We start from the raw sequence: 54,449 nt of genomic DNA on the forward strand, positions 1-54,449 counted from the left end.
CTCCAATTGTAGTTACCCTATGCGAGGGAAATCATTTTCGTTTTATAGAGGAAAGGTAGTAATTTTTGGTGGAAATCGTATCTCTTCTCTGAAGATTTTTGCCATTAGTGTGACTTTTCCTTGATTTTGTGATGGTCGGGTATGTTATTTAAGTGTTTTTGCGCTATGGAGATTTGCCCTTGAATCTTTTTCTCATATCTATTTGTCTACTATATCTGTTAATTTCCTATATATTTAATGGATATCAGACTCTTCCGCTGCAGATGCTTTGTCTTCCTTGGATTGGGGCTTGGGTACGAAGCCCAGAATAGCTACCAGACAACTCATCAATGGACTGATGATGTTGAAGAAGCAGAAGGGGAGATACACCAGTGTCGGGATGCCGAGAACCGTACTCTGCGTCATACCGCAGGCTGTCCATGGAACCAGTACGCTCGTTACGGTAGCACTATCCTCTGTACTTCGGCTCAAGAGTTCCGGACGGTAGCCTCGTTCTGCATATTCATCCTTGTAGATAGATGCATTCATGATGATGCTCAGAAACTGGTCGCCCATAACGAGATTGAGCAATACGCCCGATGTCACGGTACTGCAGACAAGTGATATGGTGCTGTGGATGCTTTTCAGAAGCACGTGGGTGATAGCGTGAAGCATGCCGCTGGCTACCATACATGAACCGAAACACATGGCACAGAGAATGAGCCAGATGGTGTTGAGCATGCCTGCCATGCCGCGGGTTGCCACAAGTTCATTGATGTTCTCCATGCCGCAATCTACCTGAGTGTGGGTATAGCAGGTAGTCATGATTCCCTCAAAGAGGCTCTTGGCAGTGATGTTGTCTTCGCCAGCAATCTTTACCAGTACTTCCGGCTGGAGGATGAGGGCACAGATGCATGCAGAAAGAGCTGAAAGAAGAAGCGTGATGAGAGAGGGGGTCTTGCGGTAGATGAGCCATCCTGTAAAAGCCGGAACGAGCATCGTAAGTAGGGAGATATTGAAACCATGACTCAGACCGGTAAGATACTGGCTGATATCCACAGGTTTGGAATCATAGCAGAGTCCGATGATGAGATAGAGCACCAGCGAGAGCAGGATGCTTGGTATGGTGGTGTAGAGCATATAGCGGATATGCGAGAAGAGATCGGCACCGGCTATGCTTGAAGCCAGGACGGTGGTATCGCTCATAGGTGAGAGCTTATCACCGAAATAGGCTCCCGAGATGATGGCTCCAGCGGTGTAGGGGGCTGGTATTCCCAAGGCATCACCGATTCCCATCAGAGCAATACCGATGGTGGCAATGGTGGTCCATGAGGTTCCCGTCATCACGGAAATGATGCTGGAGATGATGCAGGCGCAGGGTAGGAAAAAGGTCGGTGACATGATCTGTACACCATAATATATTAATGTGGGAACCACGCCACTGATCATCCAGGTCGCTGACATCATTCCGATGAGCAGCAGGATCAGAATAGATACTCCGGCATCGCCCACGGTCTTTTTGATCATCTCCTCAAAGATATTCCATTTCATATTGTAGATTCCCATGCCGAGTGCAACGCATACTGCTGTGGCTATCATGAGGGCCACCTGAGAGGCACCAGCCAGGGCATCATCAGGGAAGAGTTTGACAACCATGACGATGAGGGTGATAAGTACTGCCAGCGGTATGACAGAAATGAAGGGATGTGGTTCCACTGGCTGCTGAGGTGGGCAGGATACCTGCTCTTCAGCAGCTTGAGTTTTTTGTTTATTTTCTTTTTGTTCCATTTGTTAATACTCTCTTATACATTTCACAAAGACACAATTCGTCATCTGACAATGCCTGGATGATTTCACCGAATGTCGGATTTTGTTAAGTTTCATATATATATTGTACTTATTGTGCAAAAATAATAAATATTTTCAGATTTCGCAAGATAAGGTACAATATAGCATTCTTATTTATAATATATTATACTTTTATTGAACTTTTCTTTGAGTTTTGTCATATTTTCATTAACTTTGCCAGCAAAACTATCATTAAGAGTTACCCTTTAAAATAAATGTATTATGCAGATATTATTGGCAAATGCCAAAATCATGTTTGATAAGGCAGATAGGGCAGCTGTTTCAAAGCCACTTTTCCAGTCTGTGGCTGAAATGTTGGCTGCAGAAATGGCTAAGCTGGACGTAGAGGAATTGGCTAGGCAACTGGATTGCAGCCACAAGATAGCTTTGGAAAACTGGAAACGCTATCGTAATTTTATGGCTGCAGAGAAGATGCCTGCCATACTTTCCTACAATGGACAGGCGTATAAGCATCTATGCGCTAACACTTTGGGAGAAGAATCCCTGGAGTATGCCCAGAAACATCTCTGGATTACCTGCTTTCTCTATGGATTGCTTCGGCCGATGGATGGCATCGTGCCTTATCGTATGGAGCATTGCGTGAAGCTTGAAGCTACAAACGACAAGCCAATCAATCAATTTTGGAAAGATAAACTTACCGATGTTCTTATCAGCAGTGTGAAAGCTGACGATGGCATACTTATCCATCTCTCTACAGCAGAATATGAACATCTGTTTGATTGGAAGAGAATTTGCAGGGAAGTGAAAGTCATCCAGCCCCTCTTTTATGTTCGCCAGAAGGATGGTAGGCTGAAAATGCAGGCTGTGTGGGCTAAATCCTGCCGTGGAGCTATGGTAAGATACATTTTAAGCAACCAACTTGCTACTCCAGAAGAATTGGCAGCCTTCAGTTACGAAGGTTTTGAATACGCACCAGAATTAGGAGAAGTGGCTTTTCCGCATTTCGTTCGTTTGCATTGTCTAGAAGACAAGGGAGCGGACTAGGCTATGCTTTAGTCCGTTCCCTTGTTTAATTTAGTTTAAATCCTGAACAATTCTTGTTTATCTCTAGATAAAATTGTATCTTTGCCGTGGAGAAAGTTATGTTCAGCACTGCTGAACTTATATTCAATACTGCTAAACTTAAGTTCAACACTGCTGAATATAGATTCAACATTGCTGAACATAGATTTCTTCTAATGATAAAGACTATTATCCTTAAGAATATAGATGAATGCATTTAAGGATGCAAACTATCTCTTCCAGGATTACGGTCTCTCTTTATAAATGATGTTGTAGAACTTAATAAGGAAAGGAATCGATATGGTAAAGTACAAGTTACAGGAGATGTCGGATGTTCATCATACCGGCAAGCGTAAGGTTTATCCCAAGATGGTAGTCAACCGCACTCTATCTCGCAAGGAATTCATCGAAAGAATGCATGGTTATCATCGTGGCATTTCGGCAAGCACCACGGAGGCAGTGCTGATGGACGTGGAAGATATGCTGGTTGAGATGCTCTCCATGGGCTATAATGTAAATCTGGAAGGTCTCGGCACCTTCTCTCTGTCCTTGGGTTTCGAGGATGACAAGCCTACGGAGATGCAGGGCGATGACGACAAGATGACCTATCGCAAGGTGGGCGTAAGAGATGTGAACTTCAAGGCGTCTCCCGATTTCATCAAGTCTGTGAAGCTGGAAACCGACCGGGATCTGGAGCGAGATATGGGTGGTGTAAAACTGATATTGAAAAAGAAATATACCCGAGAGGAGCGCATCGCCCGAGCCCTGGATGTCATCGATGAGAATGGCTTCATCGGTCTTACTGACTATGCCTACATCAACAACTTGAGCCGCACTGCCGCCTCCTTGGAATTAAAGGAGATAGCCCATGACGAGACTGCTCCCATCCGCTCTGTGGGTCGGCACAGTCACAAGGTTTGGGTGAGGAGAAAAAAATAAGATAAAGCGTGATTTCTCATCATTTTCTTTGGCATTTCCAATTCTTTTCGTTAATTTTGTAGCGTTAATTTAAAAGAAAGGAATAAGATGGAAACGATTAATATTCAGTTTCAAGTACCTTCTACAGGTCAATATACGCTTGACGAATTTGTCGCTAAGCTCAAAGACTATGCTGAAAAATTAGCAAGTTCTATCTCCAAATCAGGAAATAGTTACCAGGAAACTTATATGAGCCAGGCAGAGCAGGAAGCCTACGTGGCAGAAAGCCTCAACCGTGCTCTTGATGAAATGGAAGCTCATAAGAAGAATGGAACTAAGCCGATGAGTTTTGATGATTTTATGGCTAAACTTGATGAGGAGGATTAGTTATGGAAGTTGAAATACGTGTTGAGAATGAGTTCTTAATACAGTTTAAGCGTCTTTCTAAAAAATATCGTTCTTTAAAAAGCGATATTAAAGATTTGAAAGCCTCTCTTGTAATTGATCCATTTCAAGGTAGCAGTCTTGGCAAAGGTGTCAGAAAGGTGAGAATGGCAATAGCTAGTAAGGGTAAAGGTAAGAGTGGTGGTGCAAGGGTCATCACTTATAATCTTTACCAGGAAGGAGATTCCATTATCATTGATTTGTTGACAATCTATGATAAAGGAGAAATCTCCAATATCTCTGATGAGTTTATCAGTTTTTTGCTTGATAAACGTAAAAATGGATAATACGCAGAATTTGTAGATTGTGTGATTGTAGAATTTCATGGTATTTCATAACGAGGATTGCCTTTCAGTATTTCTGATGCTGAAAGGCTTTTTTGTGTCTTAAAGCGAAGAAAGTCGTTCTTTTCTTTGGCATTTCCAATTCTTTTCGTTAATTTTGTAGCGTCATTTCCGAGATGGCTGGCAAAGGGATGCTGGCTGATAAGTTTGGGGATTGGCTTTATCTTTTAGAATTAGACGTTTACTACGTTTCGCTTCTGATTAATTGAAACTTCGGAACTTTCAAAATAGGAGATCGGAAAAGAGATGGCAGTGGACGCCTACATAATGTGTATATATACACGGCACGAGTGCGCCCTTTCGTATAGAAAGGGTGTACCTTGTGCTACATACATATATACTTTATTGGTGTAGGTGTGTCCTCTTGCTTCTTATTATACTGCTTGTCTCCTAAGGTTCCGAAGACCGCAATTAACAAGTAGTTGCAAGGAGTAATGACCCCTGCGCCAATTCTTTTAGATAGATTTGTGCCTACTTAGATAGAAACTACTAACTTGTTGGTACAAAGACTAATGTTATCGGATTATATTTATCTGCTTTGGGGGTGAGCAAAGGGATGTAACGTTGTTATTCTTATGAACAAATACGAACTCGCAAAGAAGATAAATGAATTGGAGGGTCTTACGAATGATGAGAAATCGGAGTTAATCAAACTACTTCGTTCGCAAAAGAAGTATGGTTTGGTTTGGGAAGACAAGCCTGAAGATGCTGAGCAAAGAATGGTCAACGAGCAGCCTGTGCTTGTTGAAGTGCCTGAACGTGCCATCCTCAGCGATGACGCTGAGGCGCCAAACCATATTCTTATTGAAGGCGATAACCTCGAAACCCTTACTGCTCTTAGCTATACTCATGCAGGGAAGATTGATGTCATTTATATCGATCCTCCTTACAATACAGGTAATAAGGATTTTATTTATAACGATTCTTTTGTTGATAAGGAAGACGGCTACCGCCATTCCAAATGGTTGACGTTCATGAATAAGCGCTTAAAAATAGCCAAGAATTTGCTTTCAGATAAAGGCGTGATATTTATCTCTATCGACGATAATGAGCAAGCACCTTTAAAGATGCTTTGTGATGAAGTCTTTGGAAATATAAACTTATGTGGTCAATTAATATGGAGGAAGAAAAGTGGTGGAGGTCAAACTGATATTTATTTTGTAACGGAACATGAGTATATATTGGTTTATCAGAAAAGTGCAGCTTTTAAATGGATAGACCCTGTAGAGATACAATCTTCGGACGAATTCAAAAATGAAGATGAACGTGGAAAATATAATTTGGTTAAGTTAGAAAAATGGGGAAGCTCTGCCCATAAAGAAGATAGACCAAGTATGTATTTTCCAATAAAGGATGAGCAAGGAAATGATTATTTTCCAATAGCTCCTGATGGAAAGCCAGGACGTTGGCGTATAGGATTACAAAGAATGGAAAATGTTATAAATAATAACTTAATAGAATGGAGAAAAGGCAAACCATATGAGAAAGTATACTTTGATATAAATGCTCAAAAAGTTAAGGTAAAGAAGAGTCGAAGTATATTGTATGATGTAGCAGAAAATGCTGATGGAAGCTACTTGTTAACTTCTCTGTTTGGTAAAAAAGATATATTTACTAATCCGAAGCCTGTTGAATTGATAACTAATGTAATAAGCCATCATGGGAATAAAAGGGGAATTATTTTAGACTTCTTTGCCGGTTCCGGTACTACTCTTCATGCCACAATGCAACTGAATGCCGAAGATGGCGGGCATCGCCAATGTATCTTGGTTACCAATAACGAGAATGGAATTTGTGAGAATGTGACTTATGAGCGAAACCGTCGAGTAATCCAGGGCTATACAACTCCTAAGGGAGAAAAGGTTCCAGGCTTAACCCGCAACAACCTTCGTTATTACAAGACGCAGTTTGTGCCTCGTGATAAGAGTCCGAAGAATCTGCGTAATTTGATGGCACTCTCTACAGATATGCTTTGCATCCACAACGATACATATATCGAGAAGCCATTTGCTGGCAAGAACATCAACAACAAGATTGCTCGCTATTTCGAGAGCAATGATGGAACTAAGCGAATGCTGGTGATTTATCGTGCTGAGGCTATTCAAGCCCTGGTAGAGTTGATGAAGCAGGAATTCAAGAATGCCGAAAGTAATGAGAACGGCAAACTCATGGTCTATGTCTTCTCGCCAAACGGCTATGCTTATGATGATGAGTTTGAGGATGTGGCAGATTACGTTTCGCTTTGTGCCATGCCTGATGCCGTACAGAATGCTTATCGCAGAGTTTTGCCAAAGAAGCGTCAAGCGCAACTCCTGGATGATATTGCTGAAGAAACGGACTCAGAAGCACGGACAATAGAAGAATCGGATTTATTTCAAAATCAAACATATACAATGGCAGCAAGTGAAATCAAAGATGACAGGGAAGGAGGCAACGAATGAAACAGATACAATATCAGCAGAAAGCAGTCAAGGAATTGGTAGATAAAACCATTGACCTGCTTACCTATTCAGGTATGCGCCATACACTCGTATTCAAGGCTCCAACAGGTGCCGGCAAGACGGTGATGGCATCAGAAATGTTGCTCCGACTGAATGCCGAGTTGAGAGACCGTACGGATGTACCTTATAAAGAGTTGGCATATATTTGGATTGCTCCCAACAAGCTTCATGAACAGAGCTACTTTAAGATGAAATCCTTCTTTACGGAAGGACAGGAGTTGCATCCGGTTATCTATGACGACCTCGACCATTCTGCCGAAGGCTACATCCATCCGGGAGAAATTCTTTTCGTTAACTGGGAGAGTATCAATAAGGATAATGCCGTGATGATACGTGATACGGAGCAGAGTGCTTCACTCTATGATCTTACTCGTAGAACCCAGGAAGAACAGAATATTCCTATTGTCGTTATCATCGACGAAGAGCACATGTTCGCCAGCAAACTCGCCAACAAGACAGAGAAGGTGTTGAAGAACATCAATCCAAAAGTTGAGCTTCGTATCTCGGCAACCCCTGAGACAAAAGGCGATTTGGATGTGAAGATACCTAGAGAGGCTGTTGTTGGAGAAGGTATGATTAAACAGGGTGTGGTATTGAATCCTGCCTTGAACTTCACGGATCCAAATGGCTCTTTGAACCAGCATCTGGTGAGCCTTGCCCTGAAGAAACGGGAAGAGTTGGCTGAGGCTTATCGCAAGATAGGTGTTCATATCAATCCTCTGCTGCTTATTCAGTTGCCTAATGATAAAGATAAGATGGATAAGGATGATGAAAGCATCAAGGAAGAGGTGATGCAATATCTGGACACTATCAAGAATATTAATGTTGACAATGGCAAGTTGGCGATATGGCTCAGCAATGAAAAGGAGAATCTGGATGGTATAGAGAAACCGGATAATCTGACCGAAGTGTTGCTCTTCAAGCAGGCCATCGCTCTGGGATGGGACTGTCCTCGTGCCGCTGTGCTTCTCATCTTCCGAAAGATAGAGAGTTTTACTTTCACCGCTCAGACCGTGGGACGCATCCTTCGTATGCCAGAACAGCATTTCTATGAGGATGACCGATTGAATTGGGGCTATGTATATACCAACCTCAGCAAAGACATCATCAAGATTGTGCAAGATGACATGGACTATATGTCGAATATTCATGCTGTTCGTCGAGAGAATCTATGCAATGTGGTGCTGCGTTCTGAATATTGTGAGCGTCCAGCTATCGCACGTAAGCGACTGGGACCTGATTTCAAGAAGGTACTTGCAAAAGTCTTTGAAGATATTCTTCTGGTTAAGAACCGCCAGTTATCTCTTTTCACGATAGATGACTTGGAGGGCAATGTGGATGATGAAGATTCTGAGGATGTTGAGGCTACGGAGAGCATTTATGCCAAAAACAGAAAGGCATGCGAGGATAAGATTACCTTTAAGGTAAGAAGCATTGGAATCGATTTGATAGAGGATGTCAGTATCACGGGCGAGACTGGTGAGACTCGTGTGGTTAAGAAGGCAAGATATGTTCGTACGATGCTGGAATTGAACAATTCATTCAATGCTTTCTGTGCCAAGTGTATTGGTTCAAAGTTTGAGAAGGTGAGCGTTGCAACATTGGCTTTTGCTTTGAAGGAGCTGATGGAAGACCTGTTTGAACTTTTCGAGACGGATGCCGTGAAGGTGATTCTTTATCATGGTAACAAGGAAGTGTTTGCTGATCTGATAGACCGTGCATTGAATCGTTATCAGAAGATTCTTGAGGAACGACAGAATCAACAGAATGCAAAGTATTATAAAACTTATGACTGGGAGGTTCCTGTGGAACGACTCTATAAGGAAGAAAGTCATCACATCAAGGATGAGGTGCGAGATCACGCTCTTCTGCCATTCGTAGAATTAAAGAATGCCTCTAAGCCTGAAGAGCGTTTCGAGGCTTTCCTGGAAGCTAACAAGGAGTATATTGACTGGTGGTATAAGAATGGTGATGCCGGCAGGCAGCATTATGCCATCAGTTACGAGAACAAGGAGGGGCACAAAGCCCTCTTCTATGTAGATTTCGTGATTCGCATGAAGAGTGGTCAGGTTCTGCTCTTCGATACCAAGAGTGCTGGTAGTGATGTGGATGCTGTAGAAAAGCATAATGCCCTCATCGACTATATGGCGAGCGAAGAGAACAAGGACAAGCATCTGAAGGGTGGCATCATCATCGAGAGAAATAACAACTGGAAGTATTGTCCGCTGAAGATAGAGAACACTACTGACATCGTGGAGTGGGATAGTTTCTATCCGAAAGAATATAAATAAGTCATAAACGCTATATATATAATAAGGTGTAATAACGATGGCAAAGGGATTAGATGGAAAATTCTTGCACTATGGCATCCGAAAGGAAGACCTCGACCTGATCAGGACGTTATGCGAGAAGCATGAGATAGACTTCGACTGGATGAGCGAGGATATCCTCCGCAAATATCATGCAGCCAAGGTAGATAAAATAGAAATGAATGACGAGGATACTGAGAAGATTATCGCCGAGGCGATTTCTCTAATCAAGTAAGTAAGAATGAAGATTAGATTATGATTATCAAGAGAATCAAAATCAAAAACTATAAGACTTATCTGAGTCTTGACTTGGATTTGTCGGTGAGACCCGATCAGCCCATCATCCTGATAGGTGGTATGAACGGTGGTGGTAAGACCACGCTGTTCGAGGCTATCTGTGGGGCTCTTTATGGACTGAAGATTCAGAACAAGGCGCATTTTCAGGAACTCCTGAACAATGGTGCCTTGGGAAAGGTGGAGCCTACTATCGTGCTCGAACTCTCTTTCGAAGGTATGGTGCTCGGACGCAAGCAGCAGTATCTGCTGCGTCGCACTTACAAGCTTAATCCTGCCAACAAGCCTGTGGAGAATGTGCTGCTCAATATGGATGGCACGCCTTTCTCCTATGGTACGGCTACGCCTCCGCAGCAGCGTGCCATCAACGAGCAGCAGGTGAATAAGATTATCAAGGCAAACCTGCCGCAGGAGCTCAGTAAGTATTTCCTCTTTGATGCCATGCAGTCGAGCGAGCTCTTGAAGGAGAATGTCTTTGCCCAAATCATCAAGGATAATATCCAGAATGTGATGGGATTCAACAAGTATCTGCAATTGAAGAATGCTGCCGAGCATCAGCAGCAGGAGTGGGCGGCAAGGAGACTGGAGGCGCAGAAAGAGGCAGAAGAATATAATGGTCTTTGCGAGCAGCGCAACCAGTTGGTGGCTTTGCAGGAGGAGAATACCAAGCACCAGGATGATAAGTACAAATATCTGGTTTCCATTCAGGCTGAATATGATGCCGCCAAGGAAGGTGCCAAGGATTCTGCCGAGACTGCACGAAAGATTCAGGATCTGGAGGCCAGCGTGAAGGATACGCAGGAGTTGTCAAAGCGATATAATGCCCAATTGAAGCAGGTGGTGGAGACCTTGGAAATCAACGTGTTCTTTCCGAAACTTGCACAGGGAATCACAAACGAGGTGAATGACATTATCCGACAGAAAGAAGCCTTGAAGCAGGAACGTGAAGGGGTGCTCTCCCTGGAGCAGATGCGTGAGGTAACTACCAAGATTCTTGGTTATCTGAAATCAAAGTGCCTCTGTCCGGATTCCGTGGAGGATGACGATGTGGTGGCTTACCTGAAGAGTCAGCAGGAAGCTTTGCAGCGCAAGGATGACTATGCTTTCCTGGATGAAAGCGAGTTTGATGCGCTCAAGAATCTGCTGGGTGCCAATGCTGTGAATGAGTTTATCGCCCTTAATGACAGTCGTTATGATTTGGAAAAGCGGTTGGAGAACTATGATAATCAGCAGAGTCAGATTGCTCTGCTCCGTCGTAGCATGGTAAGCGGTAATACCGAAATCATCAAGGCATACGAGGAGGCTAGCCGTGAACTCGAAATCTTGAAGAAGGAGGCGGATGACAGAAAGGTGAACATAGAGAAACTGGAGCGGAAGATTCACCAGTTTGATGTGCAGATACAGCAGGAACCTGATGTGAAATATGACATGCTGGTGAAACTGAAGCCTTTCTTTGAGGATGTTGCCGACACTCTGCTTAAGCGCAAAAAGGAGAAGATTGAGGAGGATATGAAGGAGCAACTCAACAAACTCCTCATTTCCTACAAGGGATGCATCGCCAAGGTAGAGCTGTCAGACAGTATGGAGAATTTCACCATCCGTCTCTATCACAAGGCAGGAAATGAAATCTCGCTCAACCAACTGAATGCGGCATCCAAGCAAATCTTTATCCAGGTGTTGCTGAAGGTGCTTCGAAATCTGGGCGACTATAATCCACCTGTGATGATAGATACCGTGATGGGTGTATTGGATGAGGAGAGCCGTGATGTGCTGATGGAAGAATACTTCCCGGGACTTGCCGAGCAAACCATCCTGCTCTGCACCACTTCGGAAATCAGAAAGGATAAGGATTACATGAAGCTGGAACCATTCCTCTCTCGTTCTTATACACTGGTAAGAGATGTGGAAAGTCAGAGCACCCACGTGGAGGAAGGATATTTTGGAGTAATGTGTAATGAATAATGTTTCATATTGACGGAGCAATATAAATATGGAAGTAGCATTAGAGAATATACGACAGGCAGAAGGTATGGTAGAAGCCATCATGCCTTTGAAGGAGAAACTGGAGAAGCGTTTGAACCTTTCGCGGCAAGTGGAAGGGGAGAGGGATGCCATGCTAACCCTGAATAAGGTGATGCGAATCTGCCTGATAGCCAGTTTGAGCTTAACGGAGAAGAGAAGTGTGGATGGTTTGGGAGATATCGTATTGTCGAAATCTTCTCAGCGTATCATGCCTAGTTTCTTTACCAAGGATAATAAGAAGTCGCTTTTTTCGGCTTTGTTGAAGTTGATATATAGAGATTGTGAGGTGGATTGGCAGAATGCCAGTATCGTGGGTCGCATCGTGGCGAAGGAAATCTATCGGGGTATCGCTTATCTTTCGGAAGATGAGAATCTGAATGCTTTCCTCTTTGCTGCCAGCGACAGGCGACATGGCGGAAGTGGCATTCCTGCCCTGGAGTTGCTGATAGGCGAGTATGCTGAGGATATGGAAGCGAAACTGAATATTAACGGACGTTCGGTATCGAATGCACAGATTCTGGTGGCTGGTACCACGGGTTCGGGTAAGACCAATCTGCTGGCTGTGTTGATTCAGCAGTTTCGTAATCTCTCCACGGAAACGCCTTATCCCGTCAATTTCCTCTTGTTCGATTACAAGGGTGAGTTCTCTGACCCCTCGAATGCCAACTGGCTTGTCCACTTCGATGTAGATAGGAGTTGCATTCTCGACCCTGTGGTTGCGCCATTGCCTTTCACGCCGTTCAAGGATTTTACGGGCAGGACCATCAACGAAATCAATCTCTATTCCACGGAGATGGCTGGTGCACTCTGCGCTGTAGATCGTGCAACGGTGAGCGCATCCATGAGTAATCGACTGAGTGAAGCCATTGTTGAGGCTTATAAGCAGACGGCAGGCAAGCCTATCACTTTTGAGCTGATGCTGATGAAATATCAGCAGAGAATGCAGAATCCGGATAAGGATGACAGCATCACTTCGGTTTTGAAGCAGTTGATTCGCAATCATCTCTTTACTTCTGAAGATAAGGTGAATTTGGTAGATGAGTGTTTTATCGTGAAGATGGATGCTTTCCCGAAAGATGGTCCGATAGCCAGGGCTATCGTGTATTTCATCATTTCGAAGCTCAATAATATCTATGAGCAGTTGCCGAAACAGGCGGTGAATGAGGATTATGTACAGATTCGCCACTTCACGATTATCGATGAGGCTCACTATATGCTGGATTTTGACAATCAGCCGCTTCGCAATCTGATAGCTGTGGGTAGAAACAAGGGCTTGAGCATCATATTTGCCACTCAAAACATGGATAGTTACAAGAGTAAGTTCTTCGATTTCTATGCCAATGCGCAATATCCGCTCATCATGAAGCAGCAGACGATTTCTGACAGTATCATCAAGGATCTCTTTGGGGTGTCGGGTAAAGACTTCCAGGAAATCAAGTCGGTGATAGCTGGTTTGCAGAAAGGCGAGTTGATTCTCAAGGATCATACGCTGGCTGCCCTTGGTTTGGGCGGTAAACCGTATAAAAAAATAAAGGTGACGCATCTCATTTGATGCGCCACCTTTTTAAATGATATGCCTTGTTGCCCCCTGATTTACACCAAACTTTGATGGCGTTGCCCCTGATCTACAACAAACTTTAACGCTGTTGCCGCTGATTTGCGACAAAAAAGTAGTATCTTTGCCCCTGATTTGAAACAAATGCGTATGTTTAGACGAAATATCATCAGTAAACTGGAGGCTTGGAAGCAAGACAAAAAGCATAAGCCTCTTATCCTGAGAGGAGCTCGACAGGTTGGCAAGACAACTGTGGTCAATGAGTTTGGCTCTCAGTTTGATAATTATCTATATTTCAATCTGGAAAGAAATGAGAATGCCAAGTTGTTTGAAATGGAGATTCCTTTAGACGACCTGGTAAATATGCTGTATGCCAGTGTCGGTAAGGTTAAGAAAGAAGGAACTACACTTGTTTTCATCGACGAGATACAGAATTCTCCTAAAACCATAGCACTTCTCAGGTATTTCTATGAACAGAGACCTGATTTGTATGTTATTGCAGCTGGCAGCCTGTTGGAAAATCTGGTGGATGTTAAAGTCAGTTTCCCTGTGGGAAGAGTACAATATCTGGCTTTGCGACCTTGTTCGTTTTCGGAATTTCTGGGAGCTATTGGTAAGAATAATCTGCTTGCCGTACTCTCGCAGAAGGCAGAATATACGGTTGCATTCCATGAACAGTTGATGCATCTTTTCAATCAATATACCATTGTGGGAGGTATGCCTGAAGCTGTGCAGCAGTATGCTGAAACCCAAGATGTCATTGGTATCGAAGATGTTTATGAAACTCTGGTGCAAGCCTATAAGGATGATTCTGAGAAATACGTCAGAGGTAATAAGTTAACAGACGTAGTGAGATTCATCCTCTCCTATGGTTGGGCTTTTTCGGGTGAGACCATTACGTTGGGTAACTTTGCCAATTCTGGCTATAAGTCAAGAGAGGTGGGCGAGGCATTTAGATTGCTGGAGAAGGCTATGCTCCTGGAGCTGGTTTACCCTGTATCTTCTACCCAGTTGCCGATTATTCCTGAGACCAAACGAATGCCAAAACTCATCTGGTTTGATACGGGATTAGTGAACTATCAGGCGGGAATCAGAAAGGAAATCATTGGTTCTACCGATATGGTGGATAGCTGGCGTGGGCATATTGCGGAACAAATTACGGCTCAGGAGTTATTGGCTTTGGAAGATAGAGTAGGACAGCATCGCTCTTTTTGGGCAAAGCCGAACAATGGAGCTGAGGTTGATTTCATTTTTGCTCATAACTCCAAGCTTTATCCGATAGAGGTAAAGAGTGGAACCAATGCTCATCTCCGTTCTCTTCAGGTGTTTATGGATAGTTCTGATGTAAACATTGCCATCCGTATCTGGTCAAAGCCTTATTCTATTGATAAGGTCAAGACCATTCATGGCAAGGAGTTTTCGTTGATTAATCTTCCGTTCTATCTGATAGGTAATTTGCGGAGCATATTGGATGCTGTTGTAGAAGAATAAAAAAGAATATAATGCATCATGCAAAATATATAATTAAGGTGGACAATGCTTTTTAGGAATAGCAATGTCCACCTTATTATATATATCGTTCTAAAAAGCTTTATTCTGCCAGTCGGATGCTCATCGGGCTTACGGTGATGAGGCGCTTCTTGTAGAGGTCGCCAATAGCACGCTTGTAAACCTTCTTGCTTACGTGGAAACGCTCGTAGATGTCGTCGGCCTCGCTCTTGTCGCCAAGGTTGCACTCGCCATCGTTGTCCAGAAGATACTGGTAGAGGGTCTCGGCGAAATCTGCAGTCTGCTGGATGCCGGTCTTCTGCAGGGTTACGTCTATCTTTCCGTCAGGACGAACTCTTCCGATGTAGCCCTTCATCTTGTCACCCGTGTGGATGTACTGGAAGATCTGGTCCTGATAGAGGAGCCCCGGATACTGGTTGTCGATGATAACCTTGAAGCCTAGGTCGGTCTTCTGCCAGATGAGAAGATCCACCTCATCACCATGCTTGTAGTGAGGATGGTTTTCGTTGAGATAACGCTCAATCTTGGCAGAGGCAACGATGCGATAGCTCTCCTCATCGATGTGGATATGTACGATGTAGGAGTTGCCGAGCACCATGCGCTTCTTCTGTTCGCGGAATGGGCAGAAGATGTCCTTCATCAGGCCCCAGCCCAGGAAGGCTCCGTATTCGTTGACCCATTTCACTTCGAGATAGGCGAAGTCGGCCACCTTAGCCAATGGGGTTTCTGTAGTAGCGATGAGACGCTCTTCCTGGTCGAGATAGAGGAAGACATCCAGCTCGTCGCCGATGCCGACATTCTCAGGAACGTAGCGGGAAGGAAGGAGGATTTCTCCCTCATCACCACCATCGAGATACAGACCGAAATCTACTTTCTTTACGATGCGGAGGCGATTGTAATCGCCGAGTTTTGTCTTTTTGCTCATATAATATTATCTTCAGTTTTTTCTTCTGTTGTTGGGGTTTCTGCAACTTCTGCAGTTTCTTCCTGGCTATCAGCAGCTCCTGCTTCCACCGTCTTCTCTATCATTCCATCCTTGAGATGGATGGTGCGGTCGGTGATGGAAGCAAGACCCTCATCGTGGGTGACGATGACGAAAGTCTGGCCGAACTTGTCTCTCAGGTCGAAGAAGAGCTGGTGAAGCTCTGCCTTGTTCTTGGTGTCAAGACTTCCTGATGGTTCATCTGCAAGGATGACGGCTGGATTGTTGACCAAGGCTCTTGCCACGGCAACACGCTGCTTTTCACCACCCGATAATTCGGCAGGCTTGTGGTTGGCTCTGTCGCTCAATCCCATGAATTCCAACAATTCCTCGGCACGTTCCTTGGCTTCCTTGCGGCTCTTGCCAGCGATGAAGGCAGGAATCATGATGTTCTCCAGAGCGGTGAACTCCGGTAGAAGCTGATGGAACTGGAAGACGAAACCGAGATGCTGGTTGCGGAAATCGCTCAGTTTCTTGGTGCTGAGGCTGCGCACATCAATGCTGTCCACCTCAATGCTGCCACTATCAGGCTTGTCGAGGGTACCGATAATCTGGAGAAGGGTAGTCTTTCCGGCACCACTAGGACCGACGATACTGACTACTTCGCCCTTGTCAATATGCAGGTCGATGCCTTTGAGTACCTGCAGGGAGCCGAAGCTCTTTGTTATACCTTTTATATCAATCATTTTCTTACTCAAAATTATTTTGCAGGCAAAATTAAGCAAAATAATTGGAAAAGCCTAATTTTAAGAGATAAAAAGAAATAAGGAAGGATATAAAAAAACAAAACGAGCCTTATTCTTGCAAATAAAGCTCGTTTCAGTACTCAATTTTGTATTACTTTCTATAAAATGTATGTGCTATTTCAACCCATCGGCATCGCCGGTGGTCTTCAATCCGTTGCTCTTTTCGCGAGGGGTGATGTTCACCTTCTTTGCCACGGTATTCTCGATGAGGCTGGCATCGAATGCCATCTTCTTGTCGGTGCAGTTGATGTTCTCGAAGGTGAAATCTACCAGACGGTATTTCTCGCTTGTTCCTACATCGAAGAAGTTGTCACAATCCATCTGGATATTCTTCATCGTGATGTTGTTGCACTGGCTCAACGGCATGTCCTTGCGGTCGCCTGGCTTGAAGAACTGGGTCCATGGACGGATGACGAGGAAACTGCCGGTCTTGCCCTGGATATTATCCACCGTTACATACTCGTAATGCTGAGGAGTATCAGGACGCATTTTCAACCAAAGCACGCGCTGCGCATTGCCTACCTTGATGTTGCGCAATACGATGTTTCGGTCTTTTATGCTCTCGCTGCCGAGGGTTAAGCAGCCGTGCACTCTTCCGTAGTTACAGTTCTGGATGAGCACATTATATACAGGACCGTTCTCCGGTGTCTGGTCTGCCCAGGTTCCCTTTCCGCCCTTGATGGCGATGGCATCATCGTTTACGCTCATGTAGCAGCCTTCCACCAGTACATCGTGACAGACATCAATGTCGATGGCATCGCTGCTTGGTGCCCGCATGCCACTGGTAGGGGCGAAGATGGTGCAGCCCAGGAAGCGGACATGGTCGCAGCGATAGATGTGGTTGGTCCAGAACGGACTGTTCTGAATATGCACATCCTGCAAGGTTACGTTGCTGGAGTTGCTGATATAAACGAGGCGAGGGCGCTGTGCATCCTTGTTGGTACACTGGCGGTTCCAGGTGCGACGAATCCAGAACTCCTCCCAGTAGTGATAACCATTGCCATCGATGGTACCTGGACCAGCGATGGTGAAGCCGTTGCATTTGTCGGCATTGATGAATGCCGAGAAGTATTTGCAGGTCTCGCCTTCGATGCGGGTTTCTACTACAGGGAAGTTGGCGATGCGGTCGCTTCCTTTCAGTTTTCCGCCTTCTGAAACATACAGATGGGTCTTTGGACGGAAGAAGAGGGCACCGCTCTGATAGGTTCCGGCAGGAACGACGATGACGCCGCCGCCATCCTTGGCTGCACGGTCGATGACCGCCTGGATAGCCTTGGTCTGAATCAGGGTACTATCCGTCTTTACGCCATAGTCGGTGAGGACGTATTTCTTGCCCAGGGTATCCACGTTCACCTTCTGGGCGTTGCTGAACCAGGCATCCATCTTTGTGCCGTCAGGCCAAAGCTCGGTTTGTGCCTTCTTTGCTTTCTTCTGTTTCTTTGCGGCGTTGGCGCTTAGTGGCGAAAACGCCACCAGGCAAGCCATCAGCCAGATATATTTCTTCATGATTTGTTCTTTTTTAAAGATTAAGACTTGGGGGACCAGCGATGGAATCGCTGGGAACGGGGGCGCAAAGGGGGAAGGGGAGCTTTTTAGCTTTTGGGCTTTTACCTTTTTACCCTTTTACCCTTTTACCTTTAAAAAGCCTTTTTACTTTTTTCCCTTTACAAGCTTGTAATACTCTGCGGCGCCTAGCAGGAGGCAACCGGTGCCGTAATCCTCAAAGTCTGGAACTGAGGTGAAGGTGACAGGCTGGCCAGCTGATGGCTCCTTTCCTGTGCCCTGGTTGTAGCCGATGAAACCATCCTCGTGAACCGATGCGGCAAGTGCCTTCCATGCCTTGTCCATCGCCTTCTGATAGGTGGCTCTAGGAAGAATGCCCTGCTGAACACCCCATGTCATACCATAGAGGAAGAGACCTGTACCCGTCATCTCAGGACCACCATAGTTGGCTGGACAAACGAGGCTTACGTTCCAGTAACCATCTTCGCGCTGGCATTTCAGGATAGCCTGACTCATAGAGATGAAATCCTTCTTCAGATACTGATAGTATTTGTCTGTCTTTGGCAGAGTCTCCATCACGCGGACCAGGGCTGCATACACCCAACCATTGCCACGGCTCCAGTAGCAGTTGCTGCCATCCTTCTCCTTGTAAGGTGGCACGTAGTCCTTGTCTCTCCACCAGAGACCCTCTTTTTTGTTAAAGAGACCATTAGCCAGGGTATCACGGCTCCATTTATAGGAATTCATCGCATAATCAAGATATTTGCGCTCACCGGTAATCTTGGCATACTTGGCGTAGACAGGCATCGCCATCTGGATAGCGTCAATCCAGGTCCAGTAGTTTACCCGGTTGGTGGCCATCTGATGGTCGAGGTTCTCCTTCACCTTGCTCAAATCCTTCTTGCCGCCGGTCTGAACGTAGCGGTCTATGTAGGTCTGCTGGCAGCACTGGTTGTCGGCATCGGTATCGTTCACGCTGCCACGGGCTGTCCACTTGTGGTAATCTGCCCATTTGTCGGTGTAGTCGAGATAGCGCTGCTGAGGGTCAATCTCGTAAAGCGCCATCAATCCTTCGTAATACACGGCACGGGTCCAGAGGTTGCTGGTGCGGACTTTCTTCACGAATGTGTCGAGGGTAGGGTCACTGTACTTCGTCATGAAGTAGTTGTTGGTGCGATGGGCTACCTCCAGAATTTCATTTTGCAATGCGTTCTGGGCAGAAATTGAAGTCAAACCCAGGAGCATGAAGAGCGATGAAAAGATCAGTTTTTTCATTTGTCTTGTTATTAAATGTTTATTGTTTGTTTTAGTCAAGAACTAGAGAAACAAAATCTTGGATTCTCTAATTCTTGACTTATGATTATTTACTTGATTTCCACGAGTTTTACGGTGCTGTTCAGTCCGCTTGGCACAGGAGTCCATTTCTCGTAGGTGGTCTTCTTGTAGTTGATGTCCACCACGTTGATTTCCTTCATCTTGCGCCACTTTACGCCCTGGCGGTCCATTTCTGCGATGCGGTTGGCAGGCAGATTGGTAACCTCGATGCGGATGGTGTTCTTGCCCTTGTTGAGCGCATCCTTGCAGTTGAGGATATATGGTACAGCCCAGGCGCAACCTACATATTTATTATTGATATAGACGCGGGCACTTTCGCGAACATCACCCAGGTCGATAGCCCACTGCTTGTTGGCATCATCCTTTGATAGCTTGATGGTAGTTTCATAGACACCTGTTCCCATCATCACCTTCGCCTTGTCGCTGAGGCCTTCCCAAGACTTCAAGCCCTTCAGGTTGAAGTTTTCTCCTACCTTAGGCGCATCCTCGGTGAATGACAGCTTCCAGGTATTGGCAGTCAGGTCGATGGTCTTGCTATCCGCAGCCGCAAACTTCTCCTTTTCGCTCACCTTCACCTTGGAACCGAGTTTCCATTCGCTTACAGGCTTATTTGATGTGATGAGGATGCGGCTCTCGCCACTCTTCAGGTTCAGCTGGATGCCCTTGTCGCCGATGGTTGCCTCATGATATTCGCCCGTCATTGGGTTGTACCAGATGCCATGCTTCTCGTTCACGGCCAGAGCCACGCTGGAAGCGATGTCCTTGCTGGTGAGGTTGGCGATGAAGTAATGATGGCCGATGCTGTTGGCACGGCGAATCATCTTCAAGCCCAGGTTCTTTCTCATCAGTTCCGGTTTTGCCGCCTGTTCCATTGCCTTGATATTATCGCCCTTGATAATCTTGGCTCCCTGTGATTTCAATTCTGATATGTGCTCAATCACGTCGCTTGGCATGATGTTGTTGCCAGGAATGATGATGCCCTTGTATCGGGTTCCGGCAGCTGTTTCAATCATACCATTCTTAAAGGTACACGTGCGGAGATACTTGTCGCTGATGTAGTCGCAGTCGAATCCTGCCTTGTCGATGTCGAGAATCACCTTGATAAACTCCGGTGCCTTCTTCGCCATACTGTGGATGTCGAATTGCATCAGCCAGTTCTTGGTATCCTTGCGCCACATATCTCTTACCGGCAGATAAACCAGGAAGTCATTGTCTGGCTGTCCCCACTGCAGATAGGTCTGGCAGTTGGTGATGTACTTCATCAGTTCCGGAGCGTCGCGCCAGATACTGTTGGTAGGACTCATATCCACCGAAGCATAGAACTTCCAGCCTGGCCATGGATCGTTCTTAGGCGAATAGGCGGTGCCATGGAAGAACATGTGGTTTACGCCGGCGCAGAACATCAGGTCCATATCCGGTTTCATCTGGCTCAGGGATGTGCGGAAGTGCTCGGTGAGCCAGGTGAAGGTTTCGCTGGATGTATATTTCTTTCCGGTGATGTGCGCTGCTGATGGGGCATATTTCAGCATACTCAGGTCGCTGAAGTTAGGACGGGTCTTGCCCGGATCCTTGCGCAGTCCCTTGATGCCGAAGTCGGTCAGTCCAAAGCCTTCAATTTCCGGAATGTCAACGGCTGCATAGCAGTCGATGAGGTTGGCAGGTGAACCGTGTGCCTGGTTGCGGGTGATGGCACCACGCTTGTTTGCCCATTTGGTCCACTGTTCGGTGAAGTTATGGAGCAGCATGTCGCCCAGGGTTTCACGGTAGTCGCTTACCACCACGGCATCGCCATCCAGGAACTCTGGGAACTTATCCTGCAGTTTGTATCCGTGATATTTCTCGAATTCCGTCAGGAGGGTAGGCGTCCAGTTGGCGCCATATACCTCGTAGCTGTCGTTGAAGAAGGTATGAGGATATGGAGTCTTCGATGCCACGAAGGCGCTGTCGATGTGCTGCAGATAATTGGCCACGGCAGTAGAGTCGAAGTGGTCGATAACGTATCCCTCTCCTCCAGGTGCGGCACGCTTCACCTTCTGTCGGGTACGGCTTTCGTAGAGAGCGATGACGCGTTTCTTGTTCTTTGCTCCTTCTACCGGGAACGCCTTGATGACCTTCAGTTTGGCGAAGGCACGTTCTTTTTGTGGCACGTTGAATTCTATCTCCATCAGTTTCTGCTTTACATCCACGATGGTATCTACGAACACCGCCTTGCATGCCGCCTCGCTGATAGGTACCCAAGGACCACCGAAAGGCCATCCTGTGCCTGTAGCCATATCGGTCTCGATGCCCACTTGCTTGTTTTCCTTTTCCACAAACTTGAGCATGTCCATCCATTTAGGCGAGAGATAAGGAATATCGTTCTTGTCGTTGCCCTGCACACCATAGAGCGGTGTTATTTCCACTGCACCGATACCTGCCTTGGCGTATTCGTCAAGGTTCCATTTCAGGTTTTCCTGATCCACGGCAGATCCCATCCACCACCATCTTACGCCCGGTTTGGCTTCCTGCGTAGGGGTAGGAAGCAACTGAGCCTGGCTGTTGAGTGAAGACAACAATGCCAAAGCAAAGGATAATCCTATGAATTTATGATTTCTTTTATTGTTCATCATATTGGGTTTTATTAAGTTGATCTTAATTGTTTATTCTTCGTTTGCAAAGATAGCGAAAAATACCCAATAATAGCCGTATTATGATTCTTAAAAATGTAAAATAGTACAAATATGCTAGGTGTTTTGCCAAAAAGTCAAGGAAGTGCACACAAAAGAAGAGCTCGCAAAATGCAAGGTATTAAAAAAAGTGAGGTGGTCATCGGCTGATGATCACCTTACCTTTTGATGGTTCTATCTGAATCAGATATTTTTCGTCTTTATATTTGATGGGAAGGTTCTTGCCAGCCTGCGTCGCCTTGATGGGTTGGAAATCCAAAATCAGGGTAAGCGGTACTTGGAAGATGTTCTTGTTGAGTTTCATCTTCGGGGTAACCATTACCTGGTTCTTCTTGGCTTTTATCTTCAGGGTGGTATTGTCACGCTCCTGCTGGTATGCTGCCACATCATGAAAGGTAGCAATCCAGAGTTTCCCATTACGCGCTTGATTCAGGGCGTAATCGAACATCTTCCAGAGACGGGTCTCATCGCCGAAGCTGTCGTATCCCATGCGGATGCCGTGGGTCATAGTTACTGCCCATTCACCTTTATCAATCACTCCTTGCAGGTATTTCTCAAACCATTCCTGGGTGCGCTTGCTGCCAAGACTAACCTGATAGGTGCGCGTACCCACACGATCTTTGCTGCAATATGCCACCGCCCCGTCGCTCTTCCTGTTGCCTGGATAGAAATAGGTGCGAGGGAAGATGCCGGTGTGCTGATAGATGAGTGTATCGTTGTGCTGCACCTCGTATCGCAATTCATCCTGGGTCAGTTTTGATACGTTTTTGTGGTCGTATCCATGACTCGTCATCTCCTGTCCATTCAGCGCCATTTCTTTTGCCTGTTCCCAGGTGAAGGTCTGCTTTTCGGGGGTCTTGGGCTGTTGGTTCATGCGTGAACCGATGAGGCAAAAGGTGCCCTTGATACCCAATTCTTTCATCTTCGGGAAAAGGATGGAGTATTGCTCTTTTAGACCATCATCGAAGGTAAAGGAGATGGCAGCCTGCCTGTTGTCGGCATACTTGGCGATGGAAATACTTTGAGCATGAATGCTCGAAGGCACCATGCTCAAAAGTGAAAATATAATGTAACCTATTGATCTCATGCCTTTACTTCAGAAGCTTTTTCTTCTCAATAAGCTGGAACATCTTGTTGCCCAATTCCTGAGCTCCCTCGGCATCAAAGTGCAGAACATCGCTGCACAGGCTGGCATTTGGCACATCTACCACATAGATATTCTTGTCTTCCTGGGCAAGTCGATGCTGCGCATCTTCCACACCTTGGCTCCACTGCTTGCTCTTATGTGAGATTCCACCTATTATAATAGGTAGGTTGGCGTACTTCTTATTGCCTGTTTTCTCTACAAGATAGGTGCGGATATAGGTGAGCATCTGCTTCAGGTTGTGATAGTAGTTCTTTGCCTGATGGCGGTCGCTTTCTCCCTGGTGCCAGAGCATGAATTTGATGTCGTATCCCTCTGGCAGATGGCTCAGCTGGTTGTCGATGCAGGCACCGATATTCTCGGTGAAAGCCTTGAGCAGGCTCTTTCCGCCCTTGTCGGAAGCCACGTTTTTGGCAAGGTATTCTGGTGAAGCATTCCAGTATTGCTTACTGGTGCTGGTGCAGAGGGTGTCGATGGCTGTGCCGCCCAGACTCTCCTTGATGACGTAGAAATTCTTCTTCAGTTTCTTCTCTACGTTCCAATATACGATGGCGTCGTAAGCCCAGCGTCCCGGTTTGTTCTTATTGTAGATTCGAGGCCAGAAAGTCTCAAATTTTCCTTCACCAGACAGACTGCTGGAGCCAAAACTCCACTGGCAGTATTTGTACTTCTGCTGTTGTATTTCGGCAGGAAGTTCTGTATTCATCACTCTACCATCGGTGTTCGACTGTCCAGCTGTGAGTATCACCACGGCTGGCTGTTTCTTGGCAGCTACCGGCATCAGGCAGAATGCTGCAAATAGGAGACAGATATATTTCTTCATATTCTTTAATTGATTGATATCGTAAGCAAAAGTATTTTTGCTACTTGGTTCTTTATTGTTTTATTTTGTTTGCAAAATTACGGAATAAAAAAGAAAAAGACGTAGTTTAATTGTGCAAAACTACGCCTTTTTGTACCATTTTTATCTTGAAAGCTAAATTTTTCGTCTTCAGAAAAGCAATATTCTATCTAGAGATGTTCTTCAGAAAATCAATCTCTACGATTCTCAATACTGGTTTGCCTTTCTTGATTCCTATGAAATCGAGGGTGCTTGCCTTGCCGCCCGCCAGCTCCTTGGTGTCGCTGAGCTGGGTCTTGCTCTTGGCATCGCCCATCATCCTGATGGTGATATCCTTCGCCTTCACTGGCTTGTCAATCTTGATGTGAACATAGCCGAGGCAGGCGTAGGTGTAACCTTCCCAAACCTTCTTCTTGCCGGCAAAGATGGCGAGCGGATACATCTTGTCTCTCCAGCCCGTAAGTTTCACGGTGATTTCGTCTACCTTCTCTTTCTTGGTAAACTGATAGGTAATCCAGGCATTCTCAGGCTTGCCATCGCTCTTCCATTCTGTGGTCTCATCGTCATCGAAAGTTTTCTGGGCATCTTCCTGGTTTACGCCAGCCACGGCACCGGTGATATCAATGGTCTCCTTGATATCGGTATAGGATGGGGTAGATGGCGTTTCGCCACGAGAAAGGTCGCCCTTCAAGCTGAACTGAGGCAGGTAGTGCTCGATATCGACCTTCTCGGTCTTCAAGTCGATGCTTGCCACGCCCTTGATGCCATCAGCACCAGCACAGATTGTGATGTTTCCTGGGTTCACGGTACTGCGGATCAAGACTCTGTTCACACCGCATTCTACTGGCAAATCAATCTTTCCGATGTAATTATCGAAGGTATTGTCGCTATCTGTTGAATCGAGAATATCAGCTGCCTTGCGGGCTGCCTTCTGCTCTGCAGTTTCGTTCTTATCTACCACGAGGCTCTGCTTCTTGGCTGCAAGTGCCTTTTTGGTTTCCTCGTTGGGAGTAGCCAATCCGCCAATCCATCCCATTTCGCCCTGATAATTGAAGTGGATGGTGCGGTTATCGAGCGGACAGCGTCTGCCCTGCTTATCTACCACCTCTACCTGGATGAGCGCCATGTCGGCACCATCAGCCTTGAAACCTTCCGGATTCTGGATGCTGGTGAGCTTGATGTGATGAGGCTTGCCCGCAGTTTCGATGGCATAACGGCTTGTTTCTTTCTTGGTCTTAGCATCTTTTGATTTCTTATCAGACTTATCGTATGTATAAGCAACAGCTTCAATCTTTCCAGCCTCGAAAGGTACATTTTTCCAGGTGAAAAGCCACTGGTTGCTGCGTTCGCCCATGCCCAGACTCTTGCCGTTGACAAAGAGTTCTACCTCATCACCGGTACTAACCACATATTCTGTCTGCTTGATGGTGCCTGGCTTGTAGTTCCAATGTCCCACGATATAGGTGGCATCCTTTTCAGGAGATACCCAGCCGTTCCACATCACCTGATGAGCGAAGAAGGCATCCTTCGGAATGCGCATCGCATCGGTTACACCGCTCGAACGGTAGTTGGCCTCACCACGATGATGGGTGTTGGTATCTGAGAAGATGATCTTGGTACCGCCATCGCTTACTCGTTTTCCGGTGCCCGGCCGCTCCTGCCAGTATTCAAACCATCGCTCTACCATGCTTGCTGCAAAGGTATCCATGTTGTGGTTGTATTCGAAGGCAGGTTTGCCGCGATACAAGGGACCGTCGCCTTCCTTGTGGTAAGGATAGCTCTGTTCATCCCAGTATTTGCGCAAACCCTCGTCGCGATGATACTCCATCGACCACATCGGATGCTTCTTGCTCTTGTTGATGTAAAGCATTTCGCCGCCGTATTCAGCCTCGTTGATGTTGAGCATCTCTCGGCTGCCGCTAGCTCTGCCGCCGTGAGGGTCGAATTCGTCGCGGATGGCTTTCATCTGCAACATGTGTTCGCGGCTCACACCCTTATTACCGCTTTCGTAGAAGATGATGCTAGGGTTGTTACGGTTGTAGATGATGGCTTCCTTCATCAGTTCCAGGCGCTGTTCCCATCTTCTGCCTTCCACGTCTCTTTCGGCATCACCGGCTGGCATTGCCTGAATCAAGCCCACTCGGTCGCAGCTCTCGATGTCCTGTTTCCAAGGGCAGACGTGCATCCAGCGAACCAGGTTGCCGCCCGATTCTACCATCAGTCTGTTACTGTAGTCGCTCAACCAGGCAGGAACGCTCATACCCACGCCAGGCCACTCGTTGGAGGTGCGCTGCGCATAGCCGTGCATCATGATGGCACGGTCGTTGAGATAGAACTTGCCTTCGCCAAACTGGGTTTTGCGGAAACCGGTCTTGGTCACAACGTCATCTATCTTACTGCCGTCATCCGCCTTCAATAGGGTCTTCACGGTGTAGAGATAGCCATATCCCCAACTCCAGAAGTGAGCGTTGTTCAGGAGTCCGCTCACCTTCACGGTCTTGGTTTCGCCTGGCTTCAATGTGTATCTCTCGCCATCAAAATGGCCCACTTCCTTGCCGTCTGCATCCAGAATCTTGGCGAAGAAGCGGAAAGAGCGAGGCTTGGAATCCTCATTTCTTACCTGCGATTCAGCGTTCACCGTTACCTTCTTTCCCGCAATATCATAGTTGTTGCCATAGATATAGATACCCGTGGTCTTGAGATTGTTGTAGAGTGGAAGGGTCTGATAGAGCTTGTCGGTGATGTGGAGGAACACATTCTTCGGAATACCGCCATAGTTGGCATTGAAGTTCTTGTCGTTCCACTGGAAACGCTGACCACTGGTACGCTCACGATAGCTCCAAGAGTTATCCACACGTACGGCGATGACGTTCTCACCTTTTATAATATAAGGTGTCAGGTCGAATCCGCTTGCCATCACACCATTCTCGGTATATCCCACTTTCTTACCATTGAGCCAGATGTCGGCACCGAAACGCACGCCTTCGAACTCGATGAAATACTTGCGGTCGCCCGTTTCCTGGATATAGAAGTGCTTGCGATACCACATGATGGTGTCGCTGAGTTGTTCGATGGAAACCTTGAACGCTTCTTTCTCGTTGAAGGCACGAGGCAGCGTAATCTGTTTCCAACCGGCATCCTTGTAGTTTGCCTGTTCTGCTCCCTGGAAGTCGCCCACCTTGAGCAACCATCCCCCATTAAAATTGAGCTTTGTCCTTTCTACTGCATACATCTGGCAGAGCGAGATGAAAGCGAGTAGAAGCAGAAATAGTCTTTTTCTCATTCTGATTTTGTTTTGATTGTTTTGTTGCGTTATTATTCTGATTTTGTTGCAAAGTTACGAAAAGAATGTATATTTCTTATGGATTTTTGTACGATTTCATGTTCTTTTGTTCGAGTTTCTACTATTTCCGTTTTATAAAATTGAAAGTGTCTACTGAAATCAGAAAAACAGAAAATGTTATGCCAAATGTCATAGCTTAAATATCAAAAGAATAGGTTGGGTATGGGGCGAAATGAGTATTTTTGCAGCAGAAATTTTAAACAAGCTAATAACAAGAATAATATGAATAGTGTTTTAGAAGGTCGTCCTGCCTTGAAAAAGGAGGTCGAGAAGATTGCAGAAGTTGCCGGATACCTCTGGCAGAATGGTTGGGCTGAGCGTAATGGTGGTAATATCACCGTAAACGTAACAGACTTGGTTGATGACGAGATCAAGGCTTTGCCAGCTATCAGCGAAGTGAAGCAGATTGGTACAGCTTTGCCTGCATTGAAGGGCTGCTACTTCTTCTGCAAGGGTACAGGCAAGCGTATGCGCGACTTGGCTCGCTGGCCTATGGAGAACGGTTCTATCATCCGTATCCTCGACGATTGCGCCAGCTATGTCATCATCGCCGATAATCCTGTGATGCCAACCTCAGAGTTGCCTAGTCACCTGAGCGTTCATGCCCGTCTCATCGAGAAGGGTTCCAACTATAAGGCTACCGTTCATACTCACCCTATCGAGCTTATCGCTATGAGCCACAACAAGAAGTTCATGGGCAAGGACGTTTTGAGCAACCTGCTCTGGAGCATGATTCCAGAGACCAAGGCTTTCTGTCCGCTCGGTCTGGGCATTGTTCCTTATCAGTTGCCTGGCAGCTTGAAGCTGGCTGAGGAGACTTTGAAGGAGCTGGAGAATTACGATGTAGTGATGTGGGAGAAGCACGGTGTCTTTGCCAAGGGCCTGGACGTGATGGATGCCTTCGACCAGATTGACGTGCTCTCTAAGAGTGCTAAGATCTATATCGATTCAAAATGCATGGGATTCGAGCCTGATGGCATGAGCCAGGAAGAGATGGCTGAGATGACCAAGGCTTTTAATTTGCCAAGATAAAATATAGGTTAGTTCATCAGATACATAAAGAATGTCAGATATTGATTCAATATCTGATATTCTATGAATAGTAGATATAGTGTTGTTGGTAATATTTTGATATAAATAGGTTTACTGAATATACATTTTATAGGTAATAGGTTTATTAGGTTTTAGTGTTATTAGGTAAAAGTTTTTGGGTTTAGTGAAACAAAGCCCCCGAACATCGTGAGATGCTCGGGGGCTTTTTCTGTTTCTAAGTTAACTAAATTCTTTATATCAATCCATGTGGAAAAGTTCTTCCAGCGGAATGCTGACGGGCGAATTATCAGGATTCACCTCCATGATGTCTGCCATCATATCCCACCATTTCTGGGTGATAGGATCCACGTTGGTGGTGTCCTGGCTGTTGGTATCGCTATCGCATTTCTGAACGGCAAAGAGCAGGTTGGTGTCCTTGTCCCAGAAGATGCTGTAGTCGCTCACACCCTGGTCCTTGATCATCTGTTTCAACTCAGGCCAAATCGCAGCATGGCGCTTGGCATATTCCTTTTCGCATCCCTTCTTGAGATACATCTTAAATGCAAATCTTTTCATTTTACTTTGAACTTTTTTTCCTTTGAACTTTGAGCTTTGAACTTTGAGCTTTGAACTTTATGATATGCCTTATTTTTGAAGATAAGTTTTGTACAGATAAAGTAATCATAAAGTTCCAAGTTCCAAGTTCAATGTTAAACTAGCTGTGGCAGGAAGCTTGAGATAATCAAGACTATGATGCCAACGATTAATACGCCGATGGTCTTTTTAGAGCAGCCTTTCCATTCCTTCAGGATGATGCCCCATACATTCGAGAACACCACGTTGAGTGCCATCAGGATGCAGAAAGACAGGGTCATGAGGGTAGGGGATTCGGTGAGGAAACCCTTTCCTAAGGACAAGCCGAAGAACTGACTGTACCACAAGGCTCCCGCCAGGGCACAATATAGGATGTTGTTGCTCCAAACCTCCTCGTTCTTATAGTCGCTCCAAGTATGATTCTTGGTGTTCTGATAGAAACAGTAGATGGCGTTGGTGATGAAACCACCCACGGTTACGAGGAAGGTGGCAGGCAGGGTCTTGAACATATCCGGAGTGAAGGTGCCGAAGTGGATATCCTCTCCGAAGGCAAGACCCACATTGAAGCATCCGCTCATGAAACCAGCCAGCAGGGCGATAGCGAGACCCTTAGGGAAGTTGAAGTCCTTCACAGCCGCCTTCTTCTCTTCTTCAGAGAGAGAGGAAGCCTTCATGCTTCCAGCTACACCGATGATGGCGATACCGAGAAGGGTGACTACCACACCGAGGATGACGCTGAAGGTGAGCGATGAGAGGGCATCCAGCTCGGGGAAGAAGATGTTGAGCAGCACCGGACCCATGATGGTTCCGAGACCTGCACAGGTTCCCAGGGCGATGCTCTGACCCAAAGCTACTCCCAGATAGCGCATGGAAAGGCCGAAGGTCAGTCCGCCTACGCCCCAGAGTACACCGAAGAGCATGGTCATCGCTACATTGAAGCCATAACCGTCGAATAATTCAAAGAAAGAATGTCCGCTAGGAACAGCGAGCATAGCGCCTAAAAAAGGCAAAATAAGCCATGCGAACACACCCTGAACTACCCAGTATGATTCCCAACTCCAATCTTTGATCTTGTTGATAGGGACGTAACAGCTGGACTGGCAGAATGCGCCGATGGCTATGATTAAAAGTCCTATTAATATTTCCATAATTGTATAATTAGAGTGAAGAGTGAAGAACGAAGAGTGAAGAATTCATGTGCTTTTTAGCCATAAGACTATTGAATTCTTCGTTCTTCACTCTTCGTTCTTCACTTACTTGCGGCTAGCAAGTACCTCTGCTTCATACTTCTCGATGTCAGCGATATACTCTTCGCCAACAGGGATGTTGTTCTTCAGGTTGAAGTAATCATATACAGCACCGAATGGCAATGTCTTCTCTTCCTCGAGGAGAGCCAGGCGCTGGAAGAGCTTGCCCTCGTCCTCGTACTTGCGGAGGGTATCCAATGGCTCAAGGAATGCCTGCAACAATGACTTCTGGGCTGCACGGACACCGATGATGTAAGCACCGATACGGTTGATGGAACCGTCGAAGTAGTCGAGACCGATGTGAGCACGGTCGAGTGCGTTGGCACGAACCAGCTCTGAGAAGAGGTTGCGTGTATTGTCGTCGAAGAGAGTTACGTGGTCTGAATCCCAGTGCATTGGACGGGATACGTGGAGCATCAGCTCAGGAACGAAGAGCAGGAGTGCAGAAACTGCATCTGATACGTTCTCTGTTGGCTCGTAGTGACCTGTATCGAGGGTGTACATCACGTTGTTCTTAGCGCAGTAGCCAGCGTAGAAGTCGTGAGAACCTACGGTGTAAGCCTCCAAGCCGATACCGAAGAGCTTAGCCTCGAGGCAAGACTTCATGTCTGGCAATTCCTCTGCCAGGATCTCATCGAGAGAGTTCTTCAGGATCTCGCGATAGCGGCCCTTCTCTACGGTGATATCCTTGGAACCATCGTGTACCCAGATGTTCATGATACATGGGTCGTTCTGGAACTTACCCATGGCGTCTGCGATACGGCGGCAACGCTTGGTGTGCTCAATCCAGAACTCGCGGATAGCTGGGTCAGGATTTGACAATGTGAGGCTTCCACTCAATGGGTGAGAGAAAGAAGTTGAGTTGAAGTCGAGCTTCATGTTCTGTTCCTTAGCCCACTGCATCCAGCCTGTAAACTGGTCAACGGTAACTTCGTTGCGGTCGATCTGCTTGCCGCCGAACTCACCGTAAATCTCGTGGAGATTGAGACGGAAAGTACCAGCGAGGAGAGAGTTCACCTTCTCGATGTCCTGACGGAGCTCGTCGATGTTGCGAGCCTTGCCTGGATAGTTACCTGTACTCTGGATACCGCCAGAAGCAGCCTCGCCACGTTCGAAGCCAACCACGTCGTCAGCCTGCCAGCAATGCAGAGAGATTGGAGTCTTCTCCAAAGTCTCAATAGCCTTGTCAGTATTTACACCTAGAGCAGCATAGCGCTCCTTTGCAATCTCGTAATTCTTTAAAATCAAATCTGCTTTCATTGTTTTTATGTATTTTGTTTGTTGTTTTTTTTTTGCTTATGACTGGGGGGACCAGCGATGGAATCGCTGGGAACGGAGGCGACCAAGGGGGGAAGGTTCTTTTTTCCTTTTTGCCCTTTTACCCTTTTACCTTTTTACCCTTTTATCTTTAAAAACTTCTCGTATGCCTCATCCCATGCTTCCTTGTTCTTTGGCTCGAATTTCTTGAGCTCAAGCGAGTTGGCGATGATCTGACGCATTTCCCAGATGTCCTTGACCAAGCCTGATGCCTTCGCCTGGAGCATGATGTTGCCGATGGCTGTGCCTTCCTGAGGACCCGCCAATACGGTGACACCGCAGCTGTCGGCAGTGAACTGGTTGAGATATTGGTTGAGCGAACCGCCACCGATGATGTGGAGCACGTTGAGGTCGAAGTCGGCAAAATCCTTCAGCCAGGTGAAAATCTGACGATAACGGAGCGCAAGACTCTCGAAGATGCAACGGCAGAATTCGCCATAGTTCTGAGGAACGTGCTGTCCTGTCTTTTCGCAATACTGCCTGATAGCCTCTACCATGCTCGATGGGTTGGCAAAGCAGGCATCGTCCGGGTTGATGATGCTCTGGAAGGCAGGCTGCTTCATCGCTTCCGCAATCAGCTCTGCATGTCCCAGACTCTTCATATCCTTCTGGCTGGCAGCTGCTTCGTCCTTCCATTCCTTGCGGCAGCGCTCGTAAATCCACATACCGCAGATGTTCTTCAGGAATCGGGTAGTGCCCTCGATGCCGCCTTCGTTGGTGAAGTTGAGTTCATAACTTTTCTCGTTGATGATGGCATTCTTGGTCTCGATACCCATCAGACTCCAGGTACCGGAGCTCAGATAGGCAAACTCCTCGTTCTTGGCAGGAACGGCAGCAACGGCACTGGCTGTATCGTGACCCGCTACGGCGATGACAGGAACGGCATTCAAGCCCGTCATCTTCTGCACCTCTTCGGTCAGCGTACCGATGATGGAAGCAGGGTTGGTCATCTTGCCAAACTGCTCTCTCTTCAGTCCGAGACTCTCCACGAGATCGTTGTCCAGGTCGCCCGTCATCGGGTTGAGAATCTGGGAAGTAGATGCCACGGTATATTCGCAGATAGCGTTGCCAGTGAGCATATAGCTCAGCGCATCAGGGATAAAGAGAATCTTGTCTGCATTCTCCAAAGCCACGTTTCCCGCCTTTCTCATGGCGTATATCTGGAAGAGCGAGTTGAAGTTCATGAATTGGATTCCGGTCTTCTCGTATACCTTTTCCTTGCTGATTTTCTCGTCGAAGTATTTCTCCATCATGCCGAAGGTATGAGGGTCGCGGTAGGCGAGAGGATTGCGGAGGATATCCCCGTTTTTGTCCACATATACGAAGTCACATCCCCAGGTATCGATACCGATGCTTTCGATATGGATGCCGCGCTGCGCCACGAGTTTCAATCCGGCGATAATCTCATAGAAGAGGGCGAAGATGTCCCAATAGAAGTGATTGCCGGTCTCGATGAGTCGGTTGTCGAAGCGGGTGAGTTCTTCCAGTTCGAACTTGCCCTCAGCCAGACTTCCCAGGATGGTTCTGCCACTGGTAGCACCCAGGTCTACGGCAAAGAAGTATTTCTTCTGTTCCATTTTTATAGCGTGTATTTTAAGTTATTGTTATTTGTTTACGGTTGCAAAGATAGGATGAAAACGCAAGAAGGAACAATAGAAAATGATATTAGAGCCTAGTTTTTTGGCGTCTGGTCAAGAATCTAAAAGAAATATCAAAAATTAAAGTTTTTGGGTGGAGCAGTTTTTGGCACGGATTACACGGATAACACGGATTCTTTTTATGCAATTATAATCGCTTTGCCTACATTAGCGCCATAAATCCGTGTAATCCGTGCCTTATCTATACCCTAGGCAAGAAGCTTATGACACACCCTCATCTGTTTGTGGGAATTTTTTTTATCGGGTGGTGTTTCTGAAATCGGATGGCTTCATGCCGGTCTGATTCTTGAATTTAGCCGAGAAATAATCAGGGGATTCGAAATTGAGGCGGTAGGCTATTTCCTTGATGCTCTCATTGGTGGTAGACAGCAGTTCCTTGGCTCTCTGTAGTTTTAAAGTTTGCTGATAGAGTGCAGGAGCGAAGCCGGTATATTCCTTGAAGAGCTTGCGGAATGAAGAATAGCTGACGCCCAGTTCCTGTGCTAAATCCTGGATGGTGAGCGTATCCTCCAGGCTCTCACGGATGCGCAGACGAGCCCTGTTGATGATATCCACATGCTTGGAATCCTTGCCCAGGATGATGTTTCTCTCCAAGGAATACATCTTTCCGATGAGGTGGTTCACGATGCCCGCCAGTGTCTGCTGTACGAATGCAGCCTCCTCCTGTGCCGTCTTGTACGCCTCCTCATACAGGGCGATGATTTCGTTGCTGTAGCCCACGTGATAGATCGGCTTTTCCGGCGATAGGAATCCCGCTTTCACACGGTCGTTGATATTCTTTCCCTTGAATCCGATCCAGTAGCTCTTCCATCCCTTTGTGCTCGATGGATGATAGCTGTGCCATTCACCGGGAAAGAGCAGGAAGATGTCTCCAGCCTTGATTTTGGTTTCCGGAAGATGGGCAGAGCTGAACACACCTTCTCCTTCCGGCTGATAGAGGAGCTGGTATTCATCGAGGGTTCTTCCCTTCTTAATATCGAAATAATATCCATCGGCATGTCCCTTGGTAGGATATTCTTCCCCTGGTACGATTTCCTCTCGTCCCACGGTGCTGATGGTGAGACCCCATTCGGCGTCTCTTTCTGTTGCTAATAGATATTTGCTGGTTTGCATATTGCTTATTTTGTTTCTGTATAATCGCTTAGAGGCGTTTTTATGTCCAAATCCGCCTTTTCGCTAATTTTTCGGCAAAAATACACAAAAAAATCCACTATACCTTATTATATATGTAAAAAAGTATTTAAAATTATACTGAAATGTATAAAAATGTATGGTTTTGGATGATAATAATGATAGTTGAACGATTTTATTCTATGAAAAACAAGGTTTTTTAATAGCTTTGCAGCAGAAATCCTTTTCAAGAGGATTGCGACTAACAAAGCGAAATTGTCAAACCAAAATAGAAAGTAAAATCTTAACGTCATAATAAACAAAATGAATAACAAGCTATTTATGAAAAGTTCAGCATTGCCTGCAACTTTGTTTTGCACGGCATTGATGCTTGCCCCTCTTTGCGGAGGTGCAGGTTCTGCTAAAGCGACTACGGCTATAGCTCAACAGACAGGTATCCTCAAGGGTACTGTTGTTGATGCCAATGGTGAAGCCGTTATTGGAGCTAGTGTTATCATCGAGGGACAGAAAGTTACCCAGGGTACGGTTACAGACTTTGATGGTAACTTCTCTCTCAACGTGAAGCCAGGAGCCAAGTTAAAGATCAGTTACATTGGATTCGTATCACAGACCGTGGTTGCCAAAAACGGCATGCAGGTGGTCTTGAAGGAAGAGGCTACTTCCCTCAAGGCTGTAGAAGTAGTAGCCTATGGTGTACAGAAGAAGGTAACTGTTACCGGTGCCCTCTCCAGCGTGAAGAGTGAAGACCTGGTCCGTACCCCTGTAGGTAATGTCAACAATGTGCTCGGTGGTCAGCTTTCGGGTGTAACCACCGTACAGTATTCCGGTGAACCGGGTTCTGATGCTGCGAGCGTATTTGTTCGTGGTAAGGCTTCTTTCAATGGTGCCGACCCTTTGGTTCAAGTGGATGGTGTAGAGCGAAGCATGAGCGATGTGGATCCTGAGGAAATCGAGAGCATCACTGTTTTGAAGGATGCTTCTGCCACAGCCGTATTCGGTGTGCGTGGTGCCAACGGTGTTATCCTGATTACTACCAAGCGTGGTCAGGAGGGTAAGACCAAGATCAGCGGTTCTACTTCATGGGGTATCCTGACTCCTACCAAGATGGTAGAACAGGCAAACAGCTACGAGTATGCTACCTTCCATAATATGATGCGCCAGAATTCGCATGGTAAGAATGGTGATCCGTTGAGTCCTCAGTTCTCTGATGCCGTTATCCAGAAGTTCAAGGATGGAAGTGATCCTATCCGTTTCCCTAGCACCTTGTGGGCTGAATACATCATGAAGGATGCTACTATGCAGAGTAAGCACAACCTGAACATCAGCGGTGGTACCAAGACGGCACGCTACTTCATCAATGTAGGTTACTATACCCAGGGTGGTCTGTTCAAGGAGTTTGGGCAGAATTACGACTTCGGTTATCAGTATAACAGTTTCAACTACCGTGCCAACCTCGACCTGGATGTCACCAAGACAACCACCATCTCCTTCAATCTGGCAGGTAAGGTAGATAATGCCAACAAGCCATATTCCGGTCAGGGATCATCTGGTCTGATCAATGAGGCTTATCAGGCTACTCCATTCTCCAGTCCGGGTATCATCAACGGAAGATACATCTCTACCGAGTCCCAGTATGAGGATTGCGGTACCGACCAGCTTCCTTTCGTGGGGGGTAGCGGTATCACCTATTTCGGCAATAATGATGTGAATGGCGGTTTCATGAAATCTACCAACAACAAGCTGCAGTTCGACCTCCAGTTGAAGCAGAAGCTCGATATGATTACCAAGGGTCTTTCTTTCAAGATGAAGGCTTCATACAATGGTGCCTACGCCATCAATAAGAATGCTTACGCCAAGAAGGCTACCTATACCCCTGTACTCCAGGACGACGGTACCTATAAATATAAAAAATATGGTAACGAAGAGCAGTTGAAGTATGAAGAGAAGACCGGTCGCAGCCGTTACTGGTATTTTGAGGCAGGTCTCAACTACAACCGTTCGTTCGGATTGAACAATGTGGGTGCCATCCTGCTCTACAATCAGGACAGCAGCTATTATCCAAGCACTTATACCAATGTGCCTCACCGCCAGGTAGGTCTGGTAGGTCGTGTTACCTACGACTGGAACAACCGCTACATGGCAGAGTTCAATGTGGGTTACAATGGTTCCGAGAACTTTGCTCCGGGCAAGCGTTACGGTACTTTCCCGGCTATGTCTGTGGGTTGGGTAGTGAGCGATGAACCATTCTTCAAGCCGCTTACCAAGGTAGTAAGCTTCCTGAAGCTCCGTGCCAGCTACGGTCTGGTAGGTAATGCCAATCTGAACGGCAACCGCTTTATGTACACCGCCGATCCTTTTGCTATCAACAATAATGGTGTTTCTACCCGTGATGGATACGGATACATCTTCGGTGTCAACAATACCACCGTATGGAAGGGAGCCTACGAGATGGCGCGCCACAATGCCGACATCACCTGGGAGCACGCCTATAAGCAGGACTATGGTTTCGACATCAACTTCCTGAAGGATAAGCTCCGTGGTAACTTCGATTACTACTACGAGCACCGTACTGACATCATGATGATTGACAACAATGTACCTACCATCATCGGTTTCAAGATGCCTTACACCAACGATGGTGAGGTGAACAGCTGGGGATGGGAAGCATCCCTGAAGTGGCAGGACAAGATAGGCAAGAACTTCAGATATTGGGCAGGTGTCAACCTCTCTTACAACCAGAATGAGCTGATCAACAATGGTGAGGCTCTGCAGCCAGAGGCTTATCAGATGGCAAAGAACCATCGTCTGGGTGCCCGCAGCATGTATCAGTTCTGGCGTTATTACGACGAGCAGACACCGGCACTCTATGAGAAGACTTTCGGCGAGAAATTCCCTACCCAGCTGGTAGAGAACATCCAGCCTGGTGATGCTGTGTATGTGGATTTGAACCACGATGGAAAGATAGACCCGAACGATAAGACCCGCGACCTGGGCTATACCGATGATCCTGAGTATATGGTTGGTCTGAACCTCGGATTCAGCTACAAGGGATGGTCTATCAATACCCAGTGGACGGGTGCCTGGAACGTAAGCCGTATGCTGGATGGTGTGTTCCGCTCACCATTCTACAACAAGACCTCTCACGAGATGGGCGGTCTCCTGAAGTATGTGGTGGAGAACAGCTGGACAGCCGATAATCCATCCCAGAGTGCGAAGTATCCACGTGTATCATTGGATTCCTGGGACAACAACTACGCCACTTCTACCCTCTATGAGAAGGATGCGAAGTATCTGCGCCTGAAGACCCTGCAGATTTCCTACGATTTCAACGCTCCGTTCATGAAGCGCATGGGTATGAATCAGCTGCAGCTGGCATTCAGCGGTTACAACCTCCTTACCTTCACTCCTTATATCTGGGGTGATCCTGAGGCACGTGCTACCACTGCACCATCCTATCCATTGCAGCGTACCTACATGCTGTCTTTGAAGGTGGGCTTCTAATATATTACACATTAATATATATAAATAAGGTAAATACAATGAAACTTAACAATATATTCAGAGGAATCGTTCTTACAGCCGTTATCGGTTCTGCGGTGACGGGGTGTACAGAGCAGATCAAGTTTGGAGATTCCTTCATAGAAAAGACTCCGGGTGGCGATGTTACCATTGATACCATCTTCAATAGTGCAGAATATACCCAGCAGTTCTTGACCAGTATTTATAAGAACCAGTACTACGGTCTGCCTTTCAAGGCGGGTGACGGCAACTCCCACAGTTACTTCAGTGGTCAGATAGAGGCGATGTCAGACTGCTGGCACAATCCTACATCTTCTGTTGGTATCTATAACCTGGTGTATAATGATTACATGACAGCTGCCAGCAGCAATTCCATCTATGGTTTTGACAAGGAGGATATCTGGGAGATGGTGCATGCCTGCTACCTCCTGATGGAGAATATCGACCGTGTGCCTGATATGGACGAGGCTACCAAAAAGCAGTATGTGGCTGAGGCGAAGTGCCTGATTGCATCTTCCTACTTCAACCTCTTCCGCATGTACGGCGGTCTGCCTCTGGTTACTCACTCATACGATGTAAACGGAGATAAGCTGGATGCGCCACGTGCTTCGGTAGAGAAGACGCTCAATTTCATCATCAAGCTTTATGATGAGGCTATCAATTCTGGAGCCCTTCCTTTTGCTTATTCTGATGATGATGTCACTACCATGAAGGCACACTGGACCAAGGCGGCTGCCATGGCAATGAAGTGCCGTGTACTGCAGTTTGCAGCTTCTCCATTGTTCAACGACGACCAGCCATATTACAGCGGCAAGTATTCCATGGAGAATGCGAGTCAGGACAGTCTGGCTTGGATGGGTGGCAAGAAGCCTGAGTTGTGGCAGCAGTGCAAGAAGGCATGTGAAGACTTCTTCAATGAGAATGCCAACAACGGCAATCCTTATCATCTCGTAGAGCCTACAGCCCAGACTACCGAGGCTTATCGCTTTGCCTATCGCTTTGCGTATATCAGTCAGGCCAGTCCGGAGGTCATCTTCGAGACCCGAGTTACCGACAACAACCACAACTCCAAGTATTGCTGGGCGGCACGTCAGTATATGCGTACCCTCGACCGCCAGGCTTATTGCCCTACCCAGGAGTTCGTAGAGATGTTCCCTTGGGCTGATGGCAAGCCATTCAACTGGGAGGAGACCGAGAAGGCTGGCGAATTGGACCACATGTTCATCAAGGGTGACAGAAAGGTAGGCAAGCAGGAACTGCAGAACGTGAAATATACCCGCGACCCTCGTCTTTACGAAACAGTAAGTGTGAACGGACAGCGTGACAAGGTGAATGTGGGCGACGGTAAGTCAACCGGTCAGAATGTAGAGTTGTATGTGGGTGGTACCAATGCCGGTACAGGTCCAGACAAGTGTGTGGGCGTTTATGCTACAGGCTATTTCCACAACAAGTACATTGCCGACGGAATCACCGGTTCTGCCTACGAGCGCGAGAAGCCACACTGGGTAGAGATGCGTCTTTCCGACCTCTATCTCATCTATGCCGAGGCTCTGCTTCAGGCTGACGGCAACAATGTCAAGGCTTTGGAATACATCGACAAGATCCGTGCCCGTGTAGGTTTGAAGGGACTTGCGGAATGCAACCCATCAGAGAATCTTACCACCAACAAGGATAATCTCCTGGAAGAGTTGCTGCGCGAGCGTGCCTGCGAGCTGGGATTCGAGAACACCCGCTTCTTCGATATGAAGCGCTATAAGAGAGCCGACCTCTTCAGCCGTACTCTCCACCGTCTGGTCATCTATCGACAGGTGAAGGATGATGCTACGGGCGAGTGGAAGACCACTACCAACAAATGGTATAATGGCGACAGAACCAACAAGAAGCTGAATAAGGACAATGATGCCTGGTATGAGCCATCTCATTTTGAGTATAAGCGCCTGCCTATCACCACGGGAGCCCGTGCATGGTGGAATGGATTCGATGTAAAGTGGTACTTGTTCCCATTCCCACAGACCGAGGTATTGAAGGGTTATCTCGTTCAGAACCCAGGCTGGTAATCCCGCCGGAGGTTATCTCTTGAGTAAAGGTTACTTGATTAAAGTTACAGATTAAAAAAGTAAATTCGATGAAAAATAATAAGAATGCTGTACTGATGGCGATGGCTCTCCTGAGCCTGCCAGCTTCAGCACAAGTCAAAATAGATTCCATTGCTCCTCATCGCTATGCGGCTCAGAGCATCGATGTGGGTGCCAATGTGAACTTCTCCCGCGAGCAGTCAACTTCAGCAGTGTCTGTCATCACCAGCGAGAGTACCAACAAGCGCAGCGCCAAGAATATCGGCAACTCTATCCTGGGACAGGGTTCCGGCTTGATTTCGCTGCAGAATTCCGGCAACTATGCCGGCATCAATCCTACCTTCTACATCCGCGGTATGCAGAGTCTGGATGGCAACACCCCTCTCTTCGTGGTAGATGGTATCGAGCGTGATATCCAGTATATCTCTGCCGAGGAAGTGGAGAGCGTATCCGTATTGAAGGATGCTGCTGCCACTGCACTCTATGGCTACAAGGGTGCCAACGGCGTGGTGCTCATCACTACCAAGCGCGGTAAGTTCAATTCCAAGGAAATCAAGGTGAATCTGGACCATGCCATCAATTTCATGGCTCACAAGCCTAAGTTCGTGGATGCACAGACCTATGCCAAGGCGATGAACGAGGCTTATGCAAACGATGGCTTTGAGAACCCTAGATATACCCAGGAAGAGGTGGATGCCTTCGGATCAGGCAAATATCCTTATCTCTATCCTAACGTTAACTGGGTGGATGAAACCTTCCGCAACCACAGCGTTACCAATATGCTCAACGCTTCGTTTACGGGCGGTGGCGAGAAGTTCAAGTACTATGCCTTGCTCGACCTGCAGTATGACAATGGTTTCGTGAAGAATCCGGATACCCATGAGGGATATTCTACCAATAATAAATATGTGAAGGGTAACCTGCGCATGAATATGGATATGATTCTCTCGAAGAATACTACCATGAAGGTGAACCTCCTGGGTGTGCTCGCTGAGTCGAATGCTCCCGGCAATTCTGCCAGTTTGTGGGATATGGTCTATAGCCTGCCTTCTGCTGCCTTCGCCGTGAAGGGCGAGGATGGCAAGTGGGGTGGTAACTCTACCTGGGCTGGTACCGTTAACCCTGTGGCACAGTCGCAGGATGCCGGTTACTCCAGAAATCACAACCGTGGTATCTATACCGACCTCACCATCCGTCAGGAACTCCCTGCGGTATTGAAGGGTCTGGCTGTTCAGGGCCGCATCGCTTACGACCATTTCTCCAACATCTACGAGGATTACAGCAAGACATACGTATATGGAAGTCCTACGGTAGCCGACTGGCTGGATGGCGAACCTCAGTTGGGCAAGGCATTCATGGGTGGTTCTGAGAGCGATCTCGGTGCCTCTATCTCCACCAACAGCTTCACCCGCCGTTTCCATGCCGATGCCAGTGCCGACTATCAGAATACCTTCGGCGCCCACAGCATCTACAGCCAGTTGAAGTACGATTACGAGTTCAGCGATGAGTTTGCCATCAACAGTACGCTCTATCGCCAGAACATCAGCTGGTACACCCACTATGGTCTGCTCGACCGCTACTTCCTCGACCTTGCCCTGGTAGAATCCGGTTCCAACCGTCTGGCTCCTGGCAGCAAGTGGGCTTTGTCGCCTACGGTATCAGCAGCCTGGGTACTCTCCAAGGAGAATTTCATGAAGAAGCTCAACTGGGTGGATTTCCTCAAGCTCCGTGCATCCTACGGCATTATCCAGACCGACATCCTGCCTGAGAGCGGATGGATGTACTATATGCAGCAGTATCAGACTACCGGTGGTTCCTATCCGTTCAACAGCGGTTTCCAGAGCGATTTCGGCCGTACCTATTTTGATGCCATTGCTACTTCCGGTCTGACCCATGAGAAGGCAGCCAAGTTCAATGCCGGTGTAGATGCCACCCTGTTCGGTGGTCTCGATTTCAGCTTCGATGGTTTCTACCAGCGCCGTTCCAACATCTGGGTATCTACCGCAGGCAAGTATTCTTCAGAGCTGGGTGTGGATGCTCCATACGAAGGCGATGGTATCGTGGATAGCTGGGGTTGGGAGGCAAGTCTCGACTACAACAAGCAGATTGGTGACGTGAAGTTCAACATCGGTGCCAACATCGATTACTATCGCAGCCAGATCAAGGAGCAGGATGAGGCTCCTAAGCTCTATCCTAACCTGGTAAGCACCGGTCATCGCGTAAGCCAGCTCTTCGGCTACAAGGCTATCGGCTTCTTCAAGGACCAGGCAGACATCGATGCTTCCAAGCCACAGCTTCTGGGCAGCACTCCTCGTCCTGGCGACATCAAGTATGAGGATGTGAACGGTGACGGACAGATTGATACCAACGACAAGACGGCCATCGGATATTCTACCGTAGCTCCAGAAATCTACTACAATATCCATTTGGGAGTAGAGTGGAAGGGACTGGGTATTGATGCGATGTTCCAGGGCACTGGCAGATATACTGGCGTGCTTTCTACCAAGAGTATGTACAAGCCACTGGTGGGCAACACCACCATCTCTCAGTACTACTACGACAACCGCTGGACTCCTGAGACAGCCGGCACAGCCAAGTTCCCGGCGCTGAGCTCAACCAGCAATGCCAACAACTACAATACAAACACCCTCTGGATGTTTGACCGCTCATTCTTCAAGCTTCGCAACATCGAGGTTTATTACAACTTCCCTAAGGCGATGCTCACCAAGACCAAGCTCCTGAATGCAGCCAAGTTGTATGTGCGTGGTGTAGATTTGTTTAGCTTCGACCATCTCGATGAGTCAGATCCTGAGGTATTCGGTGCAACCAATCCTCTGAATCGCAGCATCGTGGCTGGTTTGTCAGTAACATTCTAATTATCTTAAAGTAGAACAATAATGAAAACAAATAAATTAGTATATGGTCTGTTCGGACTTTTGGCGCTGGCATCTTGCAGCGATAAGATGGATTACAGCGAGACGGTAGTCAAGGATAAGGATTATGTGATTCAGACCTTCGAGAAGGTGGGTGGTTTCATGACCGATATCTACAATTATGCAGACTATGATTATGGTCAGAACTTTGGTGGAGGCATGCTTGCCTCTGCCACCGACGAGAGTGTTTACTCCGTGAGCGGTACCAGCATCGAGACCTTCTATAACGGCAGCTGGAGCCCATCCAACGCCCAGGGTTCGCTCTGGAGCAATATGTATAAGGGCATCAAGACCTGCAATGTAGTATTGAAGGATTTCCAGGACTTGAAGTTCGAGGATTTCGAGCTCAATGCCGACTATCAGCAGCAGATGTTCCGTTACGAGAACTACAAGTGGGAGGCCCGCTTCTGGCGTGCTTACTTCTATTTCAATCTCGTTCGCCAGTATGGTGGTGTGCCTGTCATCAACCCTGAGATGGCGGCAGCTGATGTCAACAATCAGCCTCGCAAGTCATCTGACGAGGTGTTCCAGTACATCTTCGATGAATGTGATGCCGTAAAGGACAGCATCATCAAGGATTACTCCGACCTGGGAAGCATGGCTCTGAGTACTGCCGAGGATGGACGTGCCAACAACCTGACCGTCCTTGCCCTCAAGGCTCGTGCAGCGCTCTATTGGGCAAGTCCGCTCTTCAACCCTTCAGGTGATAAGGAGCGTTACCACAAGGCTGCTCTCTATACCAAGGAATTGCTGGATGCCTGCGAGGCAAGAGGCATGAAGCTCGCTGCCAAGTATGCTGACCTCTGGTCAACCAATAATTACAAGGATGCCGACAAGAAGTGTGAGATTATCTTCGGTCGCCGTATCTATGGTACCAAGATTTCTTCTACCGATCCATCTGATAATAGGGTAGAAAGCTACAACTATCCATTCGGTATCGATATGGCAAAGGCTAGTTATTCAGCTTCCGGTAGAAACTGCCCATCCCAGAACCTGGTGGATGCCTACGAGATGAAGGCTACGGGTAAGGGTATCAATGAGGCTGGCAGCGGCTATGATGAGCAGAATCCTTACGCTGGCCGTGACCCTCGTTTTGAGCTGACCATCGCCAAGAATGGTGATCTGTGGCCTACTGCAGCCCGATATAACAAGGCTAAGCTGCAGACCTATTATGGCGGCGTGAATGCCGAGCCATTGGTGGGCGCTACTCCTACGGGTTACTATCTGAAGAAGTTGCTGCATGGTGATATCGACCTTACTTCAAAGACCAAGAAGCAGGGCGACTATCATACTTGGGTTACCTATCGTCTGGGTGAGTTCTATCTCAACTATGCTGAGGCTGCATTCAGGTATCTGGGCAGCGCCACCGCTACAAGTGCCGATCTCCCTATGTCGGCAGACGAGGCTGTGGACAAGATTCGCCAGCGTGCCGGAATGCCTGATTTCCCTACTTCGTTGAGCAATGAGGAGTGGTGGAGCAAGTATCAGAACGAGCGCATGGTAGAGCTTGCCTTCGAGGGTCATCGCTTCTGGGATGTACGCCGATGGAAGGAGGCTAACAAGTTCTTCAAGAACATTCAGGAGATGAAGATTACCAGGAACGATGATGGTTCCTTCACCTATACCCGTGAAACCGTACAGCGCCAGTGGGATGACAAGATGTATCTCTTCCCAATCCCTAACGACGTGATGCTGAAGCACGAGAAGTATGGACAGAAGTGGGAACAGAATCCTGGCTGGTAAATTTAATGATTATTTAATAGTGATTAGTGATTAATCGTGATTAGTGATTATACAAAATAAAAAAAACTCGTTGGCTTCTTTACCAACGAGTTTTTTTTGTAATCTATTTGGCAGGCAATTTTTACTTGCCATACTTGCTAGGCGCTATTCCATACTTATTCTTGAAGCACTTATAGAAATAGGTGGAATCGGAGAAACCAACCTTTTCGCTGATTTCGCTTACGGTGTATTCGCCTTCCAGCAGGAGCTTGGCGGCAATGCGCAGACGCTCGTTCTGGATATAGATGTTTGGCGAAACACCCATGATGCTCTTCGTGCGGTTATATACCGTGGTACGGCCCAGGCAGAGCAGCTCGGCAAGGCGGTCTACATTGAAGTTGTTGTCGCCGATATGCTGTGCCACGATTGCCTCCAGCTTGTCCTTGAACTTCTTGTCGAGGGTTGACATCAGGAGGGTTGGCTCATTCTTCTTGAGTTCCTTCACAGGCTTGATCAGGATGGCTTCTCCGCCTGACGTCTGCTCTGGGTTCTCTTGCGGAGCATTCTCCTGCAGGGCCTTTTCCTGAAGCTTTGCCTTCTCTTCAGCCTGCTGCTTCGCCTTCAGGTCCATAGCCACAAACTGCAGGGCTCGGGCGATGAGAAGCTTGAAGTTGCATGGCTTCACCATATAGTCATCTACGAAGTTCTTGTATGCCTTCAGTATATGGCTGGTATCATCAAAGGCGGTCAGCATGATGACCGGGATGTTCTGCGTCTCCGGATCCGCCTTCATGTTGCTTACAATCTCGTAGCCACTCATTTCCGGCAACTGGATGTCGCTGATGAGCAGGGCTGGCTTAATCTTTCGGATATTCTCGTAACCCGTCTTTCCGTTCATGAATGTTTCTACATGGAAATAGACCGACAGCTCCGACTTGATCTGCTCCAGCATGTCCGGATCGTCTTCTATCACCATCACGGTCACGTTGTTGATGGCTTTCGGAGTCATCTCCTTCACGATCATGTCTATCTCGTCCTTGTCGATGCTGTGGTCGTCCAGCGCCTTCTTCTCGATGATATCCTCCGGCTGATACTTGCCGGCATCGTCTGGCAGGGCAAGGCAGAAGCGGCTGCCTCCTAGATTCCGGGAACGCACATAGGTGAGCGAACCCTTGTGGATTTCTGCCATCTGATGCGCCGTATAGAGACCGATGCCCATACCGCCCTTGGAAGCATAGCCGTGCATGAATGGCTTGAAGAGATCAGCCTCTCTTTCCGGCTTGATGCCCGGACCGTTGTCTTCTACCGAGAAGAATACGATATCGTTCTCCAGATAGAGTCTTACGCTGATGATGCCCCTGTCCGGGGTATATTTCACGGCATTGCTCAGCAGGTTATAGACGATGGTTTCCACCTTTTCCTGGTCGAAGAGCATCTCATGCCTGCTGGTCCACGGAGTGAAACTCATGCTGACGTCCTTCTGCTTGGCTACGGTATAGAGATCATTGTAGATGCTTCGTACGAAACTGATGATTTCGCCCTTTTCCACATTCAGCTTCATATTGCCCGTATTGATCTTGCGGAACTCCATCAGCTGGTTGATGAGTCGCTGCAGTCGCTTGGTTCCTCTGGAGAGGGTATAGATGGTGTTCTTGGAAGCATAGCCTTCTCCCTTGGTCATCATCTTCTCCACGGCACTCTGGATGATGGCGAGCGGGGTGCGGAACTCATGAGAGATATGGGTGAAGAAGTTGATTCGGGAGTCAGACATCTGTTTCTCCAAAGCAATCTGTTGGTTCAGTTCGAAGTTCCTTCTCCATGAACGGTAGTAGAGCACTCCGGCTCCGCAGATGATGAGCAGATAGATGCACCACGCCCATACCGTATTGTACCAAGGCTGGCGGATGGTGATGTGCAGCAGGGTTTCCTCGCTCCACTGGTTGCTGCCTATACGGGTACGGATATGCAGGGTGTAGCTGCCAGGGTTCAGGTCGCTGAACTCGGCATGATTGATGCTGGTCATCGGGCGCCAGGTCTTGTCTATTCCTTCCAGATAGTACTGGTATATCGCATTCTGGATGTGCGGATAATCGAAGTTGGAGAAGTGGATGTTGAGCGAATTCTTGTCGTGTGGCAGGCTGATTTCCCGTGTATAGTTCAGCGCCTTAGTCAGGAATTGCTCGTTTTCTGCTTCGTATATCGAGATGCCGTTGATGGTGAGGTCGGTGATGACTGCCTTCATCTTAGCTGGTGGCATGCTGATGGTGCGGGATGGCTGGATGAAGATCATGCCGTCGGCAACACCGAATACCAGTCTGCCATCCTTCAGCCTGGTGGCGCAGTTCTCCGTAAAGTTGTTGCTGAAGATGGTGCGTCCTATCTGGAACGAACGGATATCGTTGGTCTTGGCGTTGAGACGGGAGATTCCTTCCTCTGTACCAATCCAGATATTGCCGTAGTTGTCCTCCTCCAGCGAGCGGGTATTGTTGTCGGTGAGTCCCTTGCTGGTATCAAACAGCTCGTACTCCAGTTCCCCGGTCTTCTCGTCGTAGCTGCATTTCAGAACGCCTCCGGTTGCTGCAAACCACAGTTTTCCGTCGTGTGCCTCGATGCCGCAATTGATTTCGCTTACGGGCAGCTTTCCGTTTTCGTCGCTGAAGCGGAGGAACTTCTGGGCTGTAATCTTCCTCTCAGCGGTATTCACCATGATGATACCGTTGTTGCTGCATACCCAGAGTCTGCCCTTGCGGTCCAGGATCAGGTCGTGGATCTGTGCTTCCTTGCCGTCAGCATTCAGAAACTGCTCGAACTTCCGTGGCTGCTGCCCCGTAGTCTGTGGGGTGATGAGCAGGCCTTCTCCCCAGGTGGCTATCCAGGCTCTTCCCTGCCTGTCGAAGATGGTCTTGTAGAAGGATACGCCCGGAGCATAATGGTCCTTCTCATATTTGGAATATCTCACATTGTCAATGTAGATGCCGTCGCCCTTGGTGGCTATCCATTTCCTGCCCTGCGGGTCGATGGCATAATCGTAGACGCAGGCATCGGTCTGCATTTCCAACGTTCGCTGTTGGGTCTTGGCATCATAGATGTAAGTCCTGTTGGCACGGGTGCTGACGGCGAGCTTGTCATTGCCTATGTTGCTGATATGTCGCACGTAGTTGCTCCATTCCCGGTTGGTATTTGGTTCTATCCTGACATGCTCTGTGTTGAGATCCTTCAGTTCACGGCAGCAATATACGCCATCTCCGGTACAGATCCAGATGCATCCGCTGCGGTCGATGAATACGTTCAGCAGGAAGTCGGAATGGAAGAGCGGGTCCTTGTCTGCTGCAGAGAAGTGCTGGAGTTCATCTTCCTTCGGGTTGTAGATGAAGAGTCCGTTGCCATAAGATACGATGTATACATTTCCGTGGGCATCTTCGGCAGCCACGAAGTTCTTGTCTCTACCGTTGATGTAAGCCTTGTCATCCAGCAGATGGAATTTCCTGAAGAGGTTTCCCTTCTTGCTGAACAGGTAGGCGTTTCCCTTCTTGTCGTAAAGAAACTCATAGGATTTGAGAAAGGTTTTCGACATGGCATTCGGTATCTGGATGGCTGGCTTGTGGAAGATGCCGGTCTTCAGGTTCATGGCGAAAGTTTCTTCCTGGGTAAAGATATACCATTCTCCCTGACAGAAGAAGGAGGCGCGCGATTTCCCCACATATCCCACCATGGATGGAAGATGGGATTTCCTGACGGGCTTGCCCGAGTTGTCATAAAGGAAGGCATCGCCCTTGTCGGTCAGCACGGCGATATGATTGCCGTCTGTGGTCAGGGTGATGATGGGCTGGTTCTTGAGCATCAGATGGCTCTTGCCGTCAGGGGTGATGCGGTTGAGTCCTTTATCGGATGCTATCCAGATATTGTGTTTGAAATCTTCCTGCATCTGTAGCTGATGGTCGCCTATCAGCTTGCCGTTCTTTGTAGTATAGTCTGTGGCGTGCAACTTCCCGTTGCTATAGGTCAGGTATCTGGCTCCGAAATCCCCGGAAAAGAGCCACATGCCATTCTGGCTCTTGAATCGGTTTCTCAAGAGCGTAGCATTTTCCTTATCGAAATAATCGGAGAAATGAGCTGTTTCCAGGTCGAAGCAGCAGAGGATGTTGGATGGATTGTAGCCCCAGATGAGTCCATGTTTCTCGTCGTTGATGAGCTGTGAGATGGAGTGGTGGGTCTTTTGTCCGGAGTTCTTGCTGAGATTGGTGAAGTTGATAAACTGATAGCCGTCATATCTGCTCACTCCGTTCGGTGTTCCGAGCCAGATGAATCCGTCTCTGTCCTGGATGATGTCGTTCACCGTATTGCACGACAATCCGTCCTTAGCCGAGAGTCGTTTCCCGTCCAGTTTGATGCTGCCGGATGCCTGTAGAGGCATCAGCCAAAAACAGATGAATCCTACTATATATAATAAGGTGTAGAATGTCTTTATGTTTCTTTTCATTGATAGGTCTTTTATTTTTCTGCAAAAATACAAAAAAATAACCATTATACCTTATTATATATGCAAAAAAGTATTTATCCCTGGCAGAAAAATAGGAATAGAGGGAAGATGTTGGCATAAGGATAAACATTCCATGCCGTCAGATGAAAGTTTTAGGAGGAGCAAGATTAGGGTACAACTGTTAAAAACCAATATATATTTGCAGTTTTCAGATATTTCTCGTATTTTTGCACCAAATATATAAATTTATAGAGTTGATATGGAACAGATATTAGTAACAATAGATACAGAGGGTCAGTCTTTGCAGAAGATACGTGCAGCCATCAAGATGTTGCGCGGTGTAGTTTCTACATCGGTAATGAAGGACCCCGTTTTGACAAAGACCGAAAAGCAGCAGGCTTATGTCAAGGAATCTTTGACAAGAGCGATGCAAGAGGTAAGGATGGCAAAATTGAATGGTCAGAAGTTGCCCGATGCTCGTGACCTGTTAAAGGAACTGGACGAGGAGGATTGATATGGAAGTAACGATTAAATATGGTCCGGAGTTTAAACGCCAGTTTAAGCGTTTGGCAAAGAAGTATCATTCGTTACGAACTGATTATGACGATTTACTGAACGATATTTCGGATAATCCTTTTTTAGGTGACGACCTTGGAGGAGGCGTTCGAAAGGTAAGAATGGCTATTGCTTCGAAAGGAAAGGGAAAGAGTGGTGGTGCCCGCATCTTAACCTTGAATTTATTAATAGATACGGAAAGTATGGAAGTAACCTTGCTGACCATTTACGACAAGGGCGAGATTTCCAACGTGACGGATGAGTATATTAAATACTTGCTGTCCAATTTGTAATTCTGGCGTTCCGTCGGATTTGCAATCCGGCGTTAAAAATGTCGTAACCTATTTAGGCTCTGCGGATTTGGAATCCGCCGGGACGCCTGGCGGCTTTGCCTTGTTTGCCCCACACGCCCTGAACCAACGGTCACCGGTCGAAGCGGAATTGAAAATCGCTGGCCGAAGGGTAAAGCAAAGGTAAAGGGCTAGGAGCTTTTGGGCCTTCAGCCCGTGTGGCGCCATCCTCCAATATCCCTGATACAACAAAAGGGCCTATATGCCACCCCATTCGTCGTGGCATATAGACCCTTTTCTATTGTTTCGCCGTATTCCCAGCGACTGTAGCCCCCGTATTCCCAGCGATTCCATCGCTGGTCCTTTTTAAGGTAAAAAAGTAAAAGGGTAAAAGGGTAAAAAGGTAAAAAATCCGTGAGAATCGTGAGATCCGTGTGGGAACTTAAAAGAGGTAAAAGGATACAAAAGAAAGAATCTGTGGAAATCTGTGGGAATCTGTGGGACAAGAAACAACTCCCGCAGACGTCGCAGATTTTTACCAAAAAAGTGCCGATAGGATTTTCTCCTACCGGCACTTTCTGTTTGTTGTTTCTGTTGCCGTTTAAGGCATACAGCTGGTCACACCCAAGGTGGTGGCAATCGCAGTCAAGATTGATATCGCAATCTGAATGATAGTTTTCCAAGTGTCCTTTTTCATCTTTTTTTAGTGATTAATTGTTAGTGATTAGTGATTAATTCTTTGCTGCTTAAACACAGCCCCCGAAGGGGCTATGCTTTAGAGGCCTACGTCACTACCTCCTTCCTGGGTGCCGCCGCCTCCTTCCTGGGTGCCACCGCCACCCTCCTGAGTTCCGCCACCGCCCTGGGTGGTATCACCGGTGTTGGAGTCGCCGCCTGGCTTGCCGGTTCCTCCGGTGTCCTCGCTGGTGTTATACTCGTCGTAGGCAACAATCTTGGTGAGCTTCTTGAGCTCAGCATTGCTCCACGACTTCGTATTTCTCACAATCAGGTGAACGCCCTGCACGCTTGCAGCAGACACCTTGTCCTTGCTCACCTCGCCACGCGAAGTCATGCCGATGGAGAACAGACCGAGGTCGGAGATACGCACGCTCTTGCCGTCGAGGATCAGGTGCTTCAGACAGTCCAAAGTGTCCATCAGCACACCGTGGATAGTACCACGACTGTATGGCGAGTTGTGCTCAGAGATATGAGTCACGAAGTCCTCAAAACTCATCTCACGGTCGCTCACTGCGGTAGCATACCAGAGTTTCTTACCTGCGTTCTCTCCACTCTGTGGAGTGCGCGTTACTTTACGATACTTACAAGTTCCTTGTCCCATAATTCTAGTGATTAATGATTAGTGATTAATGATTAGTGATTAATGATTAATTGTTAATTATAAATTGTTTTCATGCTGCAAAGGAAGTGCAAACGAGCGCAGAGTCAAGCTTGCTTGAACTATGCCGAGTGCAGTCTTTCTTCTAACGACAGTGCAAAGGTACGGCTTTTTCCCGGTACAGCCAAAAAACGCCCTGCAGAGTTCTGTTAAACGGATTTAACATTTGCGGAGAATCCTGTTAATAAAAACAAGTCATAATTTTTAAGATAAGAAAACTATATTCTGTAAATAGTTTCTCTATGTTTTGTGCATCCCAACTCTACGTTTGCCTTTTGCGCCATCTACCCCGATTTTCCCCCAAAAGTGGTTACGGTTACAGAAGTTACAGTTTTTCATGAGTCAGTTCCCTTTCCCTTCTTTAGAAGAAGATAATAATATATTATATTATTATCTATTATTATTACTTACAATCTGAAAGTACTCCAAAAGTCCTTGTACCCCTCCGCTGAAAACTGTAACTTCTGTAACCGTAACCACTGTAACCATCTCTATCAGGTCTTACTGCCAGACCCTGCATTTTGATTGTCAACTAAAAAGATAAGATTATGCTATCCCCAATGCTATCAGATCACTTTTTCTAAAACTTTTCCCCAATTTTCTTGCGTGTTTCGAAATATTGTTGTACTTTTGAAGGAGTAAGTGTATTGGAATTGCACTTTTGGTAGCGTAACTATCTGATTATTAGGTGAAACTTATGGAATTGATTAAGGTTATAAACAACGTGTCAGAACGGGTGGTAGATGATTTGAAGACCAAATTATCTAAAGGGTCTCGTGTGTCAATAGCTGCAGCCTCTTTTTCCATCTATGCTTTCGAAGCATTGAAGGAAGAACTGGAGAACGTTGATGAGTTACGTTTTATCTTCACTTCGCCTACTTTCATCAAGGATAAGGTGAAGAAAGAGAAGCGTGAGTTCTTTATTCCAAAACTCAACCGTGAGCGCAATCTTTATGGCTCTGACTTCGAAATCAAACTCCGCAACAAACTGGAGCAGAAAGCCATCGCCAAGGAATGCGCCAACTGGATAAGACGCAAGGTGAAGTTCAAATCAAATGTGTCGCAGGAAACAATGGGCGGCTTTATTCACGTAAACGGCACTGCCCCTTATGTCTATGCACCCTTCAATGAGTTTACCACCACAGAATTGGGATGCGAACGGGGAAACAGCTTATATTCCATGGTCCAGGTGATGCCCTCACCATTTGCCGAGCAGTATCTGAACGTATTCAATGAACAGTGGAAGAATGGCGATAAGTTCGAGGATGTAACTGCCAAGGTGCTGGAATACATAGAAACCGTTTATCAGGAAAATGCGCCTGAGTTTATCTACTTCATTACGCTATATAATATCTTCAGCGAGTTTCTCGATGATATCAACGAGGATGTTCTTCCTAACGAGAAGACCGGCTTCCGAGAGTGTGTGGTTTGGAAAAAACTTTATAATTTTCAAAAGGATGCTGCCCTGGCTATCATCAATAAACTCGAAAAATACAATGGTTGTATCCTTGCCGATTCTGTGGGTCTGGGTAAAACCTTCACGGCGCTGAGCGTCATCAAGTATTACGAAAACCGCAACAAGTCGGTGCTCGTATTATGCCCTAAGAAGCTCTATGACAACTGGAGCACCTTCAAGACTAATTACAAAAACAACCCTCTTGCTGCCGACCGCCTTCGCTATGATATTCTGTTTCACAGCGATTTAAGCCGAGATAGAGGTATGTCAAACGGAATTGATCTTGAAAGAATCAACTGGGGTAACTACGACTTGATAGTCATAGACGAAAGCCACAATTTCCGCAATGGCGGTAATGTGGATGACGAGGATGATGAGGCTGACAACCTGGATATATTGGATGATGGTAAGAAGAAGGAAAACCGCTATCAGCGACTGATGAACAAGGTAATCCGAGCAGGAATCAAGACAAAAGTCCTGATGCTGAGTGCCACTCCAGTCAACAACCGCTTCAACGACCTGAAGAACCAGTTGCAACTGGCATACGAAGGTCATGCTGAGCAAATCAACGAGGTTCTTGACATCGACCGCAGCATAGATGATGTGTTCCGCTCGGCACAGTTGGCGTACAACCGATGGACCAAGTTGCAGCCCAAAGAGCGCACCACGCAACGTTTGCTTGATGAGCTGAACTTCGACTTTTTCGAATTGCTGGATGCGGTAACCATCGCCCGAAGCCGAAGCCACATCGTGAAATACTACGATACGAAGGACATCGGTAAGTTCCCTACCAGATTGGCTCCTATATCCCGCCGCCCAAAGTTGACGGATTTGAGCGATAGCATCTCTTTCAGCGAGATTGCTGAACAGCTGAACAGGCTGAATCTGAGCATCTATACGCCGTCACTCTATATCTTTGATAGCGTGAAGGAGGATTATGAAATCAATATGGAAGGCTCGGGTATCTCTATCGACGGACGAGAGAAAGGTCTCCGCAAGCTGATGGCTACCAACCTGCTCAAACGTCTGGAGAGCAGCGTCAACTCCTTCCGTCTTACCTTGCAGCGCATCCAGGAATATATAGACGAAACGCTGAATACCATTGAAAGCAACGGGCGCAGCGGTTCTGTGGATGTTACCGAATTTACGGATGATTTGGATAGCGCAGATAGCGATAACGACCCATTTGTGGGCAGAAATTCCAAAATCAACCTCCGGGATATTGATGTGGTTCGCTGGTCACGTGATCTTCGCAGCGACCAGGAGAATCTTGCCCTGCTTCAGATTATGCTCCAGGATATTTCTCCCGAGCACGACTCCAAGCTGCAGATGCTCATCGAAGATTTGAAGCACAAGTTTGAGCATCCCATCAATCCGGGCAACAAGAAGGTGATTATCTTTACAGCCTTTGCTGATACCGCCAACTATCTGTACGACCAGCTGGCAGCACGCATCAAGGCGGATTGTGGGTTGAATGTGGCGCTTATCACGGGTTCTACGGATGGCAAATGCACCATACCGAAGTTTCCGATGAGTTTCAATAATGTGCTGACCTATTTCTCGCCCGTATCGAAAGACCGGGCTGCTCTCTTCCCGGATGCTACCGAGGAGATTGATGTGCTCATTGCCACCGACTGCATTTCCGAGGGTCAGAACCTGCAGGACTGTGATTTCCTCATCAACTCACTGCTGTCCCGTTTAGAAATCATCGGGCCTGAAAAGGCTAGGATATAGCCAA

General features: G+C 47.1%; 34 protein-coding genes and 1 pseudogene. 18 read left to right on the forward strand and 17 right to left on the reverse strand.

Features of this window, described 5'->3' with window-relative positions:
- Nucleotides 1-234 precede the first annotated feature (234 nt).
- Nucleotides 235-1,767, reverse strand: coding sequence for a Na+/H+ antiporter NhaC family protein (locus F7D73_RS00005; protein ID WP_153121704.1), 1,533 nt, complete (start codon nt 1,765-1,767; stop codon nt 235-237).
- Nucleotides 1,768-2,049: 282 nt separating this feature from the next.
- On the opposite strand from F7D73_RS00005, the gene F7D73_RS00010 reads away from it, so the two are divergent.
- From F7D73_RS00010 to F7D73_RS00055, 10 genes are all read left to right on the forward strand, one after another.
- Entirely contained in the window at nt 2,050-2,832 is a 783-nt protein-coding gene (locus F7D73_RS00010; protein WP_153121705.1) for a YaaA family protein, read from the forward strand.
- A gap of 318 nt (nt 2,833-3,150) precedes the next feature.
- Nucleotides 3,151-3,789, forward strand: a complete 639-nt coding sequence (locus F7D73_RS00015) for a hypothetical protein (protein ID WP_153121706.1) — start codon at nt 3,151-3,153, stop codon at nt 3,787-3,789.
- Nucleotides 3,790-3,876: 87 nt separating this feature from the next.
- On the forward strand, nt 3,877-4,155 hold the full coding sequence (locus F7D73_RS00020) for a hypothetical protein (protein ID WP_153121707.1): 279 nt from the start codon (nt 3,877-3,879) through the stop codon (nt 4,153-4,155).
- 2 nt (nt 4,156-4,157) lie between these two features.
- Nucleotides 4,158-4,499, forward strand: coding sequence for an addiction module toxin RelE (locus F7D73_RS00025; RefSeq protein ID WP_153121708.1), 342 nt, complete (start codon nt 4,158-4,160; stop codon nt 4,497-4,499).
- 632 nt (nt 4,500-5,131) lie between these two features.
- Nucleotides 5,132-6,997, forward strand: coding sequence for a site-specific DNA-methyltransferase (locus F7D73_RS00030; RefSeq protein WP_153121709.1), 1,866 nt, complete (start codon nt 5,132-5,134; stop codon nt 6,995-6,997).
- On the forward strand, nt 6,994-9,348 hold the full coding sequence (locus F7D73_RS00035; RefSeq protein WP_153121710.1) for a DEAD/DEAH box helicase: 2,355 nt from the start codon (nt 6,994-6,996) through the stop codon (nt 9,346-9,348). Before F7D73_RS00030 ends, F7D73_RS00035 begins: the two co-directional genes overlap by 4 nt.
- Before the next feature lie 37 nt (nt 9,349-9,385).
- Nucleotides 9,386-9,601, forward strand: a complete 216-nt coding sequence (locus F7D73_RS00040; RefSeq protein ID WP_153121711.1) for a DNA modification system-associated small protein — start codon at nt 9,386-9,388, stop codon at nt 9,599-9,601.
- Between the two features lie 20 nt (nt 9,602-9,621).
- Nucleotides 9,622-11,622: an AAA family ATPase gene (locus F7D73_RS00045; RefSeq protein ID WP_153121712.1), complete on the forward strand. Its 2,001-nt coding sequence runs from the start codon at nt 9,622-9,624 to the stop codon at nt 11,620-11,622.
- Nucleotides 11,623-11,650: 28 nt separating this feature from the next.
- Nucleotides 11,651-13,234, forward strand: a complete 1,584-nt coding sequence (locus F7D73_RS00050; protein ID WP_153121713.1) for an ATP-binding protein — start codon at nt 11,651-11,653, stop codon at nt 13,232-13,234.
- A gap of 153 nt (nt 13,235-13,387) precedes the next feature.
- Nucleotides 13,388-14,728 carry an ATP-binding protein gene (locus F7D73_RS00055; RefSeq protein ID WP_153121714.1) on the forward strand — a complete coding sequence of 447 codons (1,341 nt, stop codon included), beginning with the start codon at nt 13,388-13,390 and terminating at the stop codon, nt 14,726-14,728.
- 100 nt (nt 14,729-14,828) lie between these two features.
- Here the strand turns inward: F7D73_RS00055 and F7D73_RS00060 are convergent, their stop codons facing one another.
- From F7D73_RS00060 to F7D73_RS00095, 8 genes are all read right to left on the reverse strand, one after another.
- On the reverse strand, nt 14,829-15,671 hold the full coding sequence (locus F7D73_RS00060) for a CvfB family protein (RefSeq protein ID WP_153121715.1): 843 nt from the start codon (nt 15,669-15,671) through the stop codon (nt 14,829-14,831).
- Entirely contained in the window at nt 15,668-16,414 is a 747-nt protein-coding gene (locus tag F7D73_RS00065; protein WP_153121716.1) for an ABC transporter ATP-binding protein, read from the reverse strand. Before F7D73_RS00065 ends, F7D73_RS00060 begins: the two co-directional genes overlap by 4 nt.
- Before the next feature lie 174 nt (nt 16,415-16,588).
- Entirely contained in the window at nt 16,589-17,980 is a 1,392-nt protein-coding gene (locus tag F7D73_RS00070; RefSeq protein ID WP_153121717.1) for a rhamnogalacturonidase, read from the reverse strand.
- Between the two features lie 144 nt (nt 17,981-18,124).
- Nucleotides 18,125-19,252: a glycoside hydrolase family 88/105 protein gene (locus F7D73_RS00075; RefSeq protein ID WP_153121718.1), complete on the reverse strand. Its 1,128-nt coding sequence runs from the start codon at nt 19,250-19,252 to the stop codon at nt 18,125-18,127.
- Nucleotides 19,253-19,341: 89 nt separating this feature from the next.
- Nucleotides 19,342-21,918, reverse strand: a complete 2,577-nt coding sequence (locus tag F7D73_RS00080) for a glycosyl hydrolase (RefSeq protein WP_153121737.1) — start codon at nt 21,916-21,918, stop codon at nt 19,342-19,344.
- Nucleotides 21,919-22,117: 199 nt separating this feature from the next.
- Nucleotides 22,118-23,065: a polysaccharide deacetylase family protein gene (locus tag F7D73_RS00085; RefSeq protein WP_153121719.1), complete on the reverse strand. Its 948-nt coding sequence runs from the start codon at nt 23,063-23,065 to the stop codon at nt 22,118-22,120.
- Between the two features lie 4 nt (nt 23,066-23,069).
- A complete protein-coding gene (locus tag F7D73_RS00090; RefSeq protein WP_153121720.1) occupies nt 23,070-23,945 on the reverse strand; it encodes a sialate O-acetylesterase in 876 nt (291 codons plus the stop codon).
- 184 nt (nt 23,946-24,129) lie between these two features.
- Nucleotides 24,130-27,246, reverse strand: coding sequence for a sugar-binding domain-containing protein (locus F7D73_RS00095; RefSeq protein ID WP_153121721.1), 3,117 nt, complete (start codon nt 27,244-27,246; stop codon nt 24,130-24,132).
- 282 nt (nt 27,247-27,528) lie between these two features.
- Between F7D73_RS00095 and rhaD the strand changes: the two genes are divergently transcribed.
- Nucleotides 27,529-28,338, forward strand: a complete 810-nt coding sequence (rhaD, locus tag F7D73_RS00100) for a rhamnulose-1-phosphate aldolase (RefSeq protein ID WP_153121722.1) — start codon at nt 27,529-27,531, stop codon at nt 28,336-28,338.
- A gap of 258 nt (nt 28,339-28,596) precedes the next feature.
- Here the strand turns inward: rhaD and rhaM are convergent, their stop codons facing one another.
- From rhaM to F7D73_RS00125, 5 genes are all read right to left on the reverse strand, one after another.
- Nucleotides 28,597-28,914, reverse strand: a complete 318-nt coding sequence (gene rhaM, locus F7D73_RS00105; RefSeq protein WP_022110650.1) for an L-rhamnose mutarotase — start codon at nt 28,912-28,914, stop codon at nt 28,597-28,599.
- 134 nt (nt 28,915-29,048) lie between these two features.
- The gene (locus tag F7D73_RS00110) at nt 29,049-30,080 is read right to left on the reverse strand and encodes an L-rhamnose/proton symporter RhaT (protein ID WP_153121723.1); all 1,032 of its coding nucleotides are present in this window, start codon (nt 30,078-30,080) and stop codon (nt 29,049-29,051) included.
- Nucleotides 30,081-30,185: 105 nt separating this feature from the next.
- A complete protein-coding gene (locus F7D73_RS00115) occupies nt 30,186-31,439 on the reverse strand; it encodes an L-rhamnose isomerase (RefSeq protein WP_153121724.1) in 1,254 nt (417 codons plus the stop codon).
- A gap of 134 nt (nt 31,440-31,573) precedes the next feature.
- Nucleotides 31,574-33,073, reverse strand: coding sequence for a rhamnulokinase (gene rhaB, locus F7D73_RS00120; RefSeq protein ID WP_153121725.1), 1,500 nt, complete (start codon nt 33,071-33,073; stop codon nt 31,574-31,576).
- 318 nt (nt 33,074-33,391) lie between these two features.
- Nucleotides 33,392-34,267, reverse strand: a complete 876-nt coding sequence (locus F7D73_RS00125; RefSeq protein WP_153121726.1) for an AraC family transcriptional regulator — start codon at nt 34,265-34,267, stop codon at nt 33,392-33,394.
- A 321-nt stretch (nt 34,268-34,588) separates the two neighbouring features.
- Between F7D73_RS00125 and F7D73_RS00130 the strand changes: the two genes are divergently transcribed.
- The 4 genes from F7D73_RS00130 (at nt 34,589) to F7D73_RS00145 (ending at nt 44,555) form a co-directional block, all read left to right on the forward strand.
- Nucleotides 34,589-37,786, forward strand: coding sequence for a SusC/RagA family TonB-linked outer membrane protein (locus F7D73_RS00130; RefSeq protein WP_153121727.1), 3,198 nt, complete (start codon nt 34,589-34,591; stop codon nt 37,784-37,786).
- 38 nt (nt 37,787-37,824) lie between these two features.
- Nucleotides 37,825-39,861: a RagB/SusD family nutrient uptake outer membrane protein gene (locus F7D73_RS00135; protein WP_153121728.1), complete on the forward strand. Its 2,037-nt coding sequence runs from the start codon at nt 37,825-37,827 to the stop codon at nt 39,859-39,861.
- A gap of 68 nt (nt 39,862-39,929) precedes the next feature.
- Nucleotides 39,930-42,755, forward strand: a complete 2,826-nt coding sequence (locus F7D73_RS00140; RefSeq protein WP_153121729.1) for a SusC/RagA family TonB-linked outer membrane protein — start codon at nt 39,930-39,932, stop codon at nt 42,753-42,755.
- 21 nt (nt 42,756-42,776) lie between these two features.
- Nucleotides 42,777-44,555: a RagB/SusD family nutrient uptake outer membrane protein gene (locus F7D73_RS00145; RefSeq protein ID WP_153121730.1), complete on the forward strand. Its 1,779-nt coding sequence runs from the start codon at nt 42,777-42,779 to the stop codon at nt 44,553-44,555.
- Between the two features lie 121 nt (nt 44,556-44,676).
- On the opposite strand, the gene F7D73_RS00150 is transcribed toward F7D73_RS00145, so the two are convergent.
- A complete protein-coding gene (locus tag F7D73_RS00150) occupies nt 44,677-49,014 on the reverse strand; it encodes a hybrid sensor histidine kinase/response regulator transcription factor (RefSeq protein WP_194256796.1) in 4,338 nt (1,445 codons plus the stop codon).
- 259 nt (nt 49,015-49,273) lie between these two features.
- Between F7D73_RS00150 and F7D73_RS00155 the strand changes: the two genes are divergently transcribed.
- Both F7D73_RS00155 and F7D73_RS00160 read left to right on the forward strand, forming a co-directional pair.
- Nucleotides 49,274-49,528, forward strand: coding sequence for a hypothetical protein (locus tag F7D73_RS00155; protein WP_153121732.1), 255 nt, complete (start codon nt 49,274-49,276; stop codon nt 49,526-49,528).
- A 1-nt stretch (nt 49,529) separates the two neighbouring features.
- Nucleotides 49,530-49,862: a type II toxin-antitoxin system RelE/ParE family toxin gene (locus F7D73_RS00160; RefSeq protein ID WP_153121733.1), complete on the forward strand. Its 333-nt coding sequence runs from the start codon at nt 49,530-49,532 to the stop codon at nt 49,860-49,862.
- Between the two features lie 598 nt (nt 49,863-50,460).
- Here F7D73_RS00160 and F7D73_RS00165 read toward each other — a convergent pair.
- A complete protein-coding gene (locus F7D73_RS00165; RefSeq protein WP_153121734.1) occupies nt 50,461-50,556 on the reverse strand; it encodes a smalltalk protein in 96 nt (31 codons plus the stop codon).
- A 78-nt stretch (nt 50,557-50,634) separates the two neighbouring features.
- Nucleotides 50,635-51,198, reverse strand: coding sequence for an HU family DNA-binding protein (locus tag F7D73_RS00170; protein WP_153121735.1), 564 nt, complete (start codon nt 51,196-51,198; stop codon nt 50,635-50,637).
- 754 nt (nt 51,199-51,952) lie between these two features.
- On the opposite strand from F7D73_RS00170, the pseudogene F7D73_RS00175 reads away from it, so the two are divergent.
- Nucleotides 51,953-54,394: pseudogene (locus tag F7D73_RS00175) on the forward strand (SNF2-related protein); the annotation flags it as partial.
- Between the last annotated feature and the right edge of the window lie 55 nt (nt 54,395-54,449).

The organism is Segatella copri, assembly GCF_009494395.1.
GTDB lineage: Bacteria > Bacteroidota > Bacteroidia > Bacteroidales > Bacteroidaceae > Prevotella.

Excerpts from the sequence above, each read along its gene's own strand:
- F7D73_RS00075 (WP_153121718.1), bottom strand. The coding sequence starts at position 19,252 with ATGAAAAAACTGATCTTTTCATCGCTCTTCATGCTCCTGGGTTTGACT.
- F7D73_RS00085 (WP_153121719.1), bottom strand. The coding sequence starts at position 23,065 with ATGAGATCAATAGGTTACATTATATTTTCACTTTTGAGCATGGTGCCT.
- F7D73_RS00125 (WP_153121726.1), bottom strand. The coding sequence starts at position 34,267 with ATGCAAACCAGCAAATATCTATTAGCAACAGAAAGAGACGCCGAATGG.
- F7D73_RS00135 (WP_153121728.1), top strand. The coding sequence starts at position 37,825 with ATGAAACTTAACAATATATTCAGAGGAATCGTTCTTACAGCCGTTATC.
- F7D73_RS00020 (WP_153121707.1), top strand. The coding sequence starts at position 3,877 with ATGGAAACGATTAATATTCAGTTTCAAGTACCTTCTACAGGTCAATAT.
- F7D73_RS00130 (WP_153121727.1), top strand. The coding sequence starts at position 34,589 with ATGAATAACAAGCTATTTATGAAAAGTTCAGCATTGCCTGCAACTTTG.
- F7D73_RS00065 (WP_153121716.1), bottom strand. The coding sequence starts at position 16,414 with ATGATTGATATAAAAGGTATAACAAAGAGCTTCGGCTCCCTGCAGGTA.
- F7D73_RS00005 (WP_153121704.1), bottom strand. The coding sequence starts at position 1,767 with ATGGAACAAAAAGAAAATAAACAAAAAACTCAAGCTGCTGAAGAGCAG.
- F7D73_RS00040 (WP_153121711.1), top strand. The coding sequence starts at position 9,386 with ATGGCAAAGGGATTAGATGGAAAATTCTTGCACTATGGCATCCGAAAG.
- F7D73_RS00035 (WP_153121710.1), top strand. The coding sequence starts at position 6,994 with ATGAAACAGATACAATATCAGCAGAAAGCAGTCAAGGAATTGGTAGAT.
- F7D73_RS00095 (WP_153121721.1), bottom strand. The coding sequence starts at position 27,246 with ATGAGAAAAAGACTATTTCTGCTTCTACTCGCTTTCATCTCGCTCTGC.
- F7D73_RS00150 (WP_194256796.1), bottom strand. The coding sequence starts at position 49,014 with ATGAAAAGAAACATAAAGACATTCTACACCTTATTATATATAGTAGGA.
- rhaD (WP_153121722.1), top strand. The coding sequence starts at position 27,529 with ATGAATAGTGTTTTAGAAGGTCGTCCTGCCTTGAAAAAGGAGGTCGAG.
- F7D73_RS00050 (WP_153121713.1), top strand. The coding sequence starts at position 11,651 with ATGGAAGTAGCATTAGAGAATATACGACAGGCAGAAGGTATGGTAGAA.
- F7D73_RS00090 (WP_153121720.1), bottom strand. The coding sequence starts at position 23,945 with ATGAAGAAATATATCTGTCTCCTATTTGCAGCATTCTGCCTGATGCCG.
- F7D73_RS00080 (WP_153121737.1), bottom strand. The coding sequence starts at position 21,918 with ATGAACAATAAAAGAAATCATAAATTCATAGGATTATCCTTTGCTTTG.
- F7D73_RS00140 (WP_153121729.1), top strand. The coding sequence starts at position 39,930 with ATGAAAAATAATAAGAATGCTGTACTGATGGCGATGGCTCTCCTGAGC.
- F7D73_RS00165 (WP_153121734.1), bottom strand. The coding sequence starts at position 50,556 with ATGAAAAAGGACACTTGGAAAACTATCATTCAGATTGCGATATCAATC.
- F7D73_RS00070 (WP_153121717.1), bottom strand. The coding sequence starts at position 17,980 with ATGAAGAAATATATCTGGCTGATGGCTTGCCTGGTGGCGTTTTCGCCA.
- F7D73_RS00160 (WP_153121733.1), top strand. The coding sequence starts at position 49,530 with ATGGAAGTAACGATTAAATATGGTCCGGAGTTTAAACGCCAGTTTAAG.
- rhaB (WP_153121725.1), bottom strand. The coding sequence starts at position 33,073 with ATGGAACAGAAGAAATACTTCTTTGCCGTAGACCTGGGTGCTACCAGT.
- rhaM (WP_022110650.1), bottom strand. The coding sequence starts at position 28,914 with ATGAAAAGATTTGCATTTAAGATGTATCTCAAGAAGGGATGCGAAAAG.
- F7D73_RS00060 (WP_153121715.1), bottom strand. The coding sequence starts at position 15,671 with ATGAGCAAAAAGACAAAACTCGGCGATTACAATCGCCTCCGCATCGTA.
- F7D73_RS00170 (WP_153121735.1), bottom strand. The coding sequence starts at position 51,198 with ATGGGACAAGGAACTTGTAAGTATCGTAAAGTAACGCGCACTCCACAG.
- F7D73_RS00145 (WP_153121730.1), top strand. The coding sequence starts at position 42,777 with ATGAAAACAAATAAATTAGTATATGGTCTGTTCGGACTTTTGGCGCTG.
- F7D73_RS00110 (WP_153121723.1), bottom strand. The coding sequence starts at position 30,080 with ATGGAAATATTAATAGGACTTTTAATCATAGCCATCGGCGCATTCTGC.
- F7D73_RS00045 (WP_153121712.1), top strand. The coding sequence starts at position 9,622 with ATGATTATCAAGAGAATCAAAATCAAAAACTATAAGACTTATCTGAGT.
- F7D73_RS00015 (WP_153121706.1), top strand. The coding sequence starts at position 3,151 with ATGGTAAAGTACAAGTTACAGGAGATGTCGGATGTTCATCATACCGGC.
- F7D73_RS00155 (WP_153121732.1), top strand. The coding sequence starts at position 49,274 with ATGGAACAGATATTAGTAACAATAGATACAGAGGGTCAGTCTTTGCAG.
- F7D73_RS00010 (WP_153121705.1), top strand. The coding sequence starts at position 2,050 with ATGCAGATATTATTGGCAAATGCCAAAATCATGTTTGATAAGGCAGAT.
- F7D73_RS00025 (WP_153121708.1), top strand. The coding sequence starts at position 4,158 with ATGGAAGTTGAAATACGTGTTGAGAATGAGTTCTTAATACAGTTTAAG.
- F7D73_RS00030 (WP_153121709.1), top strand. The coding sequence starts at position 5,132 with ATGAACAAATACGAACTCGCAAAGAAGATAAATGAATTGGAGGGTCTT.
- F7D73_RS00115 (WP_153121724.1), bottom strand. The coding sequence starts at position 31,439 with ATGAAAGCAGATTTGATTTTAAAGAATTACGAGATTGCAAAGGAGCGC.
- F7D73_RS00055 (WP_153121714.1), top strand. The coding sequence starts at position 13,388 with ATGTTTAGACGAAATATCATCAGTAAACTGGAGGCTTGGAAGCAAGAC.